This window comes from Kitasatospora sp. NPDC088391 (assembly GCF_044753345.1).
GTDB lineage: Bacteria > Actinomycetota > Actinomycetes > Streptomycetales > Streptomycetaceae > Kitasatospora.
Genome location: NZ_JBIVNB010000003.1, coordinates 637604 through 694773, shown reverse-complemented (window position 1 = coordinate 694773; position 57170 = coordinate 637604). Strand labels below are relative to the sequence as shown.

The 57170-nt window shown below is 75.3% G+C and carries 46 protein-coding genes and 2 pseudogenes (2 of these 48 running past the window's edge); 18 read left to right on the top strand and 30 right to left on the bottom strand.

All coding sequences use genetic code 11. From position 1 onward, the window contains the following. The 9 genes from ACIQBJ_RS11840 to bldG all read right to left on the bottom strand — a co-directional run. Positions 1–1004, bottom strand: the 5' portion of a protein-coding gene (locus ACIQBJ_RS11840) for a hypothetical protein (RefSeq protein ID WP_400707552.1). Its footprint begins 76 nt before the window's first position; only the first 1004 of its 1080 coding nucleotides appear in the window; the start codon lies at positions 1002–1004; its stop codon lies off the left edge, out of view. Positions 1005–1236: 232 nt separating this feature from the next. Further along, complete coding sequence (locus ACIQBJ_RS11835) at positions 1237–2445, bottom strand: DNA polymerase III subunit delta' (RefSeq protein ID WP_400707549.1); 1209 nt, start codon at positions 2443–2445, stop codon at positions 1237–1239. Between the two features lie 124 nt (positions 2446–2569). Then, on the bottom strand, positions 2570–5722 hold the full coding sequence (gene tmk / locus ACIQBJ_RS11830; protein ID WP_400707546.1) for a dTMP kinase: 3153 nt from the start codon (positions 5720–5722) through the stop codon (positions 2570–2572). Between the two features lie 78 nt (positions 5723–5800). Next, positions 5801–8671, bottom strand: a complete 2871-nt coding sequence (gene topA, locus ACIQBJ_RS11825) for a type I DNA topoisomerase (RefSeq protein ID WP_400707543.1) — start codon at positions 8669–8671, stop codon at positions 5801–5803. Between the two features lie 372 nt (positions 8672–9043). Next, the gene (locus ACIQBJ_RS11820) at positions 9044–9580 is read right to left on the bottom strand and encodes a DUF3592 domain-containing protein (protein WP_400707540.1); all 537 of its coding nucleotides are present in this window, start codon (positions 9578–9580) and stop codon (positions 9044–9046) included. Between the two features lie 206 nt (positions 9581–9786). Beyond that, positions 9787–11322 carry a methyltransferase gene (locus tag ACIQBJ_RS11815; RefSeq protein WP_400707537.1) on the bottom strand — a complete coding sequence of 512 codons (1536 nt, stop codon included), beginning with the start codon at positions 11320–11322 and terminating at the stop codon, positions 9787–9789. A 144-nt stretch (positions 11323–11466) separates the two neighbouring features. Next, the gene (locus ACIQBJ_RS11810) at positions 11467–12123 is read right to left on the bottom strand and encodes a small secreted protein (RefSeq protein ID WP_400707534.1); all 657 of its coding nucleotides are present in this window, start codon (positions 12121–12123) and stop codon (positions 11467–11469) included. 231 nt (positions 12124–12354) lie between these two features. Beyond that, entirely contained in the window at positions 12355–12771 is a 417-nt protein-coding gene (locus ACIQBJ_RS11805; protein WP_400707531.1) for an ATP-binding protein, read from the bottom strand. A 183-nt stretch (positions 12772–12954) separates the two neighbouring features. Beyond that, a complete protein-coding gene (gene bldG, locus ACIQBJ_RS11800; RefSeq protein ID WP_400707528.1) occupies positions 12955–13296 on the bottom strand; it encodes an anti-sigma factor antagonist BldG in 342 nt (113 codons plus the stop codon). A 222-nt stretch (positions 13297–13518) separates the two neighbouring features. On the opposite strand from bldG, the gene ACIQBJ_RS11795 reads away from it, so the two are divergent. Beyond that, entirely contained in the window at positions 13519–15864 is a 2346-nt protein-coding gene (locus ACIQBJ_RS11795) for a DEAD/DEAH box helicase (protein ID WP_400707525.1), read from the top strand. A gap of 102 nt (positions 15865–15966) precedes the next feature. Here the strand turns inward: ACIQBJ_RS11795 and ACIQBJ_RS11790 are convergent. From ACIQBJ_RS11790 to ssd, 7 genes and pseudogenes are all read right to left on the bottom strand, one after another. Beyond that, positions 15967–16383 (bottom strand): annotated as a pseudogene (locus ACIQBJ_RS11790) (Rv3654c family TadE-like protein); the annotation flags it as partial. After that, positions 16380–16718 (bottom strand): TadE family type IV pilus minor pilin, encoded by a 339-nt coding sequence (locus tag ACIQBJ_RS11785; RefSeq protein ID WP_400707522.1) that lies wholly within the window; start codon positions 16716–16718, stop codon positions 16380–16382. The pseudogene ACIQBJ_RS11790 and the gene ACIQBJ_RS11785, both read right to left, overlap by 4 nt. 55 nt (positions 16719–16773) lie before the next feature. Next, complete coding sequence (locus ACIQBJ_RS11780; RefSeq protein ID WP_400707519.1) at positions 16774–17025, bottom strand: DUF4244 domain-containing protein; 252 nt, start codon at positions 17023–17025, stop codon at positions 16774–16776. A gap of 56 nt (positions 17026–17081) precedes the next feature. After that, a complete protein-coding gene (locus tag ACIQBJ_RS11775) occupies positions 17082–17879 on the bottom strand; it encodes a type II secretion system F family protein (protein WP_400707516.1) in 798 nt (265 codons plus the stop codon). 14 nt (positions 17880–17893) lie between these two features. Next, entirely contained in the window at positions 17894–18952 is a 1059-nt protein-coding gene (locus ACIQBJ_RS11770) for a type II secretion system F family protein (RefSeq protein ID WP_400707513.1), read from the bottom strand. Positions 18953–19367: 415 nt separating this feature from the next. Continuing rightward, positions 19368–20519, bottom strand: a pseudogene (locus tag ACIQBJ_RS11765) (TadA family conjugal transfer-associated ATPase); the annotation flags it as partial. A 450-nt stretch (positions 20520–20969) separates the two neighbouring features. Continuing rightward, entirely contained in the window at positions 20970–22070 is a 1101-nt protein-coding gene (gene ssd, locus ACIQBJ_RS11760) for a septum site-determining protein Ssd (protein WP_400707510.1), read from the bottom strand. A gap of 765 nt (positions 22071–22835) precedes the next feature. Between ssd and ACIQBJ_RS11755 the strand changes: the two genes are divergently transcribed. Beyond that, entirely contained in the window at positions 22836–23639 is an 804-nt protein-coding gene (locus ACIQBJ_RS11755; RefSeq protein ID WP_400708137.1) for an HAD family hydrolase, read from the top strand. Between the two features lie 464 nt (positions 23640–24103). On the opposite strand, the gene ACIQBJ_RS11750 is transcribed toward ACIQBJ_RS11755, so the two are convergent. Beyond that, positions 24104–25015: an oxidoreductase gene (locus ACIQBJ_RS11750; RefSeq protein WP_400707507.1), complete on the bottom strand. Its 912-nt coding sequence runs from the start codon at positions 25013–25015 to the stop codon at positions 24104–24106. 248 nt (positions 25016–25263) lie between these two features. Here ACIQBJ_RS11750 and ACIQBJ_RS11745 point away from each other — a divergent pair, with 248 nt between their 5' ends. Together ACIQBJ_RS11745 and ACIQBJ_RS11740 are read left to right on the top strand one after the other, a co-directional pair. Continuing rightward, on the top strand, positions 25264–26250 hold the full coding sequence (locus ACIQBJ_RS11745) for an ATP-binding protein (RefSeq protein ID WP_400707504.1): 987 nt from the start codon (positions 25264–25266) through the stop codon (positions 26248–26250). Positions 26251–26578: 328 nt separating this feature from the next. Then, a complete protein-coding gene (locus tag ACIQBJ_RS11740) occupies positions 26579–28930 on the top strand; it encodes a SulP family inorganic anion transporter (RefSeq protein WP_400707501.1) in 2352 nt (783 codons plus the stop codon). Between the two features lie 135 nt (positions 28931–29065). On the opposite strand, the gene ACIQBJ_RS11735 is transcribed toward ACIQBJ_RS11740, so the two are convergent. Then, entirely contained in the window at positions 29066–29581 is a 516-nt protein-coding gene (locus tag ACIQBJ_RS11735; RefSeq protein WP_400707498.1) for a hypothetical protein, read from the bottom strand. Between the two features lie 311 nt (positions 29582–29892). Here ACIQBJ_RS11735 and acs point away from each other — a divergent pair, with 311 nt between their 5' ends. Beyond that, positions 29893–31848 carry an acetate--CoA ligase gene (acs, locus tag ACIQBJ_RS11730; RefSeq protein WP_400707495.1) on the top strand — a complete coding sequence of 652 codons (1956 nt, stop codon included), beginning with the start codon at positions 29893–29895 and terminating at the stop codon, positions 31846–31848. 65 nt (positions 31849–31913) lie between these two features. Here the strand turns inward: acs and ACIQBJ_RS11725 are convergent, their stop codons facing one another. Beyond that, positions 31914–32987 carry a serine hydrolase domain-containing protein gene (locus ACIQBJ_RS11725; protein ID WP_400707492.1) on the bottom strand — a complete coding sequence of 358 codons (1074 nt, stop codon included), beginning with the start codon at positions 32985–32987 and terminating at the stop codon, positions 31914–31916. A 340-nt stretch (positions 32988–33327) separates the two neighbouring features. Between ACIQBJ_RS11725 and nhaA the strand changes: the two genes are divergently transcribed. The 3 genes from nhaA (at position 33328) to ACIQBJ_RS11710 (ending at position 36267) form a co-directional block, all read left to right on the top strand. After that, positions 33328–34617 (top strand): Na+/H+ antiporter NhaA, encoded by a 1290-nt coding sequence (gene nhaA / locus ACIQBJ_RS11720; protein ID WP_400707489.1) that lies wholly within the window; start codon positions 33328–33330, stop codon positions 34615–34617. A gap of 126 nt (positions 34618–34743) precedes the next feature. After that, positions 34744–35214: a phage holin family protein gene (locus tag ACIQBJ_RS11715; RefSeq protein ID WP_400707486.1), complete on the top strand. Its 471-nt coding sequence runs from the start codon at positions 34744–34746 to the stop codon at positions 35212–35214. 87 nt (positions 35215–35301) lie between these two features. Next, positions 35302–36267: an alpha/beta fold hydrolase gene (locus ACIQBJ_RS11710; protein ID WP_400707483.1), complete on the top strand. Its 966-nt coding sequence runs from the start codon at positions 35302–35304 to the stop codon at positions 36265–36267. Between the two features lie 473 nt (positions 36268–36740). Here the strand turns inward: ACIQBJ_RS11710 and ACIQBJ_RS11705 are convergent, their stop codons facing one another. Beyond that, entirely contained in the window at positions 36741–37442 is a 702-nt protein-coding gene (locus tag ACIQBJ_RS11705; RefSeq protein WP_400707480.1) for a metal-dependent hydrolase, read from the bottom strand. Positions 37443–37567: 125 nt separating this feature from the next. After that, on the bottom strand, positions 37568–38752 hold the full coding sequence (locus ACIQBJ_RS11700; RefSeq protein ID WP_400707477.1) for a MarP family serine protease: 1185 nt from the start codon (positions 38750–38752) through the stop codon (positions 37568–37570). 145 nt (positions 38753–38897) lie between these two features. Between ACIQBJ_RS11700 and ACIQBJ_RS11695 the strand changes: the two genes are divergently transcribed. Continuing rightward, entirely contained in the window at positions 38898–39707 is an 810-nt protein-coding gene (locus ACIQBJ_RS11695) for a DUF4389 domain-containing protein (protein WP_400707474.1), read from the top strand. Positions 39708–39729: 22 nt separating this feature from the next. Here ACIQBJ_RS11695 and ACIQBJ_RS11690 read toward each other — a convergent pair whose 3' ends face one another. Next, positions 39730–40431, bottom strand: a complete 702-nt coding sequence (locus ACIQBJ_RS11690; RefSeq protein WP_400707471.1) for an NUDIX hydrolase — start codon at positions 40429–40431, stop codon at positions 39730–39732. Next, a complete protein-coding gene (gene nth / locus ACIQBJ_RS11685; protein ID WP_400707468.1) occupies positions 40428–41279 on the bottom strand; it encodes an endonuclease III in 852 nt (283 codons plus the stop codon). The genes ACIQBJ_RS11690 and nth overlap by 4 nt, the downstream gene beginning before the upstream one ends. Before the next feature lie 129 nt (positions 41280–41408). Here nth and ACIQBJ_RS11680 point away from each other — a divergent pair, with 129 nt between their 5' ends. From ACIQBJ_RS11680 to ACIQBJ_RS11670, 3 genes are all read left to right on the top strand, one after another. After that, the gene (locus tag ACIQBJ_RS11680; RefSeq protein ID WP_400707465.1) at positions 41409–41711 is read left to right on the top strand and encodes a heavy-metal-associated domain-containing protein; all 303 of its coding nucleotides are present in this window, start codon (positions 41409–41411) and stop codon (positions 41709–41711) included. A 53-nt stretch (positions 41712–41764) separates the two neighbouring features. Next, positions 41765–44017: a heavy metal translocating P-type ATPase gene (locus ACIQBJ_RS11675; RefSeq protein ID WP_400707462.1), complete on the top strand. Its 2253-nt coding sequence runs from the start codon at positions 41765–41767 to the stop codon at positions 44015–44017. A gap of 169 nt (positions 44018–44186) precedes the next feature. After that, entirely contained in the window at positions 44187–44636 is a 450-nt protein-coding gene (locus tag ACIQBJ_RS11670) for an iron chaperone (protein ID WP_400707459.1), read from the top strand. Positions 44637–44665: 29 nt separating this feature from the next. Here the strand turns inward: ACIQBJ_RS11670 and ACIQBJ_RS11665 are convergent, their stop codons facing one another. Next, positions 44666–45514 carry an isocitrate lyase/phosphoenolpyruvate mutase family protein gene (locus ACIQBJ_RS11665; protein WP_400707456.1) on the bottom strand — a complete coding sequence of 283 codons (849 nt, stop codon included), beginning with the start codon at positions 45512–45514 and terminating at the stop codon, positions 44666–44668. Positions 45515–45624: 110 nt separating this feature from the next. On the opposite strand from ACIQBJ_RS11665, the gene ACIQBJ_RS11660 reads away from it, so the two are divergent. After that, a complete protein-coding gene (locus tag ACIQBJ_RS11660) occupies positions 45625–46620 on the top strand; it encodes a helix-turn-helix domain-containing protein (protein ID WP_400707453.1) in 996 nt (331 codons plus the stop codon). A gap of 17 nt (positions 46621–46637) precedes the next feature. On the opposite strand, the gene ACIQBJ_RS11655 is transcribed toward ACIQBJ_RS11660, so the two are convergent. Beyond that, positions 46638–47546: a hypothetical protein gene (locus ACIQBJ_RS11655; RefSeq protein WP_400707450.1), complete on the bottom strand. Its 909-nt coding sequence runs from the start codon at positions 47544–47546 to the stop codon at positions 46638–46640. Positions 47547–47702: 156 nt separating this feature from the next. Between ACIQBJ_RS11655 and ACIQBJ_RS11650 the strand changes: the two genes are divergently transcribed. Next, a complete protein-coding gene (locus tag ACIQBJ_RS11650) occupies positions 47703–47918 on the top strand; it encodes a DUF4287 domain-containing protein (RefSeq protein ID WP_400707447.1) in 216 nt (71 codons plus the stop codon). A 1-nt stretch (position 47919) separates the two neighbouring features. Then, the gene (locus ACIQBJ_RS11645) at positions 47920–48711 is read left to right on the top strand and encodes an alpha/beta fold hydrolase (protein ID WP_400707444.1); all 792 of its coding nucleotides are present in this window, start codon (positions 47920–47922) and stop codon (positions 48709–48711) included. A 7-nt stretch (positions 48712–48718) separates the two neighbouring features. Here ACIQBJ_RS11645 and ACIQBJ_RS11640 read toward each other — a convergent pair whose 3' ends face one another. Together ACIQBJ_RS11640 and ACIQBJ_RS11635 are read right to left on the bottom strand one after the other, a co-directional pair. Further along, the gene (locus tag ACIQBJ_RS11640; RefSeq protein WP_400707441.1) at positions 48719–49174 is read right to left on the bottom strand and encodes a MarR family winged helix-turn-helix transcriptional regulator; all 456 of its coding nucleotides are present in this window, start codon (positions 49172–49174) and stop codon (positions 48719–48721) included. Positions 49175–49197: 23 nt separating this feature from the next. Beyond that, entirely contained in the window at positions 49198–49647 is a 450-nt protein-coding gene (locus ACIQBJ_RS11635) for an SRPBCC family protein (protein WP_400707438.1), read from the bottom strand. A gap of 189 nt (positions 49648–49836) precedes the next feature. Between ACIQBJ_RS11635 and serS the strand changes: the two genes are divergently transcribed. The 3 genes from serS to ACIQBJ_RS11620 all read left to right on the top strand — a co-directional run bounded on the left by serS (position 49837) and on the right by ACIQBJ_RS11620 (position 53149). Further along, a complete protein-coding gene (gene serS, locus ACIQBJ_RS11630; protein WP_400707435.1) occupies positions 49837–51132 on the top strand; it encodes a serine--tRNA ligase in 1296 nt (431 codons plus the stop codon). A 125-nt stretch (positions 51133–51257) separates the two neighbouring features. Then, entirely contained in the window at positions 51258–52568 is a 1311-nt protein-coding gene (locus ACIQBJ_RS11625) for a diacylglycerol/lipid kinase family protein (RefSeq protein WP_400707432.1), read from the top strand. After that, positions 52565–53149 carry a phosphatase PAP2 family protein gene (locus ACIQBJ_RS11620; RefSeq protein ID WP_400707429.1) on the top strand — a complete coding sequence of 195 codons (585 nt, stop codon included), beginning with the start codon at positions 52565–52567 and terminating at the stop codon, positions 53147–53149. The genes ACIQBJ_RS11625 and ACIQBJ_RS11620 overlap by 4 nt, the downstream gene beginning before the upstream one ends. Before the next feature lie 201 nt (positions 53150–53350). Here the strand turns inward: ACIQBJ_RS11620 and ACIQBJ_RS11615 are convergent, their stop codons facing one another. The 3 genes in view from ACIQBJ_RS11615 to kdpC are tightly spaced (each overlapping or abutting the next) and all read right to left on the bottom strand, a layout consistent with a single transcriptional unit that may run on beyond the window. After that, positions 53351–54025 carry a response regulator gene (locus ACIQBJ_RS11615; RefSeq protein WP_400707426.1) on the bottom strand — a complete coding sequence of 225 codons (675 nt, stop codon included), beginning with the start codon at positions 54023–54025 and terminating at the stop codon, positions 53351–53353. Beyond that, positions 54022–56607 carry an ATP-binding protein gene (locus ACIQBJ_RS11610; protein WP_400707423.1) on the bottom strand — a complete coding sequence of 862 codons (2586 nt, stop codon included), beginning with the start codon at positions 56605–56607 and terminating at the stop codon, positions 54022–54024. The genes ACIQBJ_RS11615 and ACIQBJ_RS11610 overlap by 4 nt, the downstream gene beginning before the upstream one ends. After that, a protein-coding gene (gene kdpC, locus ACIQBJ_RS11605; protein ID WP_400707420.1) for a potassium-transporting ATPase subunit KdpC crosses the window boundary here: on the bottom strand, positions 56604–57170 show its 3' portion. 42 nt of this gene lie beyond the right edge of the window; 567 of the gene's 609 nt are visible here — the last part of the coding sequence; the start codon falls outside the window, past its right edge — the gene reads right to left on this strand; the stop codon is at positions 56604–56606. The genes ACIQBJ_RS11610 and kdpC overlap by 4 nt, the downstream gene beginning before the upstream one ends.

Here is a 57170-nt window from a genome sequence, read left to right as displayed (position 1 = left end):
TAGTCCTGCACCACGTCGGAGGTCCGCACCTCGGCCCGCGACCGGGCGTCCCGCAGCGCCGACTGCACCGCCCGCGCCGAGGCCGACGCCTCGCCGTCCCGCTTCGCCGAGGCCAGCAGCAGCCGGGCCGTCACCGCCCCCGGGGCCTCGGCCGCCGCCCCGGTCAGCGCCTTCGCGTCGTACCGGCCGGAGACCGCGGCGGCCGCGCCGTACAGGTCGGGCCGGGCCAGGCCGGCCGCCGCCGCGCAGGGGGCGCCACCGTCCACCCCGAGGACGCTCCAGCCGCCGGGGCCGGCCGGCAGGGTGCGGAAGGCCGCGGCGACGGCGGTGCGCAGCACCGCGTCGTCGGCGACGGCCTGCGGGGCGGCCGCGACCAGGTCGCAGGGGTGGCCGGTGCCACTGGGCGCCTCGGGCGCGACCACCACGAACGGGCGGGACTTCCCCTGCTGCACGGCCGAGGCCACACCGTCGAAGACGTCCGGCAGATCGGCGTCCGCGGTCCGCCCGGCCGTGCCGGAGTGCAGCACGATCACCGGGAACCGGGCCGCCGGGTCCTGCCCGTACTCGGCGGGCAGCCAGACCCGGACCGCCCGCGCCCGCCCGTCCGGCCCGGGCACCGCCCCCTGCAGCAGCTCCCCGCCCGCCGCCCGGCCCACGCTGCCGAACGGCACCGCCACCGGCGGGGGCGCGGACGAGGGCGCGGAAACCGCCCGGTCCGCGCTGCCCGCCACCGCCTGCCGCTCCGCCCCGGCCGCCGCCACCGCCCGCGGCGCCGGGCCCCGCCCCGGCCGCTCCCCCAGCAGCACCGCCACGCCGAGCGCGCTCACACAGGTCAGGCAGAGCGCCGCCGCCCCGGCCCGCACCAGCACCGGCCGGGTCTCGGCCGCCAACTCGTAGGTCTGCGCCGCCCGCAGATCCCGCCAGCGGAGCATCGCCGACCGGGCCAGCCAACTGCCCGCCACCGCGGCCACCAGCAACAACAGGACGAGGAGCGAACGGGGCATGGGGACGCACCACCTCGGGGAAGGACCGGCCGCCGGACGCGGACGCGCGGTCAGTGCACAGGGTGCACAACCGCGCGCCCACCGAACCCCAGCAGGTACGGGCGACTCCCCACGTTCACTCGAACGAGCGACCGGCCGACGGTCCGTCCGCCCCCGGCCGCCCCACGAACCCACAGCTCCGGGCGCCCTGACAGCCCGTCAGCACCATCGCGGGGAACGGCCCGACGCCCCGTCAGCCCGCCCGCAGCGCCACCGTCATCGCCTCGACCGCCAGCAGCGGGTCCACGTTCCGGTCCAGCGCCCGCCGACAGGCCAGCACCGCCTCGATCCGGCGCAGCGTGTTCTCGGGGGCGCCCTCCCCGGCCAGCCGCTGCAGGGCGGGCCGCTGGTCCTCGTTCGACAGCGTGCCGCCCGCGCCCAGCTGCAGGGCCAGCACGTCCCGGTAGAAGCCCAGCAGGTCGCCCAGCGCGACGCCCAGCGTCTCCCGCCTGGTCCGGGTGGCCCGGCTCTTCTGCCGCTTCTCCAGCTCCTTCACCGCACCGGCCATGCCGCGCGGCGCCCGACTGCCCTCCGCCGCGCCGTACGCGGCCTTCAGGTCGTCGGTCTCCTTGGCGTCCTGGGTCTCCGCCAGCGCCTCCGCGTCCGCCTTCGCGGTGTCGACCAGGCGCTGCGCCGCCGCCAGGCAGCCGCCGATGTCGCCGACCTCCAGCGGAATCCGCAGCACCTCGGCCCGCCGCGACCTGGCCTGCTCGTCCACCGCGAGGCGCCGCGAGCGGTCGATGTCGCCCTGCCCGGCCAGCGCGGCGATCCGCGCCTCCGCCGGCTCCACGCCGTCCCGCCGGATCAGCATGTCCGCCACCGCGTCCGCGGGGGGCGTGCGCAGCACCAGCAGGCGGCAGCGCGAGCGGATCGTCGGCAGCACGTCCTGCACCGACGGCGCGCACAGCAGCCACACCGTCCGCGGCGAGGGCTCCTCGACGCCCTTCAGCAGCGCGTTCGCCGCCGACTCGGTCAGCCGGTGCGCGGCGTCCACCAGGATCACCGACCAGCGCCCGCCGGTCGGGTAGCTCGCCGCCCGCAGCACCAGGTCGCGCATGTCGCCGACGCCGATCGACAGGCCGTCCGTCCGGACCTGCTTCACGTCCGCGTGACTGCCCGACAGGACGGTGTGGCAGCCGTCGCAGAACCCGCAGCCCGGCGTCCCGCCCAGCTCCAGGTCCGGGCTGGTGCACTGGAGCGCCGCCGCGAAGGCCCGGGCCGCCGTCACCTGCCCGGCCCCGGGAGGGCCGGTGAACAGCCAGGCGTGCGTCATCAGCGAGGCGTTCGCACCCGCCACGGCCTCGCCCCGCCCGGCCGCCGCCGTCGCCCGGGCCGCCCGCGCCGCCGCCTGCAACTGCTCGACCACCCGGTCCTGGCCGACCAGGTCGTCCCACACACTCACGCCGCGCTCCTCCTCGCCGTCACCCCGACGAGCCTAACGCCGCCCGGGGACAGGCCCCGCGAACCGCGACAGCGGGACGGCGCGGGCGGCGGCAGGACGGCGGCGGGACCGCGCGGGCGGGCGCTCAGTCCTTGCGCCGACGCCAGCCCCGCTTGGGCTGCTCCTCCTCCTGCGGCTGCTCGGCCTCCGGCTCCTCCGCCTCCCAGCGGGCCCACTCCTCGCGGGAGCCGAGCAGACTGTCCGTCAGGCTGGGCAGGTCGTCCAGCGGGGTCTCCTCCGCCCAGTCCGGCCGGGGCCGCAGCTCACGGGTGCGGGCCGAGTCGTCCTCGTCCCGGAACAGGCCCTCCGGCACCCGCCCGGCGGCGCCCTGCGCCTTCGGCAGCTCCGCCGTTCCGTCGAGCGACGGCTTCGGCAGCTCCCGGGTGCTCTCCGCCTCCGTCGCGCCGCCCTTCCCGCCGACCGGCTTCTCCGGCGCGACCACGGCCTTCGGCAGCACCGCGGTCTCCTCGACCTTCGGGAGCACCGCCGTCTCCTCGACCTTCGGGAGCACCGCCGTCTCCTCGACCTTCGGGAGCACCGCCGTCTCCTCGACCTTGGGGAGCACCGCCGTCTCCTCGACCGCCTTCGGCAGCACCGCGGTCTCCGCCACGGCCGCCGCCGGGGCCTCCGCCGCCTTCCGGGCCTCCTCGGCCCGCTGCAACGCCTCCTCGGCGCGCCGACGCTGCTCCTCCCGCTGCAGCTCGCGCTGGCGCGCGAACTCGGCCCGGGCGGCCTCCTCGGCGGCGGCCTTGCGGGCGGCCTCGGCCTCCGCCGCCCGGCGGGCCTCCTCCGCGGCGCGCTGCTTCGCGGCCTCCTCGGCCCGGCGCGCGGCCTCCGCCTCGGCGGCGATCCGGGCGGCCTCGGCGGCCTTGCGGGCCTCCTCGGCCCGGACCTCGGCGGCCTCGGCCTCGGCCAGCCGCTCCTTCTCGGCCTGCTCGGCGCGGAGCTCCTCCAGCAGCGCGAGGCGCTTGCGCTCGGCCTCCTCGGCGGCCTTGCGGGCAGCCTCGGCCTCGGCGGCGCGCCGGGCGGCCTCCTCGCGGGCCTTCCGCTCCTGCTCGGCCTTGGCGACCTTCTCCTGGTCGGAGAGCGGCAGTTCGCGGTCCAGGCGGTGCCGGATCGAGGTGGTGACGGCAGCGGCCGCCTGCGAGCCGTCGACGACCAGGTAGCGGGCCGGGTCGGCGGCGGCGAGCGCCAGGAAGCCGGAGCGGACCCGCTGGTGGAACTCGGTGGGCTCGGACTCCAGCCGGTCCAGCGCCTCGGTGAAGCGGTCCCGCGCGGCGGTCGGGTCGACGTCCAGCACGACCGTCAGGTCGGGCACCAGGCCGCCGGTGGCCCAGCGGGAGATCCGGGCGACCTCGGTCGCGGCGAGGTCGCGCCCGGCGCCCTGGTAGGCGATGGACGAGTCCATGTAGCGGTCGGTGATCACGACGGCGCCGCGCTCCAGCGCGGGCCGGATCACGTTCTCGACATGCTCGGCCCGGTCGGCGGCGTAGATCAGCGCCTCGGCGCGGTGCGAGAGCCCGGTGTTGCCGACGTCCAGCACCAGGGCGCGCAGCCGCTGGCCGATCGGGGAGCCGCCGGGCTCGCGGGTCAGGACGACCTCGTGGCCCTTGGCCCGGATCCACTCGGCGAGGGCCTGCGCCTGGGTGGACTTCCCGGCGCCGTCGCCGCCCTCCAGCGCGATGAAGTAGCCCTGGCCGGCGACCCGGTGCGGGGCGGCCTCGGCCTGGCCCCGGACGGCCTGGGCGAGTTCCCGGCCGAACGGGACGACGCCGCGCTGGTCGTCGGTCTTCAGCAGCACGATCGCGGCCAGCACCAGGGTGAGCAGTCCGGCCGTGGCCACGGCGAGGGCCGCGCCGCCGTGGATGAAGGTGAAGCTCCCGGTGCCGGGCGTGCCGACCACGACCTGCCCGTAGCCGGCGGCGATCAGCGGCATGCCGACCAGCGCGGCGGCGACGACCAGCCGCAGCACGGCGTACAGGTGCTCGACGACCTTGCCGACCCGGATCTCCTCGATCTCCTGGGCGAGCAGGCCGCGGCCGGTGGCGATGACCACGCCGGCGGCCAGGCCGGCCAGCACGGTGAAGAGCAGCACCAGCACGAAGTCCAGCACCAGGCCGGCCAGGATCAGCGAGGCCCCGGCGGTGACCAGGCCGAGCGCCAGCAGGCGGCGGCGGGACAGGCCGGGCAGGGTGGCGCGGCTGAGCCGGATGCCGAGCGCGGGGGCGCCGGCCGCGGCGAGCACCAGCAGGCCGTAGCCGATCGGGCCGGCCAGGTGCTCGCCCGCGGTGAGCAGGCCGAGCGAGGCGACGCCCGCCATCGAGGCGTACGCGGCGGCGATCGAGAAGGTGAAGTAGGGGGCGGAGCCGGTGCGGCCCTTCTTCAGCGACGGGCCGGGCGTGGAGTCCGTCGGCGCCCGCAGGCCCTGCAGCGGGGAGCGCGGCGCGGAGGCCGCCCCGGCGGGGAGTTCCTGGAAGTACAGCAGCCCGGCGTTGACCAGGAACAGCACGGCGGTGCCGAGCGCGGCGCAGACCAGCTGGTGGGTGCGGAGCCCGTGCAGGCCGACCGCGGCGAAGACGTTGTTGACCAGGGTCAGCGCGATCAGGCCGCCCGCGGCCAGCGGGACGGCGGCCCAGCCGGTGCGCAGGTCGAGGGTGCGGACCGCGTCCAGCGAGGCGGCGGCCGGCGGCCCGGGCTGTTCGGGGACGGCCAGCAGTGCGGGGACGGCGGCGGCCTTGCCGATGGTCCAGACCCGGTCGGCGACGCCGCCCAGGAAGACCGAGGCGAGCAGCACCCAGACCGCCGAGCCCGGGGCCCAGACCGTCCACCAGGGGGCCAGGCCGATCAGCACGGCCCGGACCAGGTCCGCGCCGAGCAGTGCCCAGCGCCGGTCGATCCGGCCGCCGACCAGGGCGTGCACGGGGCGGAGCAGGACGGCGCCGATCAGCCCGGTGGCGAGCAGCCGGGCCGCGAACAGCGCGGCGACGGCGAACGCCAGGCCCCGGTAGCCGTGCCCGAACCGGCCGCCGAGCCCGGCCGCCACCACGGTGAGCGGGACGAGCACCAGCACGGACAGCCGGTCGGCGGTGCCGCCGAGCAGCTGGGTGGTCCACAGCTTCCGGTAGGGACGCAGCCGCAGCAGCGCGCGGGCCCGTTCCCCGGGCGTCCCGGCGGGAGCGACCTCGGGGAGGCCGGGGGCGGCGTTGCCTGCGGGGGTGGGCGGCTGCTCGCTCGTCATACGGTCAGCGTAGCGAGTGCCGGGCCCCGGCCTTAACGGGCCTGCCCGGATTCGAACAGGCCCGTTACGGAGTATCCGTCAGCTCTCCTCGGACGGGGCGTCGGCGGCACCCTTCCGCACCGCCACCTTCTTCGCCGCCGTGCTCTTCGCCGCGGCGGTCTTCTTGACCGCGGTCTTCTTCGCCACCGTCTTCTTCGCCACCGTCTTCGTGGCGGCGGCCTTCGTGGCGGTGGCCTTCTTGGCGGCGGTGGCCTTCTTCGCGGGCGCCTTCTTGGCCGTCTTCTTCACCGGCCCGCGGGCGCGCTTCTCGGCCAGCAGCTCGAACGCCCGCTCGGGGGTGATCGTCTCGACCTCGTCGTCCTTGCGGAGCGTCGCGTTGGTCTCCCCGTCGGTGACGTACGGGCCGAACCGGCCGTCCTTGACCACCACCGGCTTCTCGCTGACCGGGTCGTTGCCCAGCTCCTTCAGCGGCGGCGCGGCCGCGGCCCGGCCGCGGGCCTTCGGCTGGGCGTAGATCGCCAGCGCCTCGTCCAGCGTGATGTCGAACAGCTGCTCCTCACCGGTGAGCGAACGGGAGTCGGTGCCGCGCTTGAGGTACGGGCCGTAGCGGCCGTTCTGCGCGGTGATCTCGTTGCCCTCGGCGTCGGTGCCGACGACGCGCGGCAGCGAGAGCAGCTTCAGCGCGTCCTCCAGCGTCACGGTGTCCAGGTCCATCGACTTGAACAGCGAGGCGGTGCGCGGCTTGACGGCGTTCTTGCCGGTCTTCGGCGTGCCCTCGGGCAGCACCTCGGTGACGTACGGGCCGAACCGGCCGGCCTTGGCGACCAGCGGGTTGCCACTGACCGGGTCGGTGCCGAGCTCGCGCTCGCCGCTGGGCCGGTTGAACAGCTCCTCGGCGAGTTCGACGGTCAGCTCGTCCGGCGGCATCTCCTCGGGCACGTCGGCGCGCTGGCCGGGCTCGCCCTCGACGGCGGAGGGCCGCTCCACGTACGGGCCGTAGCGGCCGACCCGGAGCACGATGCCGTCGCCGACCGGGAAGGAGCTGATCTCCCGGGCGTCGATCGCGCCGAGGTCGGTGACGAGCTCCTTCAGGCCGCCCAGGTGGTCGCCGTCGCCGTTCCCGGCCTCGGCGGCACTGCCCGCGCCCTCGCCCTCGCCGAAGTAGAAGAGCTTCAGCCACGGCACGGACTCGGCCTGGCCGGCCGCGATCCGGTCGAGGTCGTCCTCCATCTTCGCGGTGAAGTCGTAGTCGACGAGCCGGCCGAAGTGCTTCTCCAGCAGGTTGACCACGGCGAAGGAGAGGAAGGAGGGCACCAGGGCGGTGCCCTTCTTGAACACGTACTTGCGGTTGATGATCGTGTCGATGATCGACGCGTACGTGGACGGGCGGCCGATCTCGCGGTCTTCCAGCTCCTTGACCAGCGAGGCCTCGGTGTAGCGGGCCGGCGGCTTGGTGGCGTGGCCCTCGGGGGTGAGCTTCTCGGCGGCCAGCGGGTCGCCCTCGGTGACCTGCGGCAGCCGGCGCTCGCGGTCGTCCAGCTCGGCGTTCGGGTCGTCGGCGCCCTCGACGTACGCCTTCAGGAAGCCGTGGAAGGTGATGATCTTGCCGGAGGCGGAGAACTCGGCGTCCCGCCCGTCGGCGGAGCGGCCGCCGACCCGGACGGTGACGGACTGGCCGACCGCGTCCTTCATCTGGGAGGCGACGGTGCGCATCCAGATCAGCTCGTACAGCCGGAAGTCGTCGCCGCCCAGCCCGGTCTCGGCGGGCGTCCGGAACCGGTCGCCGGACGGGCGGATCGCCTCGTGCGCCTCCTGGGCGTTCTTCACCTTGGAGGCGTAGGTGCGCGGCGCGTCCGGCAGGTAGTCGGCCCCGTACAGCTGGGTGACCTGGGTGCGGGCGGCCTTGACCGCGGTGTCCGACAGCGTGGTCGAGTCGGTGCGCATGTAGGTGATGAAGCCGTTCTCGTACAGCTTCTGCGCCACCTGCATGGTGCGCTTGGCGCCGAAGCCGAGCTTGCGGCTGGCCTCCTGCTGCAGCGTGGTGGTGCGGAACGGCGCGTACGGGGAGCGGCGGTACGGCTTGGACTCGACGGCGCGGACGCTGAACGCGGTCTGCTGCAGCGCGGCGGCCAGCGTGCGGGCGGCCTGCTCGTCCAGGTGCAGCGTGGTGGCGGCGTTCTTCAGCTGCCCGTCGGAGCCGAAGTCGCGGCCGGTGGCGACCCGCTTGCCGTCCACCGCGACCAGCCGGGCCCCGAAGGACTCCGGGTTCGCCGCGTCGGCGGAGGTGCGGCCGGTGCCGAAGGTGCCGACCAGGTCCCAGTACGAGGCGGAGGTGAAGGCGATCCGCTCCCGCTCGCGCTCGACGACGAGGCGGGTGGCCACCGACTGGACGCGGCCCGCCGAGAGCTTCGGCATGACCTTCTTCCACAGCACGGGGGAGACCTCGTAGCCGTAGAGGCGGTCCAGGATGCGGCGGGTCTCCTGGGCGTCGACCAGGCGCTTGTTCAGGTGCCGCGGGTTGCGCACGGCCTCCTGGATGGCGTCCTTGGTGATCTCGTGGAAGACCATCCGGTGCACCGGCACCTTGGGCTTCAGCACTTCCTGCAGGTGCCACGCGATGGCCTCGCCCTCGCGGTCCTCATCGGTGGCGAGGAAGAGCTCGTCGGACTCCTTGAGGAGCGACTTCAGCTTGGAGACCTGGGACTTCTTGTCCGGGTTGACCACGTAGATCGGCGCGAAGTCGTGGTCCACGTCGACCCCGAGGCGGCGCACCTCTCCGGTGTACTCGTCCGGGACCTCGGCTGCCGTGCCGGGCAGGTCGCGGATGTGACCGACACTGGCCTCGACGATGTAGCCGGGACCGAGGTAGCCCTTGATCGTCTTGGCCTTGGCCGGCGACTCAACGATGACGAGTCGCTTGCCGTGCGCGGTCTCGCTGCTCGGGGACACCTTCGCTCTTCTCTCCCGGTCGTTTACCAAAGCTCCTGGGCCTTCACGGTGCGACGGCCCCACCAGCGGAGTGTGACCGTACCCCGGCCACTCTTGTCAAACGGACGGTTCCTGCTTTTTCACCGGCAAGGCCGACCGACGCCACTCGAACGGTAACCCGATGGCCGGTGTTCGGGCATGTCTTTCCCGGGCAACTCCGACCGGCGCGGTCCGGCCGGGGCCGGACGGGACCGGTCCCGGGGAGCGGTCGGAACCCGTCCCGGGGCACTCCGGACGGCCCGGCGGAGCAGGGCGAACGGCGGTACGATGCCCGGCCGCGGTGACCGTCCGCGACGGGACCGACGGACCCGGCGGGCCCGCGCCGCGGCGGCGTCAGCGCAGGGCGAGGGCGAGCAGGGTCAGCCCGCCGGCCAGCGCGGAGGTGCCGAGCAGCGCCCAGAACAGGTCCGCGGGCAGCGAGGGCAGGTCCTCGTGCGCCGCCAGCACCACCCGGTCCGGGCGGCGCGGGTCGTAGGCCACCTGGACGGCCGTGCCCGGGGCCAGCCGCGCCGGACGGCGCAGCGGGGTGTGCCCGCGCGGACGGGCCAGCACCGGCCGGTCCGGCTCGCCGGGCAGGACGGTCGGCCGCAGCTCGTGGACGGAGCCGTGGACGTTCCACGCCCCGGAGGCCCCTGAGGTCCCGGAGGCCGCCGACACCACGGGCTCCACGGGCTCCACCGGGTACGAGAGCAGCGGGCTGCTGTCCATCCCGCCCCCGGCGTCCGGGTCGGCCAGCACCCGGGCGGTCGCCGGGACACCGGAGCGGCGCAGACGGTGGCGAAGGCGCAGTTCCACGGCGCACCAGAGCAGCAGCGCGCTCCCGAAGACCGCCAGGACCGCCCCGCCCACCAGTGTCGTCGGCGTCTCCACCCGGTCCTCCCCGCCCTGTCCACAGCCTGTGGACAGCACCCTGGCAGCCGGTGGACAACCCGCAGCGGCCCCCGGACGTCCACTCGGCCACGCCCGGGCGACCGCGCGGTGAACACGGCCTCCGGCGGGCCCGCCCGGTGACCAATCTCACCGCGCCGGGGCCGCGCCGGAGCCGGGGCGGGGCCCGGAGCGGCCGAGCGCCGGGCTCAGCGGACGGGTTCGACGAACCCCTGCTCGACCAGCAGCCGCAGCGACTCGGGCACCCGCTCGCGGAGCTCCGCCCGGTCCTCGCCGAGCAGCTGGGCGATCGCGTCGACGATCTCCCCGGCCGTCAGGGTGCCGTCGCAGACGCCGGCGAAGCCCGCGCCGACGGTGTCCACCTTGGTGGCCCGCCGCATGCCCCGGTTGTGGCGCAGCACCACGTGCTCCGGGTCCTCCGAGCCGGGCTCGCCGATCTGCTCCTGCACCACCTCGTCGGCGAGCAGGTAGCGGGCGGCCAGCAGCCCGGCGTCGTCGTGCCCGCGCAGGAAGTCCTGCCGGGCGAACCACTCCTCGATGTGCGGGCCGAGCGGCTGCTCCACCGGGTGCGGCCACTCCTCGATCCGCACCACCGGGTCGGCGGCGCCGGAGGCCCGCAGGACGATCCAGCCGAAGCCGACGGCCTCCACCCCGGCGGCCTCGAAGCCGTCCAGCCACTCCTCGTACCGGGCGGTGTACTCCGGGCCCCGGTGGTCGCCGCCGTCGCGCAGCCACAGCTCGGCGTACTGGACGACGTCCTGCACCTCGCGCTGCACCACCCAGGCGTCCAGGCCGGTGCCGGCGACCCAGCCGGCCAGCCGGTCGCGCCAGTCCTCGCCCCTGACGTGCTGCCAGTTCGCCAGCAGCTGGCAGTAGCCGCCGGGCTCCAGGTGCGCGGCGGCGCCGCGGACCACGCTGCGGCACAGCTCGTCGCCGGCCATCCCGCCGTCCCGGTAGGTGAACCGGCCGGCCGGGGAGATCACGAACGGCGGGTTGGAGACGATCAGGTCGAAGCGCCGGTCGCCGACCGGCTCGTACAGGCTGCCCCCGGCGGTCTCCACCTGCGCGAAGCCGGAGAGCGCGGCGGTCAGCCGGGTGAAGTCCAGGGCGCGCGGGTTGAGGTCGGTGGCGGTGACCCGCTGGGCGTGCCGGGCCGCGTGCAGCGCCTGCACGCCGGAGCCGGAGCCCAGGTCCAGCACCTCGCGGACCGGCCGGCGCACCGTCAGGTTGGCCAGCGTGGTGGACGCGCCGCCGACCCCGAGCACCAGGTCGCGCCGCTCGACCCCGGCGTCGGTGCGGCCCGAGCCGATGCCGCCCGCGCCGCCGACGGCGCAGCCGAGGTCGGACACCACCCAGGCGTCCGCGCTGGGCAGGCCCGCGACCTCGTCGGCGTACGGCCGGACGTCCACGGTGGCGCGCACCCGCTCGCCGTCCGCCGCCAGCCAGCCGTCGGCCAGCAGGGCTTCGACCGGCAGCGCCGCCTCGGCGGCGGACCGCGGCACCGGCTGCTGCAGCAGGAACAGCCGCACCAGGGTCTCCAGCGGCGTCCCGCCCCGGGTCGCCCGCAGCGCCGGAACGGCCTCGCTGCGGGCCAGCGCCGCGTACGCGGTCGGGCCGAGCAGGTCGAGCAGTCCGTCGGCGGTGAAGGCGGCCTTCAGCAGCGCCTCGCGGAACTCCGCCGAACGGTCGGCGTCAAGAACGGGAAGTACGGGGCTGTTCGTCACCCCGCCATTCTCCCCCGTCGCGGACCGCCCGCCGGCACCCGCCCGTGACGGCGGGCCCGGGCGGCGGGCCGGACGGGGCGTCAACTCCCGCCCGCGATCCGGCCGGAAACCGCCCTCGCGGGGCCGCGCCGCCGCTCCGGACCGTCAGCTCGCGGTGGACGACGGCGCGACGGAGCCCGCGGGCTGCGGGGCGCCGTCGGACGGGGCCCCGGACGGGGCCGCGCCGCCGGGCGCGGCGGAGCCGGACGGGTCGGCGGCGGGCGCACCGGCACCGGCCGCGGGGGCCTTGCAGCCGCTCTGCTTCTTGATCGCGTCGCCCAGGTCGCCGCTCTGCAGGGTGCCCAGCGCGGAGGTGGACACCTGGGAGAGGCGCTGCACCTGGTCGCCGACGCTGCGCAGGCCGTCCGCGAACTTGGCCTGGTCGCCGCTGGCCAGCCCGTCCAGCTTCTTCTGCGCGTCCAGGTAGCCCTGCGCCACCTGCTTCAGCTCGTTGACGGCGTCCTGCTGGACCTTCGCCCCGCTGTCGATCTTCGGCGCGCCGGCCTTCTGCACGGCGTCGGCCAGCTGCTGGTTGGTGGCGGCGAGCGTGGCGAGGTCCGCGGACAGCCGCTTCTGCAGGTCGGCGGGGGCCTCGCCGTCCTTGACGTTCCCGGTGTCGGCGAGTGCCGTCCGGGACTGTGCGATCGGGTCCCGCGCCGAGTCGCAGACGCTCTTCGCCCAGCCGTCGAGCTTCGCCGAGTCGTCGGCGGAGCAGCCGACGGCGGCGAGCGCGAGCAGCGCGCCGAGCGCGGAGACGGTCACCAGTCGCTTCTTCACCGGGGCCCTTTCGGTCGCTGACACCCGGCTCCGGGCATCGCCAGCGAACCTACACGCCCCGCCGGACCCTTCCGCCGAGCAGGACGGGGCCCGCCGACATCCGCGCAGCTCAGCGGCGGACGGCGGGCGGACGGTGAAAAGCATCACGGTGCGGGACGGACGGGACGGACCGGTGGGCACCCGGACGGAACGTCGGGCACCCCGGCCGGGGCGGCCTCAGACCGGGACGGACGCCGGGGCGATCGGCCAGCTCATCCGGATCACGCCGCCCTCGGAGCCGTTGCCGACCTCGACGTCCTCGACCAGACCGGTGATCACCGCCAGGCCGAGCGCGTCCTCGTCCTCCGGCGCGGCACCCGCGGCGCCGTCGGCCGAGCCGCCCGGGCCGGCCTCGTCGGCGACCTCGATGAGGAAGCGCTTCTCCTGCTCGGTCAGCGCGACCTTGACCGCGCCGTCCACGCCGTTGCGCCGGTGCAGCGCCACCGCGCGGGAGCAGGCCTCGCCGACGGCGAGCCGCAACTCGTCGAGCACCGACTCGTCCACCCCGGCCCGTCTGGCCACCGCGGCGGCCACCAGCCGGGCGGTGCGCACGTGCTCGGGAAGCGCGCTGAATCGAAGTTCGACGGTTGCCATGTCTCCCCTCCGGGGTTGCTCACCGCCGCCGGGCACACCGGCCCGCACGGTGGAAGCGGGAACGCCGACCTCGCCGGTCGGCCCGGGCACGGGGCCCGGCCGACCGGCGTCGGTCGATCTATCGGTCGATCAATCGATCGGTCGATCGAGAAGCTGCGACGGGAACGGCGGACCGACGGAACGTCAGTCGTTGGCCGCGACGGCCTCGTCCACCGAGTTGTGGATCGGGAACACCTTGGTCAGACCGGTGATCCGGAAGATCTTGAGGATGCGCTCCTGGTTGCAGACCAGGCGCAGCGAACCCTCGTGCGCACGCACCCGCTTCAGACCACCGACCAGCACACCGAGACCGGTGGAGTCGAGGAAGTCGACGCCCTCCATGTCGACGACCAGGTGGTAGTTGCCGTCGTTGACGAGCTCGACAAGCTGCTCGCGCAACTTGGGCGCGGTGTACACATCGATCTCGCCGCCAACCTCGACGACCGTGCGGTCGCCGACAGTACGGGTCGACAGGGACAGGTCCACGGAACCTCCAGCACCTTGCCTTGCTACGTCATTGCGACCATCAGCCCGGTGGGCCACGACCACTCGGTCGCAGAGCCAGGGCGCGGCGAACCGGCAGGTCGGAGCCTCGGCCTCGTGGCCCTCGGCCGTGCGGCCGTCACGGCTTCATTCAACCACCTGCGACCACGGCCGCACGATGGTTAGCAGCGATTCTCCGTCACGCCGGTGACACACTGGGTCTTCATGCCGCCCCGTCACCACCAGCCCGAGGCCCTGCTCGCCAGCCTTTCCACCGAGCGCGGCAGGTCGGACCGCCTCACCCATACGGAGCACCTGCCCGCCAGGGAGGCCGGCCATGCGCCCTGGCCGGAAGGAATCCGTCAGGAGGTGGTCGCGGCGGCCTCCCGGCTCGGCGTGGTCCTGCCCTGGACGCACCAGGCCGAGGCGATGGACCTGGCACTGGGCGGGCGGACCACGGTGATCGCCACCGGCACCGCCTCGGGCAAGTCGCTGGGCTACCTGGCGCCGCTGCTCAGCGACCTGCTGACCGGCACCGAGGCCCGCAACGGACGCGGCGCGACCGCGCTCTACCTGGCCCCGACCAAGGCGCTGGCCGCCGACCAGCGTCGGCGCGCCGCCGAACTCGTCCCCGAACGGGTCCGGGTCGCGCTGTACGACGGCGACACCCCGCCGCAGGAGCGCGAGTGGGTCCGGCAGTACGCCTCCTACGTGCTGACCAACCCGGACATGCTGCACCGCGGGATACTCCCGGCCCACCCGCGCTGGTCCTCCTTCCTGAAGACGCTGAAGTACGTGGTCGTCGACGAGTGCCACACCTACCGCGGCGTGTTCGGCTCGCACGTCGCCCAGGTGCTGCGCCGGCTGCGGCGGCTGTGCGCCCGCTACGGCTCCGCGCCGACCTTCCTGCTGGCCTCCGCGACCACCGCCGAACCGGCCGTCACCGCGGAACGGCTCACCGGGCTGCCCGCCACCGCCGTCACCGAGGACCGCTCGCCGCGCGGCCCGCTGGTGTTCGCGCTCTGGGAGCCGCCGCTGACCGAGAACGTCGGCGAGCACGGCGCGCCCGTCCGCCGCACCGCCACCGCCGAGACCGGCTACCTGCTCACCGACCTGGTGCACAACGGCACCCGCACCGTCGCCTTCGTCCGCTCCCGGCGGGCCGCCGAACTGGTCGCGCTGCAGGCCCAGGAACAGCTGGGCCACCCGCTGGCCGAGCGGGTCGCCGCCTACCGGGGCGGGTACCTCGCCGAGGAGCGGCGGGCCCTGGAGCGCGACCTGCACACCGGCCGGCTGCTCGGCCTCGCCTCCACCTCCGCGCTGGAGCTCGGCGTGGACGTCTCCGGCCTGGACGCCGTGCTGATCGCCGGCTATCCCGGCACCCGCGCCTCGCTCTGGCAGCAGGCCGGGCGGGCCGGGCGCGACGGACAGGGCGCGCTGGCCGTGCTGATCGCCCGCGACGACCCGCTGGACACCTATCTGGTCCACCACCCCGAGGCGCTGTTCGCCACGCCCGTGGAGGCCACCGTCCTCGACCCCGACAATCCGCACGTGCTCGCCCCGCACCTGTGCGCGGCCGCCGCCGAACTCCCGCTCGGCGAGAGCGACCTGGAGCTCTTCGGCCCCTCCGCCGCGCCACTGCTGCCGGTGCTGGAGCGGCGCGGGCTGCTGCGCCGGCGCGCCGACGGCTCCTGGTACTGGACCCGCCGCGAACGCGCCGCCGACAGCGTGGACCTGCGCGGCAGCGGCGGCAGCCCCGTGCAGATCGTCGAGGCCGACACCGGGCGGCTGCTCGGCACCGTGGACGCCGAGGCCGCGCACACCACCGTGCACACCGGCGCCGTCCACCTGCACCGGGGCCGGAGCTACCTGGTCCGCGAACTCGACCTGGAGTCCTCGGTCGCCCTGGTCTCCCCCGCGAACCCGCCGTACACCACCACCGCGCGGGACGTCACCTCGATCTCGATCCTGGCCACCGACGCCGTCGAGGAGTGGGGCGAGGCCCGGCTCGGCTTCGGCTCGGTGGAGGTCACCAACCAGGTGGTCGGCTACCTGCGCAAGCGGATCTCCACCGGGGAGGTCCTCGGCGAGAGCAAGCTCGACCTGCCGCCCCGCACGCTGCGCACCCGGGCCGTCTGGTGGTCCGTCACCGAGGACCAACTGCTCGACGCGCTCGTCCCGTTCGACCAGCTCCCCGGCGCGGCGCACGCCGCCGAGCACGCCTCGATCGGCCTCCTCCCGCTGTTCGCCACCTGCGACCGCTGGGACATCGGCGGCGTCTCCGTCCCCCTGCACCCCGACACCGGCCTGCCCACCGTCTTCGTCTACGACGGCCACTCCGGCGGCGCGGGCTTCGCCGAACGCGGCTTCCGCCGCGCCGTCGAGTGGCTGACCGCCACCCGCGACGCGATCACCGCCTGCGCGTGCGAGCGCGGCTGCCCGTCCTGCGTCCAGTCCCCCAAGTGCGGCAACGGCAACGAACCCCTGGACAAGGCCGCCGCGATCCGCCTCCTCACCGTCCTGCTCGCCCACGCCCCGGCCTCCCGGGAGGACCCGGGGGCCGACGGCTGACGCGCCGTCGGCCGTCGGCGGGGGCCCGGCACGGGCGACCGGCACCGGGCGGCTCCTCGGGGTGTCGGCCTCGTCGCCCCAGGCCCAGAGCGGTCCGGCCCGGGAGCGGGCCCGGGCCGGGCCGAGGGGCAGCAGGACCCCGCGGACCGGCACCTGGACCACCACCTCCACGGCGTCCTCCCCCGGGACGGCGGTGCAGGAGACCAACTCGGCCCGTTCCTGACGCCCGGTCAGCTCCGCCGCCCGCCCGCACCCGCCGTCCGGGTCGAGCAGCAGCCGCCCCGCCGCGGCCAGTGCGGCGAGATCGGCCGCCGACTCGGCCCGGTGCCGGGCCGCCACCGCCGCGCCCAGCGTCAGGCAGGCCGAGAACACCACCACCCCGAGCAGCCCGAACGACACCAGCCAGACCGTGGCCGAGCCGCGGTCGGCGGCACCGCCGACGGGGCCGTCCCGGCCGGCCGGCCCGGGGCAGCGGGCCCGATCGTCCTCCGGTGCGCGCACGCGCGTCCCTCCTCTCATTCCTCTCCGGTCAGCACGTCCTCCCGGGCACCGACCGCTGTCGCGGTCAGCCGCACCGAGAGCAGCGCGGCGAGCCTGCCCGGGCCCGGGCAGGGGGCCTCGACCGTGACCCGGGCGGTGTCGGCGTCCAGCGCGACCTGGACCTTCGCGCCGCGCGGGGCGGCCGCGACAGCCCGGGCCACGGCGTCGGCGTCCCCGCGGGCGGCGGCCCGGGCACCGACCCGGGCCGCGTCCACGCAGCGGATCTGGGCACCGGCCGCGACCACGCCCCAGGTCAGCATCACCGCGAGCAGCACCAGCGCGGGCAGCCCGACCGCCGTCTCGGCCGTCACCATCCCGGCGTCCGGCGCCCGGGGCCGCCCGGACGGCCGCTGTCCTCTCGGCCGCCGCTCAGACCGCATGCAGGGCCCGGTCGAGGATCTCCGAGAGTGCCCCGGAGACCGCTCCACTCGTCACGACCTTGTAGAGCACGGCCGCGAACGCGCAGGCCGCAACGGTGCCGATCGCGTACTCGGCGGTGCTCATGCCCGCGTCCGGCGGACCCGCCGCGACCTTTCGGCAGCGGTGGCGCAGCCAGCCGCCGAGCCTGCGGGCGGCGTGCGCGGCGGTGGCCGGGCGGATCGGTGCGCAGAGCGTCTTCATGGGGAAGTCCTTTCTTCGACAATCGACTTGGCTCGGTCGGAAGCCGACCGGCACGGTCACAGGCGCTGGGCGAAGGCTCCGGTCAGCCCGGTGACGACCGGGACGACCCCGATCAGCACGAACGCGGGCAGGAAGCAGAGCCCGAGCGGGGCGGTCGCCAGCACCCCGGCCCGGCGGACCCTCGCGTGCGCAGCCCGGGCGGCCGCCGCCCGCTGGGACTGGGCCAGGCCGGCGAGCGCCCCCGCCGGCGGGGCACCGCTCACGGCGGTGCGGGCCAGGCAGCGGGCGAGCGGTGCCATCGGCGGGCAGTCGGCGGCCAGGCGCTCCCAGCAGTGCTCCGGGGCGGCACCGAGGGCGAGTTGAGCCGCGACCCCGGACAGGCGGTCCCGCATCGGTGGCGGCACGCTGGCGGCGACCGCCCGGGCCGCCCCGGCCGGGGAGTTGCTCGAACCGAGGCAGGCCGCCAGCAGGTCCGCCGTGAGCGGAAGTTGGCGGACCAGCCAGTCCCGTTCGGCGGCCCGGCGACGCTCGCCGGGCGACCGGACCCGGGGCAGCAGCCGCCACCCCGCCCAGCCGACCAGCGCCCCCGCCACCAGACCCGCCCAACCGCCGACCAGCGCCCCGGCCGTGAGACCGAGCAGCCCGGCCAGCGGCCGGTCCCCCGCCAGCCGCCCGAGCAGCCGCCCGGCGACGGGCCCCGCCCGGCCGCGCCACCCGCCCCGCGCCGGACGGGCCGCCACCGCGGGGACGCACCGCTCGGCCCGTCGCCGCACCGACCGCCACCACACCGCTGCCAGCACCTCCCCCACCAACCCGGCGGCGGCCACCGGCACCAGCACCATGTCCGTGTCCACCACGCCTCCCCCGTTCACCCGGCACCCGCCACACCCGGACCGTCCGGACCATGGCGGGTCCGACTGATCCCGCACCCGGTGACCGGGGCACGGAGCGGCCGGGGCCTGGCCGGGGCGTCCTCGGCCGCGCGGACGATCCGGGCCGTCCAGAACAGCCCGGCGGTCTCCAGGGCGGCCCCGGCCAGCAGGCTGAGCAGCCCGGCGGGGGTGTGCAGCAGGACGTGCACGGGGTGCGCGCCGAGCGCGGTTCCCAGCCCCAGGCCGACCGCGGGCAGGGCTGCGAGGACGACCACCGTGGTGCGCGGGCCCGCGAGTTCGCCCGAGATCTCCTCAGTGAGGGCCCGCTCGGCACGCAGCGCGTCCGCGACCTGTTCGAGGCCGGTGGCCAGGCCCGTCCCGCTCTCGGTGCTGACCTGCCAGCAGGCCGCCATGGCTGCCGCGCCCTCCCCGCCCGGCAGTTCGGCCACCAGACGGAGCGCCGCGGGCAGGTCCGCGCCGTAGCGCCCGGCGGCCAGCCCGGCCGCCGGTCCGGCACCGAGGCGGCGGTCCCAGTCCGGTGCGGCCCGGGAGAGGACGGCGCTCATCGCCTGTTCGGGCGTGGCCCCGCTGTGCAGTTCGGCCGCCAGACCGGCGCACAGCTCGATCACCGCCGCGGCCCGGTGCCGGGCAGCACGGGCCGCCCCGAGCCGGGCCCGCCAGCGGCGCACCGGGACCACGGCGCAGGCCGCCCCGAGCAGCGGCAGCACCGAGTCGGTACCGCGCCCCGCCACCACCCCGGCCGGGAGCAGCAGCAGTTCGGGCACCAGCCAGCGGGGCCGTCGGCGCTGCCACGCCGCCCCGAGCCGGCCGAGCCGCCCGCCCGGCCCGGCGGGACCGCACGCCCCCGCCAGCACCCGCCGCGCCCGGCTGCCGCCCCGTACCCTGCGACGCACCGCGAGCAGCCGCCCCGCCCCGAACGACCCGAGCGCCAGCCCGACGGCCACCGCCCCCGCCGAGACAGCTGCCCCGGCCGGGCCCGCGGCACCAACGGCCCCGCACACCCGCAGCACGAGCAGCTCGAACAGCCCGCTCACCACGGCCACCCGGCACCCGAGCGCAACAGCTGCCAGGCCACCGCCCCGACCACACAGAGCACGGCCACCCAGGTGAACTCGATCTGCTGCACCGTCATGTCCCCTCCCCCGCCTCGCCGACGGGCACCTGCTCGACCGGAGAGTCCGAAGAAACTGGGGAAGCCGGAGAGACCGGAGGGACTGGCGAAGCCGGGGAGACTCGGGAAGCCAAGACGACCGGAGGGGCCGGCGACGCCGGAGAAGCCGGGGAGACTGAAGAAGCCGGAGAAGCCAAGACGACCGGAGAAGCGGGCGACGCCGGGGCGACCGGGACAGCCCCGTCGGCCGTACCGCTGCTCCCCGCCACCGCCCCGGCCGGTTCCCCGACGGCCGCCAGCGCCGGTTCCGGCGGGAGGTCGACGCCGCGTTCGGCGCAGAGCTCCCGCAGCCGGGACCAGCCGGGGCCGGGGCGGCTGCGGCCGTCGCGTTCGAAGTGGACGGCGGCGAGCGTGCTGGTCAGCCCGTCGGCGTCCCCGACCAGCAGGTGCAGGCCGGTGACCCGGCGGCGGCCGTCGGCCCGGTCGCGGCCCAGGTGGACGACCGCGTCGAGTCCGGCCCGGAGCTGGCTGTGCAGCGCGTGCCGGTCGAGTCCGGCGAGCGAGCCGAGCGCCTCCAGCCGGGCGGGGACGTCGGCGGCGGTGTTGGCGTGGACGGTGCCGCAGCCGCCCTCGTGGCCGGTGTTGAGGGCGGCCAGCAGGTCGACCACCTCGGCGCCCCGGACCTCGCCGACCACCAGCCGGTCGGGTCGCATCCGCAGGGCCTGGCGGACCAGGTCGCGCAGGGTCAGTTCGCCCAGCGACTCCTGGTTGGGCGGGCGGGACTGCAGGCGGACCACGTGCGGGTGGTCCGGGCGCAGCTCGGCGGAGTCCTCGGCGAGGACGATCCGCTCGTGGTCGGGGACCAGCCCGAGCAGGGCGGCGAGCAGGGTGGTCTTGCCGCTGCCGGTGCCGCCGGAGATCAGCAGCGAGAGCCGGGCCCGCAGCACGGCGGCGAGCAGGTCGGCCCCGGACGGTGGCAGTGCCCCGGCGGCGACCAGTTCGGCGAGGGTGAAGGGCTTGCTGCGGGTGGTGCGCAGCGAGATGTGCGTGCAGTCGGCGGCGATCGGCGGGAGCACGGCGTGCAGCCGGGTGCCGTCGGGGAGCCGGGCGTCCACCCAGGGGCGGGCGTCGTCGAGGCGGCGGCCGGCCGCGGTGGCCAGCCGGTGGGCGAGACGGCGGACGGCGTCCGCGTTCGGGAAGCGCACGCCGGACGCGCGTTCCAGGCCGCGGCCCCGGTCGACCCAGATCCGGTCCGGGCCGTTGACCAGGACGTCGGTGACGCCGGTCTCGGCGAGCAGCGGGTCGAGCGGGCCCGCGCCGACGATCTCGGCGCGCAGCGTGCGCACCGCGTTCAGCACGTCGGCCCCGCCGAGCGGCGGCCGGGCCGCGCGCAGGGCGGCGGCGACCGAACCTGCGGTGGGCGACGCGCCCGCCTCGGCGAGCCGCATCCGGACGGCGTCCACCAGCTCGGCCGCGGCCTCGTCCGGCATTCCGCCGGACGGGACCGCCCCGGCCCGCGCCCGGCCGACCCCCGGCCTGCCCGACGACAGAGTGCCGGGCGGCGGCGGGGGCGGTGCGGCGGCGCCCTGCTGACGGCGCACCAGGTACCGGACCGGCGGGGCCTGCTGGGGCCCGGGAGCGGCCTCGGCCGGCTCGGGCTCCGGGCCGGGCCCGATCGGCCCGGACGGGGTGCCGAACAGGTGGCGGGCCCGCGGTACGGCGATCCGGCGGTGGGCGCGGGTGATCGGCTGCCGGACGGCGCGCACCGCGCCCCGGGCGGGCCCGGGTGCCCCGGCGGCCTCCCCCGTCCCGGCGTCCACGGCGCGGATGTCCGCGGAACGGCGGCCCGGCGCACCGGAATCCACCGTGCGGGAATCCACGGCGCGGGAGTCCGCGGCCCGGTGGTCGACGGCGTGCAGACGGTTGGTCATGGGTCCTCCTCAGGCCGCCACGACGGGCGGCATCGCTTCGGTCAGGAACCGGCCGCAGAACCGGGCCAGCGGCCCGCGTTCGCGCAGTCCGGGCGGGGTGCCGCGTTCGACGTCCAGGGCGAGGCCGGGCTCGGGGGCGAGTTCGCCGGCCAGCCGCAGGTGCAGGCCGCGGGCGACGTCGACGGGAGTGAGCCCGGCCGGGCCGGGGGTGCGGACGACGGCCCTGAGGTCGGCCAGCCGCATCCGGACGGCGGCGGCGACCCGGTCCGCGGCGGCCATCGCGCGGAGCTCGGCGGGCACCACCAGCAGGGCGGTGTCGGCCTGTTCGAGCGCCTGGGCGGCGGCCGCGTCGAGGTGTCTGGGCAGGTCGAGGACGACCAGGCCGCCGCGTCTGCGGGCCGCCGCCAGGACGCTGCGCATGGCCTCGGCGGGGATGGCCAGGGTGTCGGACCTGTCCCAGGACAGTGCGCTGAGCCGGTGCGGTTCGGGCAGCGCCCGGGCCAGCTCGGCCCCGTTGATCCGGCCGCGGGAGGCGGCCAGGTCGGGCCAGCGCAGGCCGTCGGCCTGTTCGGCGCCGAGCAGCACGTCCAGTCCGCCGCCGAGCGGGTCGCCGTCGATCAGTATCGTCCGGTGGCCGGCCCGGGCCGCGCGGACGGCCAGGGCGCAGGCCAGGGTGGAGGCTCCGGCCCCGCCGCGGCCGCCGAGCACGGCGACGGTGAGCGCGGGCGGCCCGACGCCCTCGGTGGCGTCGGCGATCCGGTCGAGCAGCCAGGACTGCGCGTCGGGCAGGAAGAGGACGTGCTCGGCGCCGAGCCGGACCGCGCGGACCCAGATCTCCCCGTCGTCGAGGTCGAGGCCGAGCAGCAGCACCCCGGGTCGCCGGGGCAGGCCCGCGCACTGCTCGGCCAGGTCGTCGCCGACCAGTACCAGCGGGGCGCCCTCCCAGAGCGGGGCGGGCGGTGGGGCGCCGCTGAGCAGGCGGGGCTCGGCCCCGGCCGCGGCGCAGAGCCGGGTGAGCTGTTCGGCGAGCTGTTCGTCGCCGGTGAGGATCAGCGGCCCGGGCGGGGGCTCGGGCGCGGTGGGGTGCGGGTCGGTGACCGGAGCGGACAAGGCGGGCCTCCCGTGGTGCGGGAACGGTCTGACGTCGCGTCGGACCCGACGGCCCGGAGCGGGCTCCGCCGAGTGGCGCGGACACCATGGTGAAGGACTGCGCGGAATGTGTGGGCCGAGTTCCCATTGCCTGTGGATAACCGGCCCCTGTGGATAACCGAGGTCACTCGAACAGTGGACGAAGCAGTTGTGAATTGACACATCGGGTATACCAATATGACACTCGCACAACTACGCAGCGTTACATGAACGCGGTCTGCGAAGAATCTTCGAAGAACCCTCGACGGCGGCCCAGCGGCCACCGGAGCACCCCCGGAAAACTCCGCCCCCAGCACCCCCGGAGGCCCCAACTGCCCATGAAAACGGGCCCGGACATGCGACGACCCCCGCCGGGGGGGAGAGCGGGGGTCGTCTATCCACGGTCCGACTCGGGGGGGAGGAGCCGGACCGGGTTAGCACGGTCGCGCGAACGATCCGTGACTTCCATGGTGTACCCGACCGGCCAGAAACACAAACCCGCACGCCCACAGGTCCACCGAATGGCCGCCGGTTTTGGTCGCCCCTCTATCCTCGGTTCCCGTGGACACCACCGAGAACGCCGACTTCGCCGACCGCGGTGCCGACCAGAACACCGAACCGGACGTCGACCGCCAGACCGAACCCGACCCCGGACCCGCCGCCGCGACCACCGCCGCACCCACGACCGGACCCACGACCGGACCCGCCGCCGCGACCACCGCCGGGCCCGCGCCCACCGGCTACGGCGTGCCCCGGACGGCCGCCTTCTTCGACCTCGACAAGACGATCATCGCCAAGTCCAGCGCGCTCGCCTTCAGCCGCCCGTTCTACCAGGGCGGCCTGATCAACCGCCGCTCGGTGGTGAAGAGCGCCTACGCCCAGTTCGTCTTCCTGGTCGGCGGCGCGGACCACGACCAGATGGAGAAGATGCGGGCCTACCTGTCGGCGCTCACCCGCGGCTGGAACGTCCAGCAGGTGCGGGAGATCGTCGCGGAGACCCTGCACGGCATGATCGACCCGATCATCTACGACGAGGCCGCCTCGCTGATCGAGCAGCACCACGCGGCCGGGCGGGACGTGGTGATCGTCAGCAGCTCGGGCTCCGAGGTGGTCGAGCCGATCGGCCAACTGCTCGGCGCGGACCATGTGATCGCCACTCGACTGCACGTCGAGGAGGGGCGCTACACCGGCGAGATCGAGTACTACGCGTACGCCGAGAACAAGGCCGCGGCGATCCGCGAACTGGCCGGTCGGGAGGGCTACGACCTGGCCAACTGCTATGCGTACAGCGACTCTTCGACCGACCTGCCGATGCTGGAGGCGGTCGGCCACCCGGCTGCGGTGAACCCGGACCGGGCGCTGCGCAAGGAGGCGGTGGCCCGCGAGTGGCCGGTGCTGGTGTTCAGCCGGCCGGTCGAACTGACCCGCCGGCTCCCGGAGTTCCACGCCCCGAGCCGGTCGGTGCTGGCCGCGGTGGCGGTCGGCGCGGCCGTCCTGACGGCGGCGGTGCTCTGGTACAGCGCCCGGCGGCGGCGCCCCGCGGCGGCCTGAGCGAGCCCACCCGCCAGCAGCCCCACCAGTCCCACCCGCCGACGGCCCCGCATGCCGACGGCCCGGCCCGGATGCCCCGGCCCGGGCCGTCCGGGTGCGCCGAATCGGACAGATCCGGAGCAAAGCCACGGTATCGCCCGTTTTCGGGTTCCCCTTTCGGCCGATCTGCGGTAGAAATGGGGTACGGCCCGCGAGACCCGGTCAGGACCCCAAGAGGTCGAACCGACAACGCAGTTCAGGCCCCACGGACCGATGTACGGACTACTGGGCACCCACATGCAGCCGACCCGCTGACGGGCCGCCGCACCAGGCGAACGGGCACAGGACCCCGCCTGATGGGCAAAGAACACGGTGCATGCACTGGTAACCCGGCCTCCGTACCAGCGGCGGCGCCCGGAGAAGTCGGGCGCCGCCGCATCACTGTGCAGCCCCGGCCGGGCAACTCCGGCCGGGGGCGGGCGGGTTCAGACCATGCCGCGCTGCATCGCCTCGCACACCGCGGTGCTCTCCCGGACGCCGAGGCCGAGCCCGGTGGCGCAGTGGGCGAGCCAGCGGGCCAGGCCCTCGGGGGTGCCCGCCAGGTAGCCGAGCAGGGCCTGCCGGTAGGCGGCGGTGCCGAGTTCGGCCAGGCCGACCTCGGCGGGGCAGATCGCCTTGGGGTCGAGCCCCTCGGCGGTCAGCACGATCCGCTGGGCGGCCCGGGCGACCAGTCCGTTGTACGAGCCGAACGGGCGCAGCGCGAGCAGTTCGCCGTGCACGACCGCGGCGACCACCAGGGCGGGCGCGCCGCCGGTGGGACGCTCGGCGCGAGCGGCCAGCAGTCCGGCCAGCTGGTCGAGCCGGGCGGCGGCCTCGGCGGGCGGGGGCGGCGGCAGTTCGCCGACCGGGAGGCCGCCGCCGACCGCGCCGCCGTCCGGACTCCCGTCCGTGCCGACGCCCTCGGTGGCGGCGATTTCGCGCGGGAACAGCGGGTCGGCCCCCTCGTCGCCGCGGCGCGGCCGACCGGCGGCCGGGTCGCCGTCGCCGACGGCGAGCAGGTGCAGCCGGGCCAGCACCTGGAGCGGGGAGGTGCGCCAGACACTGAGCAGCTGGCCGGCCTCGGCGGACAGGCGCAGCGCGGCGCCGACCGTCCGGGCCTCGGGGTCGGCGCCGAAGTCGGTGCGGCGGCGGACCTCCTCCAGCGGCCAGTCGGCGCCCTCCAGGGCGGCGGAGGCGCGGGCGCCGCGCAGCGCGGACTCGGAGGTCACCTCGCCCGCCCGGCGCCGCATCACGCGGTGCCCGTAGAGGCGGTCGACGTTCTTCCGCACCTCGGCGACGGCCTCGGGGACCCCGGAGAGCAGGGCCAGCGGGGCGAGCGGGTCAGTTCCTGTGGTCACCTACCCGAGAGTAATGAATCGGGCGAGCGACCGGGAGGCAACCCCCGGGTCACCCTTTCGTGGCAATCCGCTCTTCCCCTATGTGCGACACCCCAAACCACCGCTAGCATGTGCACTAATCGGTGACGATAACGGTTTCCAACAAGCGTCCACCGCGGCAGCAGGCCACCTCGACCGCACGGCAAGCGGCGCACCGGGCGGGTCCGCCCGCCGCAGAGCCACAGAGCCACAGAGCCGGAGACTCAGAGATGAAGATCGCCTTCGTCGGCAAGGGCGGCAGCGGCAAGACCACCCTGTCCGCCCTGTTCATCCGCCACTTGGCCGCCGCCGGACACCCGGTGGTCGCCGTCGACGCCGACATCAACCAACACCTCGGCCCGGCGCTCGGCCTGACGGACGGCCAGGCGGCGGCCCTCCCCTCGCTCGGCGCCCACCTGCCGGAGATCAAGGAGTACCTGCGCGGGGACAACCCCCTGATCCGCTCCGCCGAGGAGATGATCAAGACCACCCCGCCCGGCCCCGGCTCCCGGCTGCTGCGGATCGTCGAGGAGAACCCGGTCTACGCGGCCTGCGCCCGGCCGATCGCGCTGGACGAGGGCTCGGTGCGGCTGATGGCCACCGGCGCGTTCACCGAGGAGGACCTCGGGGTGGCCTGCTACCACTCCAAGGTCGGCGCGGTGGAGCTGCTGCTCAACCACCTGCTGGACGGCCCGGACGAGTACCTGGTGACCGACATGACGGCCGGCTCGGACTCCTTCGCCTCGGGCCTGTTCACCCGCTTCGACCTGACCTTCCTGGTGGCCGAGCCGACCCGCAAGGGCGTCTCGGTGTACCGCCAGTACAAGGAGTACGCCCAGGACTTCGACGTCCACCTGCGGGTGGTCGGCAACAAGGTGCAGGGCCCGGACGACCTGGAGTTCCTGCGCCGCGAGGTCGGCGAGGACCTGTACGCCTGCTTCGGGCAGTCCGGCTGGGTGCGCCGGCTGGAGCGCGGGGACGAGCCGCCGCTGCGCGAGCTGGAGCCCGCGAACCGGGACGTGCTGGCCGGGCTGAAGGCCGCCGCCGACGCCGCCCACGGGCTGCGCGACCCGCGCCGGTACAGCGCCCAGGCGGTCCGCTTCCACCTGCGCAACGCGGAGAGCTGGGGCAACGCCAAGGTCGGCATCGACCTGGCCACCCAGGTCGACCCGGAGTACGTGCCGGGCGCCGAGCCGGCCCGCGCCGCCGGGGTCTGAGCCCGCGCACCACCGCACCGAAGGGCCGGTCCGCGCCTCGCGCGCGATCGGCCCTTCGGCGCATCCGCAGGAGTTCCCGCACAGTTCGGATGCCACCCGATGTGGTGAATAGCCCCTTTTGCGCTTCTCCGGCGCGCGCACGCTGTGCAAAGGTCTCATTACTCTCGGTTTACCAGCTCTTGAAGCTCGGCCGCTGCAGGCACCCTCCGCCGCGCGGCCTCCCCTGCCACACCCGCCACACCCGCTGTGACCCACGACAGCCGATCCGACCAGGCAGCACCGCCGGACCTGACTGCGTTCGTTCCCCCGGAAGAAGACGGGCACCACCATGACTCTCGACGTCTCCAGCGCACCCATCGCCTCCGACACCACCGACCACGCCCCGCCGACCGACACCCCCGCCGCCCAGCAGACCGCCGCGCCCGTCGGCCGGGCCCGGGCCCTGCTGGCGCACGACCTGCCGGCCTCGCTCGCCGTCTTCCTGATCGCCGTGCCGTTCGCGCTCGGCATCGCGCTCGCCACCGGCGCCCCGCTGACGGCCGGTCTGGTCTCCGCCGCCGTCGGCGGCCTGGTCGCCGGGGCGCTCGGCGGCACCCACCTCCAGGTGAGCGGCCCGTCCGCGGCGCTCACCGTGGTCACCGCCGGGCTGATCGCCCAGTACGGCTGGCCGACCGCCTGCCTGGTGACCGTCGCGGCCGGGCTGCTCCAACTGCTGCTCGGCTCGCTGCGGGTGGCCCGGGCCGCGCTCGCCGTCTCGCCCGCCGTGGTGCACGGCATGCTGGCCGGTGTCGGCCTGACGATCGCGATCGCCCAACTGCACGTCATCCTCGGCGGCCGGCCGCACAGTTCGGCCCTCGCCGACCTGCTCTCGCTGCCCGGCGAGCTGGCCGGCCCGCACCCGCCCGCCCTGCTGGTGGGCCTGCTGGCGCTCGCCGTGCTGTACGGCTGGCCCCGGCTGGGCCGGCTGCCCGGCGCGGCCGGCCGGGTCGGCGCCCGGCTGGGCCGACTGCCCGCCGCGCTGGTCGCGGTGACGGCCGCCACCGCGCTCTCGGTGGTCGCCGAACTGCGGCTGGCCCGGGTCGAGCTCCCGGTCTGGGAGCACCACCGGTTCTTCTCGATGCCCGCCCCGGGCCCGCTCGCCGCGCACTGGGCGACGCTGCTCGGCCTGGTGCTGACCGTCGCCGCGGTGGCCGGCGTCGAGTCGCTGCTGTCCTCCGTCGCGGTGGACCGGATGACCCGCCGCTCCGGCGACCTGGACCGCGAGCTGCGCGCCCAGGGCACCGCCAACCTGCTGTCCGGCCTGCTCGGCGGGCTCCCGGTGGCCGGGGGCGCGGTCCGCTCCACCGCCAACGTGCAGGCCGGCGCGGCCACCCGGATGTCGGCCGTGCTGCACGGCTGCTGGGTGCTGGTGGCCGCGCTGGCGCTGACCGCCGGGCTGCGCCGCATCCCGCTGGCGGCGCTGGCCGCGCTGGTGCTGGTGGTCGGCGTGCAGATGGTCAGCTTCGCGCACATCCGCCGGGTGCACCGGCACCGCGAGTTCCCGGTCTACCTGGCCACCGTGCTCGGCGTGGTGCTGCTCGGCGTCCCGCTGGGGGTGCTGCTGGGCGGCTCGGTGGCCGTGCTGCTCGCCCTGCACCGGCTGACCCGCGCCCACGTCGACGTGCTCGCCGAGCCCGACGGCTCGTACACCGTCCGCACCCACGGCCCGCTGACGTTCGTCGCCGTCCCCAAGCTGTCCCGGGCGCTCGGCCGCATCCCGGCCGGCGCGCGGGTGACGGTCCACCACGACGGCTCCTTCCTCGACCACGCCGCCTACGAGGCGCTGCACGCCTGGCGGACGGGCCACCGGGACTCCGGCGCCCAGGTCACGATGCTGACGGACCGCCGGTCCAGGGACGTGCTGGACCCGGACGGCACGGTCCGCGCGGGCAGTTCCCCCGGGCCGCACCGCTGCCGGGCCTGGACGCCCTGGGTCGGGCACCACTGCATCGAGCAGCGCGAGGACGACCCGCACGTCCGCCTGCTCGACGGCGTCCGCGGCTTCCAGCAGCACACCGCCCCGCTGGTCCGCCAGGAGCTGGCCCGGCTCGCCCGGGACGGGCAGACGCCCTCCCAGCTCTTCCTGACCTGCGCGGACTCCCGGATGGTCACCAGCATGATCACCAGCTCCGGCCCGGGAGACCTGTTCACCGTCCGCAACGTCGGCAACCTGGTGCCCGCCCCCCACGAGCCCGGCGCCGCCGACGACTCGGTGGCCGCCGCCGTCCAGTACGCGGTGGAGGTGCTGGAGGTCGCCTCGATCACGGTCTGCGGCCACTCCGGCTGCGGGGCGATGAAGGCCCTGCTGGACGGGGCGACCGAGCAGGACGGCCCGCCCACCGCGCTGACCCGCTGGCTGCGCAACGGCCGCGGCTCGCTGGCCCGGCTGCGGTGCGCGCCCGCGGAGTTCGAGGGCCGCCCCGCGGCGGACGTGGTCGAGCAGCTCTGCGTCACCAACGTGGTGCAGCAGTTGGACCAGCTGATGGCCAACCCGGCGGTGGAGCGCCGGGTCGCGGCGGGGTCGCTGCGCCTGGTCGGGATGTACTTCGACTTCGCGACGGCGCAGGCCTACGTGCTGGACGCGGACACGGGCCGGTTCGCCCCGGTGCACGCGGAGCAGCAGCAGGAGCTGGCTGCCTGAGCCGGGTGCCGGTGCGGCGGGGGGGGGGGCCGGGGGGGCCCCCCCCCCCCCCCCGCCCCCCCCGGGGGGGGGGGGGGGGGGGGGGGGGGGGGGCGGGGGCCCCCCCCCCCCCCCCCCCCCCCCCCCCCCCCCCCACTACCGCAGCAGGTCGGCCAGGTCGGCCGGGGTGACGTAGCCGGGCCAGCGGTGGTCGGTGAAGAGGTGCACCCCGGCGTCCTGGTAGCACTGGTCGACGAGCTGGGAGCAGATCATGTGCTTGCTGCTGGCCACGTAGCCGCGCAGCAGGGGGCCCATCGGGAGGTGCAGCCGGACGGCGGCGAGGGCCAGGTAGTCGGCGAAGCTGTAGGGCGTGCCGATGTAGTGGTGGGCGGCGGCGACGATCGCGGTGCGCTGGGCGTCGGTGAGCGGGACCCGGCCGGTGGACCAGCGGACGGGGTGGCCGTCGTAGACGGTGAGCGGGCGGAGTTCCGCGCCGCCGGGCTGGGCCTCGACGAGCTGTCCGTCGCCGACGTGCACGAAGGCGTGCTCGTAGTCGGCGAACCCGTCGCCGTTGAGGAACTGGCCGAGCCGGATCAGGCGGCCGGTGCGGCCGCCCATCCGGACGACGGCGAAGTCTCCGGGGAGGGGGGAGGGCGGAGTGGTGGCGTTCATGGGGGCACCCCCGTCGCGGTCGCGTACGGTAGTTGGTCGCGCACCGTCAGTGGAGTACCGGGCGGGGACCGCGTCAAGGCCGCGCGCGGGATTGACCGGGGCGGGGGACGGGAAGGCGTGGGGTGGGCCGGCGGAGCGGCTGGGGCGGCGTCCACCTGGGACGACGCCGCAGGCCGATCAAAGGTCTACACCAATTTTCCGGCAGCTCTTGTCAACACGGCTGTTGGCCTGGTGAGCTGTGCGCTGGGACACACGGGACAATCCCTCCGCACGGGGTTCCCCGGTATTTGAGACTCGATGAGGAGTGCGCGTTGAGCAACGAGAGCCTGGCCAACCTGCTCAAGGAGGAACGGCGCTTCGCCCCGCCCGCGGAGCTCGCCGCGGCGGCCAACGTCACCGCCGACGCCTACGCGCAGGCCTCCGAGGACCGACTGGCCTTCTGGGCCGAGCAGGCCCGCCGGCTGAGCTGGGCGGTCGAGCCCACCGAGACCCTGGACTGGTCGAACCCGCCGTTCGCCAAGTGGTTCGCCGACGGGAAGCTCAACGTCGCGTACAACTGCGTGGACCGCCACGTCGAGGCCGGCAACGGCGACCGGGTAGCGATCCACTTCGAGGGCGAGCCGGGCGACAGCCGCGCGATCACGTACGCGGAGCTGAAGGACGAGGTCTCCAAGGCCGCCAACGCGCTGCTGGCGCTGGGCGTGGCCAAGGGCGACCGGGTCGCCGTGTACCTCCCGATGATCCCGGAGGCGGTCGTCTCGATGCTGGCCTGCGCCCGGATCGGCGCGGCGCACTCGGTGGTCTTCGGCGGCTTCTCCGCCGACGCCGTCGCCTCCCGGATCGAGGACGCCGACGCCAAGGTGGTGATCACCGCCGACGGCGGCTACCGCCGCGGCAAGCCGTCCGCGCTGAAGCCCGCCATCGACGAGGCGCTGACCAAGGTCGACGGCGTGGAGAAGGTCCTGGTCGTGCGCCGCACCGGCGAGGAGGTGGCCTGGACCGAGGGCCGCGACGTCTGGTGGCACGAGCTGGTCGACGCCCAGTCCGCCGAGCACACCCCCGAGGCGCACGACGCCGAGCAGCCGCTGTTCATCCTCTACACCTCGGGCACCACGGGGAAGCCGAAGGGCATCCTGCACACCTCCGGCGGCTACCTCACCCAGGCCAGCTACACCCACCACGCGGTGTTCGACCTGAAGCCGGAGACCGACGTCTACTGGTGCACCGCGGACATCGGCTGGGTCACCGGCCACTCGTACATCACCTACGGCCCGCTCTCCAACGGCGCCACCCAGGTCATCTACGAGGGCACCCCGGACACCCCGCACCAGGGCCGGTTCTGGGAGATCGTCCAGAAGTACGGCGTGACCATCCTCTACACGGCGCCCACCGCGATCCGCACCTTCATGAAGTGGGGCGACGACATCCCGGCGCGGTTCGACCTGTCGAGCCTGCGCGTCCTGGGCTCGGTCGGCGAGCCGATCAACCCCGAGGCGTGGGTCTGGTACCGGGAGCACATCGGCGCCGGGAAGACCCCGATCGTCGACACCTGGTGGCAGACCGAGACCGGCGCGATGATGATCAGCCCGCTGCCGGGCGTCACCGAGACCAAGCCGGGCTCCGCCCAGCGCGCCCTGCCGGGCATCGCCGCCACCGTCGTCGACGACGAGGCCCGCGAGGTCCCGAACGGCTCCGGCGGCTACCTGGTGCTGACCGAGCCGTGGCCGTCGATGCTGCGCACCATCTGGGGCGACGACCAGCGCTACATCGACACCTACTGGTCGCGCTTCGAGGGCCGCTACTTCGCCGGCGACGGCGCCAAGAAGGACGAGGACGGCGACATCTGGCTGCTCGGCCGGGTCGACGACGTGATGCTGGTCTCCGGCCACAACATCTCCACCACCGAGGTGGAGTCGGCCCTGGTCGGCCACCCGGCGGTCGCCGAGTCCGCAGTCGTCGGCGCCACCGACGCCACCACCGGCCAGGCCATCGTGGCGTTCGTGATCCTGCGCGGCACCGCCGAGGAGAGCCCCGAGCTGATCGCCGAGCTGCGCAACCACGTCGGCCGGACCCTCGGTCCGATCGCCAAGCCGAAGCAGATCAAGGTGGTCTCGGAGCTCCCGAAGACCCGCTCCGGCAAGATCATGCGCCGCCTGCTGCGCGACATCGCCGAGGGCCGCGAGGTCGGCGACACCACGACCCTCGCCGACTCCTCGGTGATGAACCTGATCCAGTCCCAGCTGCCGGCCGGCGGCACGGAGAGCTGATCTCTCTCCGAACGACGAACGACGAACGAGGCCCCCACCGGTCGGTGGGGGCCTCGTCCGTCCGGTCACGCCGCCAGCGAGCGCAGCGTCCCGTACGCGGTCTGGGCGAAGCCGCGCCGCCCGGTGGCGAGCGGGCCGGCCAGGGCGACCAGGCCGGTCTGGGCGGCCCGGTCGAAGCCGACGAAGGCGGTGCAGCGGCCGGTGGAGCCGGTGTGGAAGACCACCTCGCCGCCGTCGTCCGGGCGGTGGTTCCAGCTCAGGCAGATCCGCTGGCCGAAGCCGCGCCGGGCGACCCGGGGCAGCGACACCTCGCGCAGCGCGGTGCGCAGGCTGGCGGCCGCGCCGGTCCGTTCCGGGATCGGGACGGCGTCCACCGCGAGGTGGGCCTGGAGGTAGCGCAGCATGTCGTCGATGGTGGAGCGGAGGGCCGCCGCGCCGGGCAGCGCCGGGGTCTTGAAGGAGGGGATCCAGCGGCCCCGCCGGTAGCCGGTGGCCTCGTCCCGGCCGGTGCCGCAGGAGGTGTCGATCAGGCCGAGCGGCTCGCAGACCCGCCCGTCGAGCAGCTCGTGGTAGCGCTGCCCGGCGGCCCGTTCCAGCACCAGGCCGAGCAGGCCGGCGCCGAGGCTGGAGTAGCGGACCCGGGTGCCGGGGGTGCCGCGCACGGGCGTGCGGGGCAGGGCGCGCAGCAGGTGGGCGGCGCTGAAGGTGGCGTACGGGCTGGTGAACCAGCGGGGCACCGCGGCAGGGGCGAGGCCGACCGGCAGCCGGGGCAGTCCGGAGGTGTGGGTGGCCAGGTGCAGCAGGGTGATCGGGCGCTCGTGCGGGTAGCCGGGCACCGTCCCGGCGGGCAGGTAGCGGTCGATCGGGTCGTCGTAGCGGACCTCGCCGCGGGCGACCATGTCGGCGAGCAGCAGGCCGGTGAAGGTCTTGGTGACCGAGCCGAGTTCGAAGCGGGTGTCGGCGCGGACCGGGCGCTCGCCGGCCCGGTCGGCGTAGCCGCGGCAGGCGACGGCGCGTTCGCCGCCGCGGATCACCGCGACGGCCAGCCCGCCCTGCGGGGCGGCGGTGGCGAACAGCGGGCGCAGCAGCCGGTCGAGGTCCGGTTCGGTTAACGGAGGCTGGGCGGTGTCGGCGCCCACGGCTCCTCCCGCTCGAGGACCCACGGCCTGGACCGGTATGGGTTCGGTTTCCTGACTGGACATCGGTTCCTCCATGACGGTGCGGGCCGCCGGGGAGGCGACCCGCTTCTGCCGCCGACGTTAGGAAACTGACGGGTCGTCCGCATCCGGCCGAACCCATCCGGGTCAGCGCGCCCGGACCTGGCCGCAGATCGCCATAAAGTAGGACGAACCGAATGACTGCTTGCCGTGCCCCTTAGGATGTCAAGGAAGCATCAAGAGTTCAGAGGCGCGCCGGGAAGTCTGGTCGGCACCGCACCACCCGTGTGTCCGCAGCCGCCCGCCTCTGGAGGTCCCGCCCGTGAGCAGCCCCTCGTCCGACCGCCGCCAGTTCCTCGGACTGCTGTCGCTGCCCGAGCGCCGCTACCTCACCGAGGCGCTACGGACCGAGACGGTGGGCGGGGTGCTGCTGCTGCTCGCCGCGGCGGCGGCGCTGGTCTGGGCGAACGTCTGGCCGCACGCGTACGAGGCGGTGCGGGAGTACACGGTCGGGCCGGCCGCGCTGCACCTGGACCTGCCGCTGGAGGCGTGGGCGCAGGACGGGCTGCTGACGATCTTCTTCTTCGTGGCGGGCATCGAGCTGAAGCGCGAGTTCGTGGCCGGGGAGCTGCGGACGCCGAGCGCGGCGCTGCTGCCGGTGGTGGCGGCGGTGTGCGGGGTGGCGCTGCCGGCGGTGCTGTTCGCGGTGGTCAACACGGCGGCGTCGGGCGGTCACCCGGCGGGCTGGGCGATCCCGACCGCGACCGACATCGCGTTCGCGCTGGGCGTGCTGGCGGTGGTGGGCAGCCACCTGCCGTCCGCGCTGCGGGCGTTCCTGCTGACCCTGGCGGTGGTGGACGACCTGATCGCGATCCTGATCATCGCGGTGTTCTACTCGTCCGGGATCGAGTTCTGGGCGCTGGGGGCGGCGCTGGCCGGGCTGGTGCTGTTCTGGTTCCTGCACCGGCGCGGGGTGCGCGGCTGGTGGCTGTACGTGCCGCTGGCGGTGGTGATCTGGGCGCTGATGCACGAGAGCGGGGTGCACGCGACGGTGGCGGGCGTGGCGATGGGCCTGATCCTGCGCTGCCACCGGGAGGAGGGCGAGGAGCACTCCCCCGGCGAGCACATCGAGCACCTGGTGCGGCCGCTGTCGGCCGGGCTGGCGGTGCCGGTGTTCGCGCTGTTCGCGGCGGGGGTGCCGGTCTCGGGGGCGGCGCTCGGGGCGGTGTTCACCGAGGCGGCGCCGCTGGGCATCGTGATCGGCCTGCTGGTCGGCAAGTCGGTCGGCATCTTCGGCGGCACCTGGCTGACCGCCCGCTGGACCAGGGCCACCCTGAACCCGCAGCTGACCTGGTCCGACATGTTCGCGCTGGCGACCGTGGCGGGCATCGGCTTCACGGTGTCGCTGCTGATCAGCGACCTGGCGTTCCCGGACGACCCGCACCTGGCGGAGCTGTGCAAGGAGGCCGTGCTGGTCGGTTCGCTGACCTGCGCGCTGCTCGGCACCCTGCTGCTGAAGCGCCGCAACCGGCACTACCGGCAGCTGTGCGAGGAGGAGGACCGCGACGAGGACGGCGACGGCATCCCCGATGTGTACCAGCGGCTGGGGTGACACGCCCGCGACGGGGTACCCGGAGTGGTGCCCGACTCACCGGTAAGGGCATGATGCTGAGCTGACGCACCGATGCATGACGCACCCTCACCGCGTACCACCCAGCCCGCTGAACGGAGATCTCCGATGGCCGCAGGAGCCGCACCCTCGAACGGCCGCACCCCGCACGAGGGCGAGCGGACCGTCGGCGAACTGTTCGCCGACGCCACCGCCGAGCTCTCCAGCCTGGTGCACGACGAGATCGCCCTCGCCAAGGCCGAGATCAAGGCGGACGTGGTGCGCGGCGGCATCGGCACCGTGGCGGGCGTGGTGGCCGGGGTGGTGGCGCTGGCGTCGGTCCCGATGTTCTCGTTCGCCTTCGCCTGGGGCCTGCAGGCGCTGGGCATCACCACCGGCTGGTCGTTCGCCATCGTGGGCGGCGCGTACCTGCTGGTCGCGGCGCTGCTGGCGTTCCTGATGATCCGGTACTTCAAGAAGATCCGGAAGCCGGAGCGCACCATCGCGGGCGCCCAGGCCACCGCCCAGGTGCTGAAGAACGCCCGGCCGCGGCCGGCCACCAAGGAGGAGATCGACCGGGCGCTGGGCCGCATCCGCTGACGTCGGCCGACCACCGCGGCGTAACGGTTGCGTGAGGTCACGAGTGCCGGGCGGGTGGGAAGGGCGGGGGTGTGACAGGCTGCGGACATGTCGTTGGACCAGAAGCCCGTGGATGAGACCGCCCCCGTGCCCGCCCGGCCCGCCGTCGACGAGGCGTGGAGCGTCCGTTCGGCCGGGCCGTGGACGCACCGCGACGTGGCGGCGAACGGCGCCCGGTTCCACATCGCCGAGCTGGGCGAGGGGCCGCTGGTGCTGCTGGTGCACGGCTGGCCCGAGTACTGGTGGGCGTGGCGGCACCAGCTGACGGCGCTGGCCGAGGCGGGCTTCCGGGCGGTGGCGCTCGACCTGCGCGGCACGGGCGGCTCGGACCGCACCCCGCGCGGCTACGACCCGGGCAACCTGGCGCTGGACATCACCGGGGTGATCCGCTCGCTCGGCGAGCGGCAGGCGCACCTGGTCGGGCACGCCACCGGTGGCACGCTGGCCTGGGTGGCGGCGGTGATGCGGCCCTCGGTGATCCGCAGCCTGACCGCGGTCTCGGCGGCGCACCCCCGGCACCTGCGGCGGGCGCTGCTGACGGACCGCCGGCAGATCGCCGCGTTCGAGCACGTGCTGGGCTTCCAGCGGCCGTGGCTCCCGGAGCGCCGGCTGCTCGCCGACGACGGGGCGCTGGTCGGCGAGTACCTGCGGGCCTGGACGGGGCCGAACCTGCTGTCCGAGGACGCGGTGACGGCGTACCGGAAGGCGATCCAGGTGCCGAGCACCGCGCACTGCTCGATCGAGCCGTACCGCTGGCTGATGCGGTCGATGGCGCGGCCGGACGGCATCCAGTTCGCCCGCCGGATGAAGAAGCAGATCACCGCGCCGGTGCTGCACGTCCAGGGTGCGGCGGACCCGGTGCTGCTGTCGCGGACGGCGCTGGGGGCGGGCGAGTACGTGTCCGCGCCGTACCGGTGGCGGCTGCTGCCGGGGGTCGGGCACTTCCCGCACGAGGAGGTCCCGGAGGAGTTCACCTCGGAGCTGATCGGGTGGGTCCGGCAGCACAAGGACTAGCGGACGACGGGCCGTCAATTCCCCGACACTGCCCGGACGTTACTTGTGTTCATATGACAAGCGCATAGGCCAGTCGCAAGGGTCCGGCGCGGTTACTCCGGGCGGAGCAGGGGAATCCATCCGGTATGACCTGGATGCCCGATCGAGAAGCCCAGCCGCGCCGACGCCGCCGTGGCAGCAGCAGCTCGCAACCGCACGTCCCGCAGCCGGAATGGCCCTACGAGCCGTCCGGGCGGACACCGCGCGGTTCGGGGTACCGCCTCGGCATTCCGAAGATCATCGGCCGCCGCGCCCGCTGGGTCGGTGCCCGACTCCGCCGGGAGCTGTAGCCGCCGCGCACGGGGGGGGGGGGGGGGCCCCCCGGGGGGGGGGGCGCCCCCCCCCCGGGGGGGGGGCCCCCCCCCCCCCGGGGGGGGGGCCCCCCCCCCGCGGGGGGGCCCCCCCCCCCCGCACGTGCGGGTGCGGGTGCGGGGTCAGCCGAGCACGGCCGGGGAGATCGCGGTGGACCAGAGCAGCAGCCCGAAGGTGGCCAGCGTCATCACCGGGACCAGGATCTTGGTCTCGACCTTGTTGCCGGTGCGCTTGATCAGCACCACCTCGTAGCGCTCCTTGTGCGGCCACAGCAGCGGCGAGCCCTGCTTGGTCAGGCAGTCGCCGAGCAGGTGCGCCAGGGTGCCCAGGGCCACCGCGTAGGGCAGCCAGCCCGGGGCGCTGGGCAGCCACTTGAGCATGCCGAAGGTGCCGAGCGCGGCCAGGCCCATCACGGTGATCCAGGCCTGCGGCCCGTCGCCCGGCGGGCGCAGGTGCAGTGCCTGGAGCGCCATGGCGAGCAGGAAGAACGTCAGCCCGATGGTGAAGTTGCGGCCCAGGAACTCGATGCCCGCCCAGCTGCCGCCGCCCATCAGCGCGACGAACAGCAGCGAGTGGGTGGCGTGCCGGTGGCCGCCGGAGATCCAGGCGACGAACTGGCAGAGCACCTTGGAGACCGGGCCGAGGAAGTTGGCGATGGTGCCGTCGTGGTGGTCCAGGTCCGGTAGCAGGGCGGCGCCGGCGCACAGCACCGTGCCCATCAGGACGTCCGCGGGCTGCAGGTGGATGCCCAGCACCGGGGGGAGGAACGGCGCGGTGGCCGCGAACAGCAGGGCGCCGCTGACCGCGTGCGAGTGACCCATCATGACGTCTGCGTGACCTCCCGTCGGGCTCCTTCCAAGGCGGTCCGGATTGGACCGTTCGGGTGAGCGCCGCCGACGCTACCAGGCCGGACGGACGGACCGTCAGAGCCGGTTCCGGACCGGGCCGGTCAGAGTGCGCAGCCCTCGGTGTCGACCCTGGCGCCGCCGGTGGCGCCCTGCACGGCGTCCTCCTTCACCTCGGCGGCGGTCAGCACGTAGCCGGTGTCGGAACTGTCCAGCGACTTGGCGAACACCACGCCGTACACCTGGCCGTCCGGGGTGAGCAGCGGGCCGCCGCTGTTGCCCTGGCGGACCAGCGAGCGGACCGAGTAGACGTCCCGGACCACCTGGCCGCGGTGGTAGATGTCCGGGCCGTTGGCCTGGATGCGCCCCCGGATGCGGGCGGGCTGGACGTTGAAGGCGCCGTTCTCGGGGAAGCCCGCGACGATCGCCGAGTCGTTGGTCCGGGCCTCGCCGGCGAAGGCCAGCGGCGGGGCGTTCAGCTTGGGGACGTCCAGCACCGCGATGTCGCGCTGCCAGTCGTAGCGGACCACCGTGGCGTCGTAGAGCTGGCCGGTGCCGCCGATCTGCACGGTCGGCTCGTCGACGCCGCCGACCACGTGGGCGTTGGTCATCACCCGGTGCGGGGCGAACACGAAGCCGGAGCCCTCCAGGGTCTTGCCGCAGGACGCGGCGGTGCCCAGCACCTTCACCAGCGAGCTCTTGGCCCGCAGCACGCCCGGGCTGTTGGCGAGCGCCGGGTCGGGCGGCTCGACCTCGGTGATCGGCTCCTGCTCGAAGGGGTTGAAGACCTGCGGGAAGCCGTTGCGGGCCAGTTCCTTGCTGAAGTCGGAGAACCAGTTCGGGGCGTCGTCCGGCAGCGCGGCCTGCACCGAGCCGAGCACCGCCGAGGTGCGGACCTGCTTGGAGACGGTCGGCATCGAGGTGCCCGCCAGCGCCGAGCCGATCAGCCAGGCCACCAGCAGCATCGACACCACGTTGACCAGCGAGCCGCCGATCGCGTCCAGGACCTTGACCTTGCCCTGTCCGATCCGCCCGCGGAGCTTCCAGCCGAAGTGCGTGGTGACCGCCTGGCCGATCGCGGCGAGCACGATCACCACCACCACCGCGACCACCGAGGCGGTGGTGCCCGGCGACAGGTGGCGCAGCAGCAGCGGCAGCAGTTGCACGGCGATCAGGCCGCCGCCCAGGAAACCGAGCACCGAGAGCACCCCGACCACGAACCCCTGCCGATAGCCGGAGACGGCGAAGCCCAGTGCGGCGGCGATCAGCAGGAAGTCCAGGACGTTCACCCGGATACCCTCCCACGAGCCACCGGGCGGGGGACACCGGTCCCCGACCGTCGCCCGATCGGGTCAGTCCGGCGGGCAACACGCCCGCCGCCCTTGCGACCGTCGGAACATCGGAACATCTGACGACGCATCAGGGAGTGGCGGCGTGGAACAGCCCCAGTGGGACGTGCCGACGGTGGACCGCACCGAATTCCTGCCCGCCCTGGACGTGCCGCCGCCCGGCCCGCAGAACCGGCTCACCGTGCTGCTGCGCCTGCTGCTGCTGGTCCCGCAGTTCGTGGTGCTCTGGCTGCTGTCGATCGTCGCCTTCGTGGTGGTGGTGATCGGCTGGTTCGGCGCGCTGTTCACCGCCCGGCTGCCCCGGTTCGCCGCCGACTGGCTGAGCGGGTACCTGGGGTACGACACCCGGGTCTACGCCTCGATGCTGCTGCTGGTCGACCGCTACCCGCCGTTCCGCTTCGCGGCACCCGACCACCCCGTCCGGATCGAGGTCCGGCCCGGCGGGCGGCTGAACCGGCTGGCCGTGTTCTTCCGGCTGCTGCTGGCGATCCCCGCCGCGATCGTCCAGGGCCTGCTGCAGACCGGCTGGTGGGCGATCTCCTTCATCAGCTGGCTGATCGTGCTGGTCCTCGGCCGGATGCCGCAGACCCTGTTCGAGGCGACCGCCGCCGTGCTGCGCTACCGGATGCGCTTCCAGGCGTACCTCACGATGCTCACTCCGGCCTACCCCAAGGGCGTGTTCGGCGACCCGGCCGGGTCCGAGCCGCAGCACTCCGCGACCCGGCCGCTGGTGCTCGGCGGGCCCGCGAAGGCGCTGCTGGTGGTCTACCTGGTGCTCGGGCTGATCGGGTCCGGGGCGAGCTCGACGAGCAGCCAGTGGACCGACGACGGCCACGTCGACGGCGACACCGTGTCCACGCTGGCGCCGCTGACACCGGTGCCGCCGACGGGCTGACGGGCCGACAGGCCGACGGGGATCAGGAACCGCGGGGCCGGGAGAGCTCCGCGGCCTCCTCGGAGAGTTCGACGGTGCGCCGGGTGTCCCAGGGCCGTTCCAGGCCGCTGAAGTGCAGCACCCGGTCGATCACCCCGGCGGTGAAGCCCCACACCAGGCGGTCCGCGACCTGGAACGCGGGCCCGGTGAACCCCGACGGGTGCCGCAGCTTCGCCCGGTTCGCCGGATCGGTCAGCTCGGCCAGCGGCACCCGGAACACCGCGCCGGTCTCCGCCGGGTCCACCACGGCGACCGGCGACTCCCGCCGCCACCAGCCCAGCACCGGCGTCACGACGAACCCGCTGACCGGGATGTACAGCGCCGGCAGCCGTGCGAACAGTTGCACGCCGGACGGGTCCACGCCGGTCTCCTCGACCGCCTCGCGCAGCGCCGCCGCGAGCGGCCCCGCGCCCACCGGGTCGCCGTCCTCCGGGTCCAGCGCGCCGCCCGGGAAGGACGGCTGGCCGGCGTGCGAGCGCAGGCTGCGGGCCCGCTCGATCAGCAGCAGGTCCGGGCCGGCCGGGCCCTCGCCGAACAGCATCAGCACCGCCGAGGGCCGGCCGCCCTCGGCCGGGGGCAGGAACCGGCTCAGCTGCTCCGGCACCGCCCGCTCGGCGGCGTCCCGCACCGGCAGCAGCCAGCCCGGCAGGCCCTCGCGCTCCAGGACGGGGGGCGTCGTCGTCACGAGCGGCCTCCGGCGGACTCGGCGGCGGACCCGGCGGACCCGGCGGACCCGGCGGCGGCCGGGGCGGCGGCCCCGCCGGGGAAGTCGGCGGGCGGGCGCAGGCGCTGGCCCGGCTGCCCGGCCAGTTCGTACTTGAGCAGCTTGCGGGCCTGCTCCGGGTCGGTCTCGCCGATGCCGTAGGAGGGGCAGAGCGGCGCGATCGGGCAGGCCCCGCAGGCGGGCTTGCGGGCGTGGCAGACCCGGCGGCCGTGGAACACCACCCGGTGCGAGAGCATCGTCCAGTCGGACTTCGGGAAGATGGCCATCACGTCGGCCTCGACCTTCTCCGGGTCCTCCTCGGTGGTCCAGCCGAAGCGGCGGGCCAGCCGGCCGAAGTGGGTGTCCACGGTGATGCCGGCGCCGCCGAACGCGTTGCCGATCACCACGTTGGCGGTCTTCCGGCCCACGCCGGGCAGCGTGACCAGGTCCTCCAGCTTGCGCGGCACCTCGCCGCCGAAGCGGTCGCGCAGCGCGATGGACAGCCCGATCAGCGACTTGGCCTTGGCCCGGAAGAACCCGGTCGGCCGGATGATCTCCTCCAGCTCCTCGGGCACCGCCGCCGCCAGGTCCTCCGGCGTCGGGTACGCCGCGAACAGCGCGGGCGTCGTCTGATTGACCCTCAGGTCGGTGGTCTGCGCCGACAGCACCGTCGCCACCAGCAACTGGAACGGTCCGTCGAAGTCCAACTCCGGGTGCGCGTACGGGTACAGCTCCGCCAGTTCCCGGTTGATCCGGCGGGCCCGCCGCACCATCCCCAGGTGCGTCTCGGGCTTCTTCCGCCCGGCCTTCGCGGCCTTGCTCTCTGCCATGCACGAAGGCTACGCCGAACCGGCGGGGCCACGGCCGCGATTCGGCCGCCCGCTGTCCCCGGTCCGGGGAGGTGCTTGCGCTTGATACCCCCCAGGGGTATAACTGAGAACATCGAACGAGATACCCCCATGGGGTATCGAGAGACCACGGAGGCCCCGATGTCCTGCTGCTCCACCGAAGGCACCTGCTCGACCACCGCGACCACCGCCGCGCCGGCCGCCGTCACCACCGTCTTCACCGTCGCCGGGATGACCTGCGGCCACTGCGAACAGGCCGTCGGCAAGGCGGTCGGCGCGCTGGAGGGCGTCACCGCCGTCCGGGTCGACGTCCGCGGCGGGCTGGTGAGCGTCGACTCGGCGACCGGGTTGGCGGAGGAGGCGGTCCGCGCCGCGATCGACGAGGCCGGCTACCGGCTGACCGGCCGGGCCTGAGAGACACCCGCAACACCCCGGCCCCGGCCGGGCCGAGACCACGAGGAGCCCTGATGACCACCCAGGCCGCACCCGCCTCCACCGAGGTGGAACTCCGCATCGGCGGCATGACCTGCGCGTCCTGCGCCGCGCGGATCGAGAAGAAGCTCAACCGCATGGACGGCGTCCGGGCCAGCGTCAACTACGCCACCGAGAAGGCCAAGGTGGTCGTCGAGGGGCCCGTGGAGGTCGCCGAGCTGATCGCGACCGTCGAGGCCACCGGCTACACCGCCGCGCTCCCCGAACCCCCGGCGGCGGCCCCCGCGACCGGGGGCCCGGCGCCCGCCGACGAACTGGCCCCGCTGCGGCAGCGGCTGGTCACGGCCGTCGTGCTGGCGGTGCCGGTGGTGGCGATGGCGATGGTCCCGGCCCTGCAGTTCGACAACTGGCAGTGGCTGTCGCTGACCCTGGCCGCGCCGGTGGTCACGTACGCCGCCTGGCCGTTCCACCGGGCCGCCTGGACCAACGCCAGGCACCGCGCGGCCACCATGGACACCCTGGTCTCGCTCGGCACCGGCGCCGCGTTCCTCTGGTCGCTGTGGGCGCTGTTCCTCGGCCACGCGGGCATGCCCGGGATGCGGCACGGCTTCGAGCTCACCGTGTCCCGCTCGGACGGCGCGTCCAACATCTACCTGGAGGCGGCGGCCGGGGTCACCGCGTTCATCCTGGCCGGACGGTACTTCGAGGCCCGCTCCAAGCGGACCGCGGGCGCGGCGCTGAAGGCGCTGCTGGAACTGGGCGCCAAGGACGTGACGGTGCTCCGGGAGGGGCGGGAGGTCCGGCTGCCGGTGGCGGAACTCGCCGTCGGGGACCGGTTCGTGGTGCGCCCCGGCGAGAAGATCGCCACCGACGGCCTGGTGGTCGAGGGCAGCTCGGCCGTGGACGCCTCGATGCTGACCGGCGAGTCGGTGCCGGTCGAGGTCGGCCCCGGCGACCGCGTGACGGGCGCGACCGTCAACGCGGGCGGGCGGCTGGTGGTGGAGGCCGCCCGGATCGGCGCCGACACCCAACTGGCCCGGATGGCACGGCTGGTGGAGGACGCGCAGAACGGCAAGGCCGCCGCGCAGCGCCTCGCCGACCGGATCTCCGGGGTCTTCGTGCCGATCGTGATCGCGCTGGCGCTGGCCACCCTCGGCTACTGGCTGGCCACCGGCGAGGGCTGGAGCGCCGCGTTCACGGCGGCGGTGGCGGTGCTGATCATCGCCTGCCCGTGCGCCCTCGGCCTGGCCACCCCGACCGCGCTGATGGTCGGCACCGGGCGCGGCGCCCAGCTCGGTATCCTGATCAAGGGCCCCGAAGTCCTGGAGAACACCCGCAGGGCCGACACCGTCCTGCTCGACAAGACCGGCACCGTCACCACCGGCCGGATGACCCTGCTGGGCGTGCACACCGCCGACGGCACCACCGAGGACGAGGCACTGCGCCTGGCCGGCGCCCTGGAACACGCCTCCGAGCACCCGATCGCGCAGGCGGTGGCCGCCGCCGCGCAGGAGCGGTTCGGTGAACTGCCGGGCGTGGAGGGCTTCGAGAACGTCCCCGGCCTGGGCGTGCAGGGTGTCGTCGAGGGCCGCGCGGTGGTCGCCGGGCGCGAGGCGCTGCTCGCCGACCGGGCGCAGCACCTGCCGGCCGGGCTGCTGGCGGCGAAGACCGCGGCCGAGCGGGCCGGGCGGACCGCGATCGCGGTCGGCTGGGACGGCGCGGCCCGGGCCGTGCTGGAGGTCGCCGACGCGGTCAAGCCGAGCAGTGCCGAGGCGATCGCCGACCTGCGGGCGCTCGGCCTGCGGCCGGTGCTGCTGACGGGTGACAACCGGCTGGTCGCCGAAGCGGTGGCAGCCGAGGTCGGCATCCCCGCCGAGGACGTGATCGCCGAGGTGCTGCCGGAGGACAAGGTCGCCACGGTGCGGCGGTTGCAGGCGGAGGGGCGGACGGTGGCGATGGTCGGCGACGGCGTCAACGACGCGGCCGCGCTCGCCCGGGCCGACCTGGGCCTGGCGATCGGCACCGGGACCGACGCCGCGATCGAGGCCGCCGACCTGACCTTGGTCCGCGGCGACCTCCGCTCCGCCGCCGACGCGATCCGGCTGTCGCGGCGGACCCTGGCCACCATCAAGGGCAACCTGTTCTGGGCCTTCGCCTACAACGTGGCCGCCCTGCCGCTGGCCGCCGCCGGACTGCTGAACCCGATGATCGCGGGCGCCGCGATGGCCTTCTCCTCGGTCTTCGTGGTCGGCAACAGCCTGCGGCTGCGGACCTTCAAGGCCCGCTGAAACGTCCACCGGAACGTCCACCGGAAGGCCCGCTCGGCGGCCGTCCGCCGGTCCGGCCCCGGGGCTCTCCGCCCCGGGGCCGGACCGATCAGTTTCCGAGAAGCCCCGGGGCGGGCCGCGTTCCTAGGATGAACAACGTCAGCAGGCAGCGGGAACGGGAGGAACGGTCATGGCGGACACCGAGAAGCACGAGGGTTTCAGCGCGGACGAGCGGGCGGCGATGAAGGAGCGCGCCAAGGAGCTGAAGGCCGAGTCGAAGCGGGCCTCGGCCGCGGCGAAGGCCGCCGAGGCGGAGCAGGAGCTGCTGGCGAAGATCGCCGAGATGCCGGACGAGGACCGGCTGCTGGCCGAGCGCTTCCACGCGATCGTCACCGAGGTCGCGCCGGAGCTGGCTCCGAAGACCTGGTACGGCATGCCCGCCTACAACAACGCGGACGGCAAGCCGGTCTGCTTCTTCCAGAGCGCCGCGAAGTTCAAGTCCCGCTACGCGATGATCGGCTTCAGCGACAACGCCAAGCTGGACGACGGCGCCATGTGGCCGACCTACTTCGCCGTCGCCGACCTGGGCGAGGCCGAGGCCGCCCGGATCGGCGACCTGGTGAAGCGCGCCGTGAGCTGAACCACCGTCCACTCTCCCGCACGCCCTGGTCAGCGCCCGCCGACCAGGGCGTTCAGGGTTCCGAAGTCGAGCGCCCCGTCCAGGGCGCCGAGGGTGCCGGGGCCGAGCAGCTCGACGGCGGCCCGGTGCGCGGCGGCGTAGGCGGACTGGGCGAGCGCGGTGCCCAGGCTGATCCGGCGCACCCCGGCGGCGGCCAGCTCGGCGACGGTCGGGCCGCCCGCCACCGCCATCGCGTTCACCGGCAGCGGGGCGGCGGCGGTCAGCGCGGCGAGCGCGCCGAGGTCGAGCAGGCCGGGCACGAACAGCGAGTCGGCCCCGGCCGCCGCGTACGCCCCGGCCCGGCGCAGCACCTCCGCCGGGCGGTCGGCGGCCGCGCCGACGCCGAACAGGTGGACGTCGGTGCGGGCGTTGACCAGCAGCTCCGGCAGCCCGGCCGCGACGGCGGCGGCCCGGGCGGCGCGCAGCCGGGCGGACTGCTCCTCGGCGGTGAACAGCGGGCCGCCCGGGGCGGTGGAGTCCTCCAGGTTGACGCCGACGGCGCCCGCCGCGACCACCGCGCGGACGGTCTCGGCGACGTCCTCCGGCGCGGCCCCGTAGCCGCCCTCGATGTCGGCGGTGACCGGGACGTCCACGGCCGCGACGATCCGGCGGACCGCCTCGGCCATCGCCGCCCGGTCCAGTCCGTGGCCGTCGCCGCGGCCCGCCGACCAGGAGACGCCGCCGCTGGTGGTGGCGATCGCCGGGGCGCCGGCGGCGGCGATCACGGCCGCGCTGCCCGCGTCCCAGGCGTTCGGCAGGACCAGCAGCGGACCGGCGGCGAGGGTGCGCAGGGCGCGGGCCTGCTCGGTGGAACGGGCGGGAAGGGTGTGCGAGGACATGGCGGAAACCGCTTTCCGGACGGGGTGCTCGGGCTGCTCCGATCCTGGCAGCAGCCGCACCGGATGCCGATGGATTAAGCTCTGGCCGAATCCACGGACGGGGTGAGGCGATGCGGACCGGACTGCCGCTGTCGGTGGGCGACCTCGCCCTGACCAGGTTCGCGGTCTCCCCGATGTGGGAGGTGGTGACGAGCTTCCGCGCGCTGGCCGCCGACCCGGTGCCCGAGCCGCACCGGCGCTGGGCCGCCCAGGTCCGGCCCCGGCTGGCGGCGGCCGGCCTGGACCGCGGCTGGCTGGCCGACCTGGTCCCGCCGCGCGGCCACCTGCCGGACTTCCTCAACCCCGTCCCGGGCGAGCCGGTCGCCGAGCTGGCCGGGGAGCTGGCCCTGGTCCGGGCCACCGGCCCCGAGCAGGTCCGGCGGGACCTGGACCAACTGCGCGCCGACCGGCGCGGCCCGCTGCCGGCCCGGCTGCGGGCGCTGGAGCGGGAGCCCACCGAGGCGCTGGGCCGGATCACCGCCGAGATCGGGACGTACTGGCAGCTCGCCCTGGCGCCCTACTGGTCGCGGGTCCGGGCCGTCCTGGAGGCGGACGTCCTGCGGCGGGCCCGGCACGCCGCCGGGGCGGGCAGCGCCGGGATGCTCGGCGAACTGCACGGCACCGTCCGCTGGGCCGACGGCACCCTGCACCTGTCCGAGCGGCACTGCGCCGTCACCCGGATCGCCACCGGGGCCGGGCTGCTGCTGATCCCCTCGGTGTTCGCCTGGCCCCGGCTGCTGACCCGGGTGGTCGGGGCCCAGACGCCGCAGCTCTGCTACCCGGCGCTGGGCGCCGGAACGGTCTGGGAGCAGCGGCCGCACCCCCGGGCGGAGGCGCTGGCGCCCGTCCTCGGCCGGACCCGCACCCGGCTGCTCACCGAACTCGACACCCCCGCCTCCACCACCGAACTCGCCGCCCGCTGCGGGCTCTCCCCCGCCGCGGTCTCCCAGCACCTCACCGCGCTCCGCGCCGCGGGCCTGGCCTCCTCGCACCGGGCCGGCCGCCAGGTCCTCTACGCCCGGACGGGCGTCGCGGACGACTGGCTGGACGCGCTGCCGGAAGCGTGACGGCGGGCGGGACGCGGTCAGCCGCCGTAGGCCCGCAGGGTGAGGAGGGCGGCGAGGGTGACGCCCGGGCGGGCCTCGTGCTCGGTGGCGGGGGACCAGCGGGCCCAGGTGATCGGCCAGCCGCCGTCGGGGAGTTGGCGGGAGACGAGGTGGGCGAGGCCGCGGTCGAGTTCGGCCGGGGTGAACCAGGCGTGGGCGAGGCTGTCGGGGCGGGGCGCGTAGTCGTGCGGGAGGTGGAACTCGCCGGGGGCGTAGCCGGGCGCGAGGCGGACCTGCCCGGGCCGGTCCGGGTCGAGCAGCACCAGTTGCTGCGAGCGCACCGACTCCCCCAGCCTGGCGGCCTGTTCGGCCGCCCAGTCGCGGTCCGGCTCGGCGTCCAGGTAGCCGACGGCGGTGATCACCTCGTACGGGTGGGTGGCGCCGATCGCCTCGATCGCGGCCCGGCAGAAGCGTCGCGCGCCGTCCAGCCAGGGGTGCCGGACGCCCGCGGCGAGCAGCGGGGCGGCGATCTGGCTGGTGGCGAGGAGTTCGCCGGGCGGGTCGTCGGCGATCGGGAGGAACGGCGGGTGGGGGTAGCGGCGGAGGCTGGGCAGGACCGCCGGGACGCCTCCGTCGGGGGTGGTCACCGTGCTTGCCCAGTCGCAGAGTTCGCGTCCGCGCCCGCCCGCGAGGGCGCCGGCCTCGGCGAGGACGCGGGCCGCCGCGCCGGCGGCCAGGGGCTGGGCGGCGGGGCCGCGGACGTCGGGCTCCAGGCCGTAGGCCCAGCCGCCGCCGGGGGCGCGGTGGGCGTCCAGGGCGGCGAGGACGCCCGCCGGGTCGGGGGCGGGGCCGAAGTGGTGGGCGAAGCGCCGCTGTTCGAGGACCCGGCCGGCCGTCCACAGGTAGTCGGCGGCCCGTTCGATCGTGCTGTCGTCGATCCATGCCATGGCCCGACGGTAGGCCGCCGGCGGGCGGCCCGCCCCGGGCGCACCGGCCCGGCGGGGAAGTCGGCGGAAAAACTTCGGCGGACACCGATGAGTCCGGGCGGCGGGGCTCGTCCATACCCGTGACGACACACCGAACGCACCCGTGGAGCGGACATCATGACCACCCCCGTCAAGGGCCCGGCCAGCTACTTCCCGTCGATCGAGCAGAAGTACGGCCGGCCGATCGCCGAGTGGCAGCAGTTGATCACCGACTCGCCGCTGAGCAAGCACATGGAGCTGGTGGCCTGGCTGAAGGCCGAGCACGGCCTGGGCCACGGCCACGCCAACGCGCTGGTGGCGCACACCCTCGCCACCGCCGGGAAGGACAGCTGAGATGACGGACTTCCTGACGTCCGCCGACGGCACCGCGATCGCCTGCGAGGCGGTGGGCGAGGGCCCGGCCGTGGTGATCGTGGACGGCGCGCTGTGCCGGCGGGCGTTCGGCCCCTCGGGCGGGATCGCGGAGCGGCTCGCGGACGGGCACCGGGTGTTCCGCTACGACCGGCGCGGCCGGGGCGAGAGCGGGGCGGGCGGCCCGTACGCGGTGGAGCGCGAGGTCGAGGACCTGGCGGCGGTGATCGCGGCGGCCGGTGGCGGCGCGACGGTGCTGGGGCTGTCCTCCGGCGCGGCGCTGGCGCTGCGGGCCGCGGGGGCGGGCGTCGGGGTGGCCCGGGTGGTGGCGTACGAGCCGCCGTTCAGCACCTCGGACGAGCAGCGGGCCGCGTTCCGGGCGTACCGGGCCGGGGTCGGACAGGACGTCGCCGCGGGGGAGTTCGGCGCGGCGGTGGCCCGGTTCATGGGCTTCGTCGGCTCGCCCGCGTCGATGCTGGGGCAGCTCCGGCAGTCGCCGGCGTGGCCGCTGTTCGAGGCGGTGGCGCCGACCCTGGTGCACGACGCGGACGTGCTGGACGGGGCGGCGGGCGCGCCGGTGCCGGTGGAGCGGCTGGCGGCGCTGGACGTGCCGGTGCTGGTGCTGGACGGCGGGCTCAGCCCGCGGATGCTGCGCGACGCGGCGGAGGCGGCGGCCGCCGCGGTGCCGGGGGCGGACCACCGGACGCTGGCGGGCCAGACCCACGAGGTCGACCCGGGGGTGCTGGCCGCCGCGCTGCGGGACTGGACGGCCTGACGCCGCCTCAGCCCGCCCCGGCCAGGCGGCGCAGCAGGGCGCTGAGGGCGGGGCCGTCGAGGGCGGGCGCGCCGGTGGCGGCGGGGGCGAAGAAGGCGCGGTCGACCGCTTCGACGGCGGGGATGGCGGTGCGGGCCAGGTCGATGCCGCGCGGGGTGATCCGCAGTCGGCGGGCCCGGGTGTCCTCGGGGTCGGTGGTGCGGTCGAGCAGGCCCTTGGCCTCCAGCTTGCGGACCACCTGGGAGGTGGTCCGCACGTCGGTGCCGGCCTGCCGGGAGAGCTCCTGCTGGTTGGGCGCCCCGCCCTGCTCGTTGAGCCACCAGGCGCAGGAGAGCAGGACGAACTGCGGGTGCGTCAGGTCGAGCGGGGCGAGGGCGGCGGCGACCTCGCGCTGCCAGCGCAGGGTGGTGTGCCACAGCCAGAAGCCGGGGCTGTCCGCCGGGCCTTCGGTCAGTCCGTCCATGGGGGCCAGCCTCTCACGCGCCGTCAGGCGGACTGCTCGGCCCGCTCGGACTGCTCGGCCCGCTCGGCGTGCGCGAGCAGGCCGGCCATCGCCGCCGGGAAGTCCTCGGTGATCATCGGCCCGAGTTCGGGGGCGAGCCGCCCGGCCTCCGGGCCGTCGATCTCCAGGCGGTGCACCACCCGGGTGCCGCCGTCGGGGAGTTCGGTGAGGGTGTGCGAGAAGCGCAGGGTGACGCCGCCGAACTCGGTCTCGTCGGCGTAGGCGCGGTTCTCCTCGATCCGGGTGATGACGGAGACGATCGGGTCCTGGCCGACGGGCGTCATGGTGACGGTGCCGCCGACCTCGAACGGGCCGTCCAGCGTGACGGACTCCATCGAGGTGTCCCAGTCGGTCCAGCGGTCGAGGTCGCCGAGCACGGCCCAGACGGCGTGCGGCGCGGCGGTGGTCTCGGCGGTGTGCTCGTGCTCCCACATGGCGGTTCCCCTCGTTCGGCGGCGTGTCCCGATTTACTCTACGCAGAGATTATCTACGCAGAGACTATCTGGCAAGAGGCGTCCCCGCGCACCGTCACCCCCACGGGGAAAGGCGCTGCACCGCGTTCTGCGGCTTTGCTACCGTCGGGGCACATCCACCCTTGGCAGTACCGAGGAGAGCAGACTCCGATGCATGATGCCCGCGTCCTGATCGACCTGGGGGACGAAGCCGTCCGGCTTCTCGCACGTCGCGGCTACCGGCTGGACCTGTCCGCGCTGGAGTCGCTGCAGTCCCGCCGCAACAGCGGCATCCAGGCCGGCGACGAGCTGCGGGCCCGCGCCAAGCAGGTCGCCCAGGAGGTGCAGCGCACCGCCAAGCAGGGCGGCGACGTCACCGAGCTGAAGGAGACCGCCCGTTCGCTCAAGGAGCGGGTGCAGGAGAACGAGGCCGACCTGGAGCAGATCCAGCAGGAGCTGACCGACCTGCTGCTGACCGTCCCCAACCTGCCCTCGGACGACGCCCCCGACGGCTTCTCCGACGAGGACGCCCGCGAGGTGCACCGGATCGGCGAGGTGCCGCGCTTCGACTTCGCGCCCAAGGACCACGTCGACCTCGGCGAGACCATGGGCATCATGGACTTCGGCCGGGCCACCAAGCTCTCCGGCTCGCGGTTCAGCGTGCTGCGCGGCGCGGGCGCGGCCCTGGAGCGGGCGATCACCGCCCTGCTGCTGGACCTGCACACCCGCCGGCACGGGTACGTCGAGCACGCGGTGCCGTACCTGGTGAACCGCCGCACCATGACGGGCACCGGGCAGCTGCCGAAGTTCGAGGAGGACCTGTTCCGGACCGGCGTCGCCGACCGCGACCTGTTCCTGATCCCGACCGCCGAGGTCCCGCTCACCAACCTGTACGCGGACGAGATCGTCCCGCCCGCCGAACTGCCGCTGGCGCTCACCGCGCACACCCCGTGCTTCCGCTCGGAGGCCGGCTCGTACGGGCGCGACACCCGCGGGCTGATCCGGCTGCACCAGTTCTCCAAGGTGGAGATGGTCCGGATCTGCGCGCCCGAACAGGCCCGGGAGCAGATGCTGCTGATGGTCCAGCACGCCGAGACCTGCCTGCAGGAACTCGAACTCGCCTACCGCGTCGTCACCCTGGCCGCCGGCGACACCGGCTTCTCGGCGCGGCTGACGTACGACCTGGAGGTCTGGCTGCCCAGCCAGGACACCTACCGGGAGATCTCCTCGGTCTCGGACTTCGGCACCTTCCAGGGCCGCCGGGCCGGCATCCGGACCCGCGACGAGAACGGGAAGCCGACCCCGGCCGCCACCGTCAACGGCTCCGGCCTGCCGCTGGGCCGCACCATCGCGGCCGTCCTGGAGCAGCACCAGCAGGCCGACGGCTCGGTGCTGCTGCCCAAGGCGCTGCGCCCGTACCTGGGCTTCGCCCGGATCGCCGCCGACGGCACCCCCGCGGACGAGTAGCCGAGGAGTAGGAACCGCGCGCACGGGAAGGCGTGCGGCAGTCCCCCCGCCGGGGCCGCCGCACGCCTTCGTGCTGTCGGCCGACCGGACGGGCGGGGCGGCTGACGGGGCGTTACCTTCGGGGGATGGGAGTGGCGGTGCGGGCGAAATGGCTGGCGCGGGCCTCGATCGGCTGCGGCCTGGCGGCGGTCGCGCTGCTGGCCGCGGGCGCGGGACTGCGCGGCGCGCTGGTGGTGGCGATCGGGCTGGTGGCGCTGGCGCTGATGGCCGTCGGCGGCTGGTGGGCGCTGTCCCGGCGCGGGCCGCTGCGCTGGCTGGGCGTGCTGCTCGCGGTGGCCGCGCCGGTCGCCGCGGTGGCGCTGTACATCGGCGCCGGGACGTGGCCGTGGGTGCTCGGCGCGGTGGCGCTCTGGGCGGTCGGACTGGCGCTGGCCCGCACGGCGCTGCGGGCGGCCGGGCCGCCCCGGCCGATGCCGGAGCGCGAGGTCGACCCGCCGCGCCGGCCGGTCCTGATCATGAACCCGAAGTCGGGCGGCGGGAAGGTCGAGAAGTTCGACCTGGCCGCGAAGGCCCGGGCGCTCGGCGCGGAGGTGCTGCTGCTCGACCCGACGACCCACCAGGACGTGGCCGCGCTCGCCGAACGGGCCGTCGCCGACGGCGCGGACCTGCTCGGCGTCGCGGGCGGCGACGGCACCCAGGCGCTGGTGGCCCAGGTCGCGGCCAAGCACGGGCTGCCGTTCCTGGTGGTCTCGGCCGGCACCCGCAACCACTTCGCGCTCGACCTCGGCCTGGACCGCGCCGACCCCTCCCGCTGCCTGGACGCGCTCACCGACGGCGTCGAACTCCGGGTCGACCTCGGCGAGGTGGACGGCCGGGCCTTCGTCAACAACGTCTCCTTCGGCACCTACGCGGAGGTGGTGCAGAACCCCGAGTACCGGGACGCCAAGGCCGCCACCGTGCTCGCCATGCTGCCCGACCTGCTGGTCGGCTACGCGGGCGCGAAACTCGCCGCCGAGGCGAGCGGGGAACTGCTGGAGCAGCCGCAGGCCGTCCTGGTCAGCAACAACCCGTACGACGCGGGCGACCTGCTCGACCCCGGCCGCCGCTCCCGGATGGACCGGGGCCGGCTCGGCGTGCTCGGCGTCCGGGTCGACGGCGCGGCGCAGGCCGCGGACCTGGCCCTGCGGGGTACGAATGCCGAGGCGGTGAAGATCCTGATGGGCCGCGAGGTGGTGGTGACGGCCGACGTGCCGAGCATCCCGGTCGCGGTGGACGGCGAGGCGCTGGAGCTGGACGTCCCGGTGCGGTGCGTGATCCGCCCCGGGGCGCTGCGGGTCCGGGTGCCCCGGGACCGCCCCGGCACGGTGCAGCCCGCGCCGCCCGTGAAGTGGAGTCGACTGGCCCGACTGGCGGCCAACGGAGGAGCACAGCGGTGAAGACCTGGACGCAGTGGGCGCGGGACGGCCGGGAGACGGTCACCGACCTGTCGGCGATCGACCTGGCGGTGTACACCGCCGTCGCGGCGACGCCGACGCCCGCCCTGGACGCGGGCCTGCGGCGGCTCTCCACGGCCGCCGACCACTCGAAGATCTCGATCGCGGTGGCCTGCGGGCTGGCCCTGGTGCCGGGGCGGCCGCGCCGGGCCGCGCTGCTCGGCCTGGGCTCGGTGGCCCTGGCCTCGGCCGCCGCCAACATCCTCGGCAAGCGGCTGGCCCGGCGGCCCCGCCCCGACCGGGTGGCCGGCAAGGTCCCCGAGGCCCGGCACGTCCCGATGCCCGCCTCGGCCTCCTTCCCCTCCGGCCACACCGCCTCCGCGTTCGCCTTCGCCACCGGCGTCTCCGCCCAACTCCCCTGGGCCGCCGCCCCCTTGGGCGCGCTCGCGCTCTCCGTCGGCTACTCCCGCGTCCACACCGGCGTCCACTACCCGGGCGACGTCCTCGCCGGAGCCTTCCTCGGCACCGTCGCCGGCAGCCTGGTCGCCGGCATCGAGGAATGGCGCCCCGACCTCTTCCGCTGACCCCCGACCACCACACCAGAACAGGCGGCAGCCGCGCCCCGGGCGCCTCCCCGACGGCCCGCCAGGGCAGGCCCCCCGAACCGGACACTCCCGCCCACACCGCAGGCGCCTCCCCGACAGCCCGCCAGGGCAGGTAGCGGCAGCCGAGACTCTCCCCGTCCTCTTCCCCGCCCGCGCCGCAGGCGCTCCCCCGACTGCCCGTCAGGGCAGGTAGCGGTAGCCGAGCCCCGGTTCGGTGAGGAGGTGGCGGGGGCGGTGCGGGTCGGGTTCGAGTTTGCGGCGGAGGGCGGCGAAGTGGACCCGGAGGTAGTTGGTGCGATGGGTGTGGTCGGGGCCCCAGACGGTGTGCAGGATGTGGCGGCCGGGGACGAGGCTGCCGGGCCGGGCGAGCATCAGGGCGAGGATGCGCCACTCGGTGGGCGTGAGCCGGACGGGGCCGTGCGGGCCGGTGACGGTGGTGGCGGCCGGGTCGACGACGTGCGCGCCGATCCGGGCCAGTGGCGGCGGCGTCTCGGGGGCGGGCCGCCGCAGCACCGCGCGCAGCCGGGCGAGGAGTTCGTCCATCAGGAACGGCTTGGTGAGGTAGTCGTCGGCGCCGCCGTCCAGCGCGCCGATCCGCTCGGCGGGGTCGGTGCGCCCGGAGACCACGATGATCGGTGCGGCGGAGTGCCGGCGCAGCCCGCGCAGCACGTCCATGCCGTCGCGGTCGGGCAGGCCGAGGTCGAGCAGGACGGCGTCGGGCGGGTCGGCGGCGGCCAGGTCGAGGGCCTGCCGGGCGGTCTCGGCGGTGTGCACGGTGTAGGCGCGGGCGAGCAGGCCGAGCCGGAGGGTGCGCAGCAGTCGGGGTTCGTCGTCGACGACGAGGACACGGGTCACGGGGCCTCCTCGGGCCGCGGCGGTGCGGTCGCGGCGGGCAGGGTGAGCAGCATGGTGGTGCCGCCGCCGGGGGTGTCCTCGACGTCGAGGGCGCCGTCCATGGCTTCGGCGAGGCCGCGGGAGAGGGCGAGTCCGAGGCCGACGCCGGTGGTGTTGTCGGTGTCGCCGAGGCGCTGGAACGGCAGGAACACCCGGTCGCGGTCCTCGGGCGGGATGCCGGGGCCGCGGTCGACGACCCGAATCTCGACCCGGCCGGCATGGGCGGAGGCGGTGACCAGGACGGGGGCGCCGGGGGCGTTGTGCCGCAGCGCGTTGGCGACGACGTTGGCGAGGACGCGTTCCAGGAGCGGCGGGTCGGCGAGCACGGGCGGGGCGGTGTCGAGGTCGAGGGGACGGACGGGGGCGTGCCGGTCCTGCAGGGTGTCGAGGGCGCGCGGGAGCACCTCGTCCAGGTGGGTGGGCCGCAGGTGCAGGACGAGCGCGCCGGCCTGCAGGCGGCTCATGTCGAGCAGGTTGTCGACGAGTCGGGTGAGGCCGACCAGGGAGTCGTCGGCGAGGGAGAGCAGTTCGTCCCGGTCCTCGGCGGAGAACTCGACGTCGGGGCTGCGCAGCGAGCCGACCGCGGCGAGGGCGGTGGCGAGCGGGGTGCGCAGGTCGTGGCTGACGGCGGCGAGCAGTGCGGTGCGCATCCGGTCGGCGGCCCTGATCGGTTCGACCTCGGCGGCGGCGGTGGCGAGGCGGTCGCGTTCGAGGGCGGCGGCGAGGTGGGCGGCGAAGGCGGTCAGGACGCGCTGGTCGGTGTCGGGCAGGCGGCGGCCGGTGAGCACCAGGACGGCCCCGGCGCCGACCGGGAGTTCGGTGGTCTCCGTACCGGACCGGGCGTTCTCCGTGCTGGGCAAGGGAGTTGACGGTTCGTCGGTGCGGGCGAGCACCCGGCCGCCGGTCCGGTCGAGCAGGGCGGCGGAGTCCAGTCCGAAGGAGGTCCGGGTGCGTTCCAGCAGGGCGGGGACGGCGTCGGCGCCGCGCAGCACCGAGCCGGCCAGGGTGGAGAGGGTCTCGGCCTCGGCGGTGGCCCGGGCGGCCCGGGCGGTCTGCCGCCCGGCGTGGTCGACCACGGTGGAGACGCAGAGCGCGACGGCGGCGAACACGGCGAGCGCGATGAAGTTGTTGGCCTCGCCGATGGTGAAGGTGTGCACCGGCGGGATGAAGTAGTAGTTCAGCAGCAGCGAGGCGGCCAGCGAGGCCAGCAGCGCGGAGACCGCGCCGCCGAGCAACGCGACCGCGACGACGCCGAGTTGGAAGATCAGCGCGTCGGTGGTGAGGTTCAGCGCGGTGTGCGCCTGGGAGAGTCCGGCGGTGAGCAGGGTGGGGACGGCGAGCCCGGCGGCGTACCCGGCCAGGGTGCGGCGGCGGGAGTGCCGGCGGCCGAGCGCGGGGAGGCGGCCGCGGCCGGTGAAGGCGTGCGTGACCATGTGGACGTCGATGTCCTCGGAGCGGTCGACGGTGGTCTCGCCGATGCCGGGCCCGGTGAGGAAGCGGGTGACCCGGCCGCGCCGACTGGTGCCGAGGACCAGCTGAGTGGCGTCGCGGGCCCGGGCGAAGGCGAGCAGCGCCTCGGGGATGTCGTCGCCGACCACCACGTGGTAGCTGCCGCCGAGCGACTCGGCCAGGCGGCGCTGCTCGGCGAGCCGCCCGGGCGAGGCCCCGGCCAGGCCGTCGCTGCGCGAGACGTGCACGGCGAGCAGTTCGCCCGCCGTCCGGTCGGAGATCCGGGCGGCCCGGCGGATCAGGGTCGGGCCCTCGGGGCCGCCGGTGAGGGCGACCACGACGCGTTCCCGGGTCTCCCAGACCCGGTCGATCCGGTGGGTGGCGCGGTAGTCGCGGAGCGCCTCGTCGACCCGGCCGGCCAGCCAGAGCAGGGCGAGTTCGCGCAGCGCGGTGAGGTTGCCGACCCGGAAGTAGTTGGCGAGCGCGGCGTCGACCTTCTCGGCCCGGTACACGTTGCCGTGGGCGAGGCGGCGGCGCAGCGCCTGCGGGGCCATGTCGACCAGTTCGATCTGGTCGGCGCGGCGCACCACCTCGTCGGGGACGGTCTCGCGCTGCGGGACGCCGGTGATCGTCTGCACGACGTCGTTGAGCGACTCCAGGTGCTGGACGTTGACGGTGGTGACGACGTCGATGCCCGCGGCGAGCAGTTCCTCGACGTCCTGCCAGCGCTTGGCGTTCCGGCCGCCGGGGACGTTGGTGTGGGCGAGTTCGTCGACCAGGGCGAGCCCGGGGCGGCGGGCGAGCAGCCCGTCCAGGTCGAGTTCGGGGAACTCGGTGTCGCGGTAGCGCCGTACGGTGCGCGGGAGTTGCTCCAGTCCGTCGAGCAGGCGGGCGGTGCGCGGGCGGTCGTGGGTCTCCAGCCAGCCGACCACCACGTCGGTGCCGCGTTCCCGGCGGCGGTGCGCCTCGTCGAGCATCCGGTAGGTCTTGCCGACGCCGGGGGCGGCGCCGAGGTAGACCCGCAGGCGGCCCCGCCGGCGGCCGGGGTGGCCGTCGGCGGGGTCGCCGGTCGTCGTCCGCAGGCGGTCCGTCACTTCAGTGCTGCCACGGCCAGGTTGAGGGTGACGACGTTGACGCCGGGCTGTCCGAGGAAGCCGAGCGAGCGGCCGTCGGTGTGCTGCTCGACCAGCTGCTCCAGCCGCTCGGCGGGGAGGCCGCGCTCCCGGGCGACCCGGGCGACCTGCTCCTCGGCGTAGGCGACCGAGATGTGCGGGTCGAGGCCGGAGCCGGAGGCGGTCAGCGCGTCGGCGGGGACGCTCGCCGGGTCGACGCCGTCGAAGGCGGCGACGGCGGCCCGGCGCTCCTCGACGGCCTTCAGCAGGTCGGCGCTGTTCGGGCCGAGGTTGGAGGCGCCGGAGGCCCTCGGGTCGTAGCCGCCCGCGGACGGGCGGGGCTGGAACCACTTGGGGTCGGGCCGGGCCGGGTCGTCGGCGTTGGCCTTCGGCAGGTCGAAGGTCTGGCCGAGCAGGCTGGAGCCGGCCTCCTTGCCGTCGGCCTTCACGATCGAGCCGTCGGCCCGGTCGGCGAGGGCGACCTGGCTGATGCCGGTGACCAGCAGCGGGTAGCCGACGCCGAGGATCACGGTCAGCACCAGCAG

Bases quoted from the DNA above. Each gene is read 5' to 3' on its own strand.
- ACIQBJ_RS11680 (WP_400707465.1), top strand. From the start codon at position 41,409: ATGGGGTATCGAGAGACCACGGAGGCCCCGATGTCCTGCTGCTCCACC.
- serS (WP_400707435.1), top strand. From the start codon at position 49,837: ATGCATGATGCCCGCGTCCTGATCGACCTGGGGGACGAAGCCGTCCGG.
- ACIQBJ_RS11740 (WP_400707501.1), top strand. From the start codon at position 26,579: ATGACTCTCGACGTCTCCAGCGCACCCATCGCCTCCGACACCACCGAC.
- ACIQBJ_RS11670 (WP_400707459.1), top strand. From the start codon at position 44,187: ATGGCGGACACCGAGAAGCACGAGGGTTTCAGCGCGGACGAGCGGGCG.
- ACIQBJ_RS11735 (WP_400707498.1), bottom strand. From the start codon at position 29,581: ATGAACGCCACCACTCCGCCCTCCCCCCTCCCCGGAGACTTCGCCGTC.
- nth (WP_400707468.1), bottom strand. From the start codon at position 41,279: ATGGCAGAGAGCAAGGCCGCGAAGGCCGGGCGGAAGAAGCCCGAGACG.
- ACIQBJ_RS11675 (WP_400707462.1), top strand. From the start codon at position 41,765: ATGACCACCCAGGCCGCACCCGCCTCCACCGAGGTGGAACTCCGCATC.
- ACIQBJ_RS11745 (WP_400707504.1), top strand. From the start codon at position 25,264: ATGAAGATCGCCTTCGTCGGCAAGGGCGGCAGCGGCAAGACCACCCTG.
- ACIQBJ_RS11645 (WP_400707444.1), top strand. From the start codon at position 47,920: ATGACGGACTTCCTGACGTCCGCCGACGGCACCGCGATCGCCTGCGAG.
- ACIQBJ_RS11660 (WP_400707453.1), top strand. From the start codon at position 45,625: ATGCGGACCGGACTGCCGCTGTCGGTGGGCGACCTCGCCCTGACCAGG.
- ACIQBJ_RS11710 (WP_400707483.1), top strand. From the start codon at position 35,302: ATGTCGTTGGACCAGAAGCCCGTGGATGAGACCGCCCCCGTGCCCGCC.
- tmk (WP_400707546.1), bottom strand. From the start codon at position 5,722: ATGACGAGCGAGCAGCCGCCCACCCCCGCAGGCAACGCCGCCCCCGGC.
- ACIQBJ_RS11655 (WP_400707450.1), bottom strand. From the start codon at position 47,546: ATGGCATGGATCGACGACAGCACGATCGAACGGGCCGCCGACTACCTG.
- ACIQBJ_RS11650 (WP_400707447.1), top strand. From the start codon at position 47,703: ATGACCACCCCCGTCAAGGGCCCGGCCAGCTACTTCCCGTCGATCGAG.
- ACIQBJ_RS11785 (WP_400707522.1), bottom strand. From the start codon at position 16,718: ATGGTGACGGCCGAGACGGCGGTCGGGCTGCCCGCGCTGGTGCTGCTC.
- ACIQBJ_RS11640 (WP_400707441.1), bottom strand. From the start codon at position 49,174: ATGGACGGACTGACCGAAGGCCCGGCGGACAGCCCCGGCTTCTGGCTG.
- ACIQBJ_RS11795 (WP_400707525.1), top strand. From the start codon at position 13,519: ATGCCGCCCCGTCACCACCAGCCCGAGGCCCTGCTCGCCAGCCTTTCC.
- ACIQBJ_RS11705 (WP_400707480.1), bottom strand. From the start codon at position 37,442: ATGATGGGTCACTCGCACGCGGTCAGCGGCGCCCTGCTGTTCGCGGCC.
- ACIQBJ_RS11805 (WP_400707531.1), bottom strand. From the start codon at position 12,771: ATGGCAACCGTCGAACTTCGATTCAGCGCGCTTCCCGAGCACGTGCGC.
- ACIQBJ_RS11635 (WP_400707438.1), bottom strand. From the start codon at position 49,647: ATGTGGGAGCACGAGCACACCGCCGAGACCACCGCCGCGCCGCACGCC.
- ACIQBJ_RS11665 (WP_400707456.1), bottom strand. From the start codon at position 45,514: ATGTCCTCGCACACCCTTCCCGCCCGTTCCACCGAGCAGGCCCGCGCC.
- ACIQBJ_RS11780 (WP_400707519.1), bottom strand. From the start codon at position 17,025: ATGAAGACGCTCTGCGCACCGATCCGCCCGGCCACCGCCGCGCACGCC.
- ACIQBJ_RS11625 (WP_400707432.1), top strand. From the start codon at position 51,258: ATGGGAGTGGCGGTGCGGGCGAAATGGCTGGCGCGGGCCTCGATCGGC.
- ACIQBJ_RS11715 (WP_400707486.1), top strand. From the start codon at position 34,744: ATGGCCGCAGGAGCCGCACCCTCGAACGGCCGCACCCCGCACGAGGGC.